The following is a 57,671-nucleotide window of genomic DNA, read 5'->3' on the forward strand; positions in this document are numbered from 1 at the left end:
CCACGTCCTCCCCAGCCGATTTCTGCTCACGGGCGCTTCGCGCCCGTTCGCATGGTCCGCGGAACCTGCGGTTCCGCGCTACACTCACTCCCTCCGGTCGTTCGCTCAGCCAAAGAAAGACGCTTCGCGTCTTCCAGGCTGCTCGAAAACGCGTCGCGTTTTCGGCATCACGAAACGGCGGAGCCGTTTCGAACGGCGTCGTTCGTTTCACTCACGACGACCTCGCACGTCGTTGAGACGCAGTTCGTCAGCGACTCGCTTCGCCTCGGCGCGCGCCACCGCACGTCGTCCGATTGGTCGAAGATGAGAGGGGAAATTGCCGTGAGAGTATCGATACCCGTCGACGTCACCGACTCACTGTCCGACGAGTTCCTCGTAGCGCGCGCCGGTCTGTTTCAGGGTCTCGGTCGAGTAGAGTCGCTCGTGGTCGACCGGGAGGTAGTCGGTCGCCAACTCGTCGATTTTCGCGTCGACGGCCGCGGGATCGCGGCCGTGGATCATCGTGAACAGGTTGTACGACCAGCCCTGTTCGGGCCGGCGCGGTCGGTGATAACAGAGCGTGACGTACGGCAGGCCGCCCGCCCGCTCGCCCCAAGAATCGAGATCCGCGTCCGGGACGTCCCAGACGACCATGCAGTTCGAGTCGAAGCCGGTGACGACGTGGTTGACCACGCAGCCGATGCGCTTGATACAGCCGGTGTCGACGAGCCGATCGATCGACTCGAGCACGTCCTCGACGTCCGCCTCGAGTCGAGCCGCGATGTCCCGATAGGGCGTCCTCGAGAGCGGGAAGCCGTTCTGGATCGCGAGCAGGAGGTCGGCGTCGAACGCGGAGAGGTCGCCGGTCGCCTCCTCGCTCATGCGGGTCGCGGAGGAGTCCGTACCCTCGTCTATCGACTCTCGCGCGAACCGGTCGGCGTTGACGACGGGGAATTCGAGATCGATGTAGTAGTCCGTCAGCATCGGCAGGTTGAGAACCGCACAGCCGGTTCGGGCCTCGATTTCCGCGAGGATTTCGTCCCGCGTCGCCCGCGATCCCGCGGTGACGACGAACCACATGTTCCACTCGTGGTCGCGGGCGTAGTTGTGGTTGACCTGCCGGTACTCGTTGATTATCGCGGCGACCTCGTCGAATCGGTCGTCGGGTGCCTGGACGGCTGCCAGCGTCGACGAGCCGATCACCGGCGGGTTGAGGACGGCCCCGAACCGTCGGACGATGCCGGCGTCGTGGAGTCGGCGAACCCGCTCAAGCGCGTCGTCCTCGTCGATACCGAGTTGCGAGCCGATCTGTCGAAACGGACGTTCCGCGACGGGAACGCCGCTCTGGTAGCCGTCGATGATGGCCGCGTCGACGTCGTCGATCGACTCGCGCCACTCCCCCGAGAGGCTGCTCATTGGATGGGCTAGGGAGAACGGGACCGTATTGCTTTCGGGTCCGCTCGAGCGCCGGCGGCTGTCGCGTTAGGGCCAGAACGGGCGGACGACCCGATCGCCGCGAAGTCGCTCCGTCGACAGCCGAGGCGGAACCGGTTGCGACCGATCCGATTTCTGGGACTGTTCGCGTTGTTGGCCGAAAAACCCGTCATTCGTCGGCGAGACGAGACCGGAAACGGGAGGTTTTTGCGCGGCCCGTCCCAACGAGTGCGTATGGCGCAGGCAACCCAGGAGTTCGGCGAGTGGCCGCTCAAACGGCTGATGACGGAGATCGTCGGCTCCGGTCCAAAGTCCGCCGACGACATGACTCGCGAGCAGGCTCGAGAGGCCCTCCAGCGCATTCTGGCCGGCGAACCCGACGAGACGACCCTCGGCGCGTTCTGGCTGGCCAACCGCTGGAAGCGCAACAACCCCGAAGAGCTGGCCGGCTACACCGACGTCATGCTCGAGGAGTCGGTCGAGACGGCCGAGCCCGACGCGAACCCCGTCGACTGCGGCGCGAACTACGACGGCAAGCACACCTCCGCCGTCCTCGGCGTCGGCGCCGGCCTCGTCGCCGCCGCCGCGGGAACGCCCGTCGTCGTCCACTCCGGTGATCGGGTCCCGACCCAGAAGGCGACGGCCTACAAACACGTCCTCGACGAACTCGGCGTCCGGACGGAACTCGAGCCCACGGAGAGCGCCGAGATGGTCGACGAGGCCGGCTTCGGCTTCTACTACCAGCCCGCGTTCAATCCCGGCATTCAGGACCTCTACGAGCGACGCGACATGATGGGCGTCCGGACGTTCGTCAACACCATCGAGACCGTCGCCAATCCCGCCAACGCCGACGTTCACCTCGGCTCGTTCTACCACCTCGCGTTCGCGAAGAAGCTGAGCGACCTGATCGAGGAGAGCGACCACCTCTCCTTCTCCCGCGCCATCTTCTTCCAGGGGATGGAGGGCTACGACGACATCCGACCCGGCTACACGAAGGTAGCCGAGTGGGACGAGGGCGAGGAGGAACTCGAGGACTACGAAATCGAAACTGCGAACTACGGTATGGAGATGGAAGCCGAGGACCTCGCGGTCGACGACGTGACCGCGGATTCGGCGTCGATCACCGAGGAGGTACTGGCCGGCGAGCGCGACGATCACTTCGCCGACGCCATCGCGCTCAACGGCGCGTTCCGGATGTACGCCCGACAGGACGTCGAGAGTTTGGAGGAGGGACTCGAGGAGGCTCGTGACGTGATTGCAGACGGGAGTGCCGAGGCGGTGCTCGAGGACCTTCGCTCGTTCTGATCTATCCGGGTTTCCGTGCACCAATATCGATTGTCTGATTTCGAGACATCGGCAACAGTTTACTCCAGAGTGTACGCGAGAGTCGATTTTCAACTCTGATTGGCAGCGCTTGGTTACCACTGTTTATGAATTGGACGAGTCCGCCAAACAAACCGACCATCTGGATCATAAATAATGAACGAATTTATGTAGCTACCGTCCGATACCGCGAGTATGCGATTGGAAGACAAGACCGTCGTCATTACGGGTGCGGCATCGGGGATCGGCGAGGAGACAGCGAAGCGGTGCGCCGAGGAAGGCGCACGGGTCGTCGTGACAGATGTCGACACGCCGGGTGGCGAGGAGACCGTCGCCGACATCGAAGCAGCCGGCAGGGTCGCCGAGTTCCGGGAACTCGACGTCACTGACAGCGACCGATTCGACGACCTCGTCGGCGCCGTCGCCGACGAGTACGGGATCGACGTGATGATCAATAACGCCGGCACCGGCCACCCAGGCGGCAGTCTCGAGGATCTCGACGACTCTGTTCGGGATTTCGTGATCGACGTCAATATCAAGGGCGTCTGGAACGGCTGTTCCGCTGCGCTTCCCCACATGAAAGTACAGGGCCACGGCTCGATCGTCAACGTCGGCTCGCTGGCGAGCATCCTCGGCCTGCCGAAGCAGGCCGCCTACTCGACGACCAAGGCCGCCGTCCTGAACATGACCCGAACCATCGCCGCCGAGGCCGGGCCCTACGGCGTCCGCGCTAACGCGGTCTGTCCCGGCTTCACGGAGACCCAGATGCTCGATCAGTACTTGGCAAAACAGGACGATCCAGAGGCGGCTCAGCAAGCGATGGCCGAGGACTACCCGCTGAAGCGACTCGGTAAACCGGAGGAGATCGCCGACTCGATTCTGTTCCTCGCCAGCGACGAGGCCTCCTTCGTCAGCGGCCACGGCCTGGTCGTCGACGGCGGCTTCTCGGCCTGACGACGGACTCGGTTGTGAGCGCGGCCGAACGTGCGAATCGAAACCGGTTTTTCGCCGCCGTTCGTCTAGCAGTAGTAACACGTCCGTCGATCGGACGGCTTTCACAATGCTCGCTCCAGCACTCGTCGACGTCGGCACGACCCTCGAAGAGGGAACCGGCCTCGGCCGCTACCTGCTCGTCTTCCTGCTCGCGATGATTCCGGCGATCGAGCCATTCGTCGTCATCCCGGTCGCCATCGGACTCGGACTCGATCCGGTCGCGACGGGACTCGCCGCCTTCGCCGGCAGCGCCACCGCCGTCGGCGCGATCGTCGTCGGCCACGGGCGACTTGTCGCCTGGTGGGCTCGCCGGACCGGCACCGACCTCACCGACTCGAGCAAACACTACGGACGCGCGCGACGGCTCTGGAAGCGCTACGGGCTCGCCGGTCTCGCCCTCGCCGGACCGATACTCGCAGGCATTCACCTCACGGCGCTGCTCGCGGTGGTCACCAGTGACGACACGCGAGCGATCCTCGGGTGGCTCACGGTTGGACTCGGTATCTGGACGGCTGCGCTCGTCGTCGTCTCGACGGTCGGCGTCTCGCTGTTGGGGCTTGCCTGAGTCGTCACTCCTCGCGAACCAGTGCGACGCTCGCGAGTTGGTCGCCGCCGACGACGGTCGCCTCCTGCGTGAGCGCGTAGAGGATGCCGTCGCGGTCCGCCGCCGCCTCGTGGAGCGGTTCGTACGTCGTCGGATCGAACACCGTGCCGATCGGCGTTCCGGCGGTGATCTTCTGGCCGACCTCGAGCGACGGCTTCGGTCGGAAGAGGCCGGCCGCAGTGGCGGTAACCTGTCCCAGATGGTTGCGAGCGATGGTGTGGTCTCGCTCGGGGACCTCACCGGGGAGCATCCCGAGATACCGACAGACGTCGAGCAAGCCGTCGACGCCCTCGTCGACGACGTCCTCGACGATCTGCTTGTTGTGCGCGAGTTCGGGAGTGATCGATGGGATTCCTTCGGTCGCGGCAGCGACGCGGAGCTTTCCGGCGAACCCGCGGCGATGCCACTCGTCGGGAGCATTGTCGTCCGCCTCCTCGGACAGGAGGAGATCGATCCCGAAGGCCTCGGCGAGCCGACGAGATTGCGTATCGCCCTCCCGGTAGACGGTGTGTGGGAGCATGTCCGGACTGCCCGTGTGGAGGTCGATGACGGCGTCGGATCGGCCGATCTCCTCCCAGAGTCGGGCGGCCATTCGCTGGTGGAGACTGCCGTCGGCGTCGCCCGGCCAGATCCGGTTCATGTTGGCGTTGACGCTGTCGAGTTGTTCCGGCGTCGTGTAGGAGACGCGATCGAACGTTAACGGATTCGCGACGGGGACGGCGACGACGGTACCCGACAGCGATTCCAGCGGCAGGCGCTCGTGAAACCGCCGAAGCGTCTCCGTTCCGTTGATCTCGCGCCCGTGCTGGGCTGCCTGGACGTAGAGCGTCGGACCCTCCTCGGTGCCGCGATACGTGTGGACCGTCGTCGTGAGCGCCACGCCGGACGGTAACCGTGCGAGGGTTATCTCGTTCATTTCGTGGGTTCCGCTGACCTCCTGGCTCCCGTGACTCATACTCCGTTGTTTCACGTCCGGCGGTATGTAGCTGCGGCCGCCTGCTGCCATCGGACGGCGCGCGGCCAGCACCCAGCACTCGACGTCCCGGTCGCTCCGGCGGTGAGACCAACTTGGGATTGCCGCGTTCACAGTGAACTCTCGTCCGGAGCCGTAGATTCGCGCGTCACGTTCACCGGACGGGCGGCGGAAATAATTGGTGTCACTGAACGCCACTGCCCACCCGATCGTACGACGGCCGTCCGAGCGGTGTGTGAACCGCTTCAACTGGTTGTGTAGATCCCGCCGCGACGATATCGTTCTCTCGGGCCGACAAACCCGTTCGGCTGTAATCGGCGGTCGTCGTCGGCCGTATTCCGCGCTGCGGACGGATCGTCGGGCAGGTTCGTCGCGTCGAACCGATCGACATCCGCTCTGAGTAATCGTGCGAACTCGAGTCGCATCGCCCTGGCCTCACCCGGAGAAATCGCTTCAGCACGCGGGAATCGGTCGACGAGCGGGGAGTACGCCGTCGGATCGATATCGAACGCTTCGAGATACGTCCGGACTCGAGGGGTTAGCCCATCGGCGATCGCCTCGTCGGACAGCGACTTGAGATACTCGAACGGCGGGACGACGATCGCTCCCGAATAGATGCCCGGCTCGGCACCGACTACCACGGGCTTCGTCGCCGTCTCTTCGAGGATCCGTGCGACGTCGAACGCGAGTTGAGCGAGCTGGCTCGGGAGGGCGGTGTCCGACGCCCGCCACTCGACGGTTCCGAGATCGTCCCGAATTCGGACGGGACTGTGGATCACGTTTTCGATCGAAAACTGATCGTACACGGTGGCTTCGGGAACCCCGCTGTCCGCGGCGAGGTTCAGGAACGACTCGAAGTTCTCCCGCGCCTGTTTCGCCCGCGCTTCCGGCGTCAGCACGTAGGGCTGGAGTTCGCGGAAGCGGTGAAATCGTTCGTCCATCCCGCGGCGGTACGCCGTGGCTCGCGCTGCGGTCGCGGTTCGGTGGCCGCCGTAGTACGGCGACGACGCGACGAGCGCGAGCGCCGGATCGAGCGCCGTGAGGAGATTGGCCTGTGCGATCGGATCCGTCTGGTCGAAGTGAACGTGCATTCCGGCGACGTTTTTCGCGAACTGCAGATCGTCGCCGTAGATTCGCTCGAGCGTCGCGCCCCGTTTCGATAGCACGGCCGGCGACTCCTCGAGCAACGGCGTTCCGAGCGGCACGAGGTGTTTCCCGTGTGCGGTCGCGACGTCGAAAACCGTGTTCAGCACGTCGATGAACGTAATCTCGAGGGCGACTCGTGATTCCAGTGGCGGCAGGACGATTTCGATAAGTGAGTCCACGAACTCCGGAACCACGCACTCGTGTGCCTGTATGAGCGCGTCCGCCGACGTGAGAGCCCCCTTCTCGTCGATCACCCAGTATTCGACCTCGAGTCCTAGTTTCATAGCTATCACTTGCACGAACGTTCTGAGCCCCGACACCCGGTGACTGGCGAAATAGCTCGCGCGACGTACTACGCTGTCAAGCTATATACGGTGTTTCTAGCATTGAGAGTACCTACACGTGAGTTATCCTGTGTTCGCAGGCGGCGACACTACTACTCGCGATACTGGTAGTACGGGAAGTTTCAGGTTCGCTGAAGGCATTGCGTTGCACACTACGAATGCGAACGTGTCGTACCTGACCTGCTGGATGCGCTCGCGATCCGGGTCGCCCGTTTCGACGACTCGTGGAGCTATCGACAGCCGTTCCGGTGACCGCGTCGCCCCTGCGTACCCCTGAAGGGACCACGCGTATCACTACAGGGCGTTTCAACGGTTCTTTCGCCGCCACGACTCGAGACCACTACCGTTTTCTGTCGGCCCACCGTCGGCGAAGCTATGGGAGACGTTACTGCGACCCTCCACACTAACAAGGGAGACATCGATGTCGAACTGTACGACGAACGCGCACCGCGAACCGTCGACAACTTCGTCGGTCTCGCGACCGGCGGGAAAAGCTGGGAGGACCCCGAGACGGGCGAAGAGGTCGACGGCGAGCCGCTGTACGACGACGTTGCGTTCCACCGCGTCATCGAGGACTTCATGATTCAGGGCGGCGACCCGACCGAAACCGGTCGCGGCGGCCCCGGTTATCAGTTCGACGACGAGTTCCACGACGAGCTCCGACACGACGACGCGGGCATCCTGAGCATGGCGAACTCCGGGCCGGACACCAACGGCTCGCAGTTCTTCATCACCCTCGACGCCCAACCTCACCTCGACGACCGCCACTCCGTCTTCGGGAAAGTCACCGACGGGATGGACGTCGTCGAGGAGATCGGGAGCGTCAACACCGGCCGAAACGACGAGCCCAAAGAGGACGTCGTCCTCGAGTCGGTCTCCGTCGACTACGAGTAATTCTCGCGCCGGTCACGTCGAAATCCGATATCGTTATTTTCCCACGAGACCGACGAGCGGTATCACTCCGTCCCGACGGCCCGTCCATCGACGAACGCTACTCGCAGCAACGGCCTCGAGTGTCGGCCTCACCCTCGCCGGCTGCGTGAACAGCGCTGACAACGACGGGGACCACGACGCGGACGCGACCGACAGCGGATCGACTTCGAACTCGAAGCCTGCCGACGCGCTGACGGCGACGCTCTACACTAGCATGGGTGACGTGGTGGTCGAACTCTACGCCGACCGCGTCCCGCGAACCGTCGAGAACTTCGTCGGTCTCGCGACCGGCGAGCAGTCTTGGATCAATTCCGAAACGGGAACGGAAGTCGACGGCGAACCGCTGTACGACGACATCGTGTTTCACCGCGTCATCGAGGACTTCATGATCCAGACCGGCGATCCGCTCGGCACCGGCCGCGGCGGTCCGGGCTACCGGTTCGACGACGAGTTCCACGACGAACTTCGCCACGATGCCGCCGGCATCCTGAGCATGGCCAACTCCGGGCCGAACACCAACGGTTCGCAGTTCTTCATCACGCTCGAGGCGCAGCCACATCTCGACGGGAGACACGCCGTCTTCGGCAGGGTGACTGCGGGGATGGACGTCGTCGAAGCGATCGGCGGCGTCGACACCGACGCGAACGACCGCCCGCGGGACGCGGTCGTGCTCGAGTCGGTCTCCGTCGGCGACGGATAACGGGAACCGAGCGCACGGATTCGTCGTTCGGAACGCTATTTCGACATTCGACGTGCGTACACTCATCGTTCAGTACAGGGGAGATCGATACCAATCGCCACCGCCCGTGCTCGCCGAACAAATCGGGGTCAAGCAATCAAAAAAAAGGCGTACAGTCGCTCTGTGGACAGTCCAGCAGGGGCGTGTTCAGGGGCTTGATTCGGTTACGCTCATGTAGACAACTCCCGAGAGACAACCGACAGGGATCGTTATCCACCAGGTGAGAACGACGGCGAGCCCGACGAGACCTGCCGAGAACTCTGCCGCCGCTATCGGTGACCAACTACTCAGTGAAAGGACAGCTCCCGCGGTGAGTACACCACCGATGAGAACGAGGGACACGAGATACGTTCCGATTGCTCCTACCCCACCGGCGACGAGTCCGATGGTCGAGGTAGACGATGGCGACAACCGCCAGACGACAACGCCGAGGAAGAATGCCGAGGGCACGACTACCGGGAGCGCGAAGGCGGGAAACAGGAAGCTTGCTACCCAATCACCACTTCCCCCTCGAACGGCTTCCCCAGCCAGCACGATGCCGACCAGAACGGTGGCGACAACCGCTGCCGATGCAGCTGCGTATCCGGCTCCAATGTCGGGCCGATCTGCGTGGGGGAGGCGACCGGGGCCATATCGCTTGCAAGCACTTCGAAGACCCAGCCGATACGAGGGTTGCATACTGTACAGTTTAGAATAATAATACTTAATCGTTGGGGGGTTGGTCTCCGATCAGTTCGCGGGCAGACATACCGAATCGGACGGTTCGATTTCACGCACCGACTCGATCGACGACAGCCCTACCACCGGCTATCGAAACCGAGAGTCCGAGACGTCTCGAGTTCGAGAGTCGACCGCACCTTCCGAACGCTATCATCTCATACTGACTGCTGTAAGCCATTTCCGGTGGGGCCGTGACCCCGGGGGTCTACGGTCCCAGGCAAATCGGTACAGCAAACCGTATCAGCGGTCGATAGCTACAGTTCGAACTCGAGGCGGTCTCCCTCCTCGACGTCGCGCTCGGCAGTCCACTCGTAGACGACTTCCAGTACGTACTGGCCGCGGCCGGCGTAGGTCTGTTCGCTGCCGTCCTCGTCCGGACCGGGCTCCGGTGCGTGGTGGATATCCGTGATGATTCCCTCGTCGTCGGCGAAGACGATGTCGATCCCGAACGACATCTCTCGCATAAAGAACTCTCGGTCCTCGACCGATTCGTAGACGAACAGCATGCCACGGTCGTCGGGTAACTCCTCGGTGTCGCTCAGGCCCAGCCCTTGGAACTCCGGCGTATCAGCGATGGCTGCCGTTACCGTACCCAGTTCCTCGCCGTCGGAATCCGTTACCGCTACCTCGGTCGTCTCGTACTCCGCGTGAACCTCGGACGAGGCGTCGTCACTGTCGTCGGTGTCGTCGCTCGAGTTCTCCGTTGTCTCTTCGATTTCGTCGCCATCGGTCCCCTCGTCACCGGTATCGTCGGCACAGCCCGCGAGTCCGAGCGAGCCGAGGGTCACAGCGGTACCTGCCAGCACGGTTCGTCGGGTCGAGGTCGACGGCTGTTGCGGAGTCATTTCGATACGGAACCGACCACGAAAGCGGTGATAAGTGTTTGTCGACCGATTCGTGAATATAACTCGGCTGACAAGGTCTGTATCGGCCACCGGGCGGGTTCTTCCCCCGCGTGGCCGACGTTGTGCTGTTCACCACAATCCTCTATGACGTGCTTGGCAGCATCGAACGGAGACCGAGAGCTGTCAGTGGGGAATGCAGTGCGTACGTTTAGGAGTCATGCACGCGTTAGCGTCGCTGTGAACTGGACAGCCGACGACGTCCCCGACCAGCACGGCCGAACGATCGTCGTCACGGGAGCTAACAGCGGGATCGGTCTCGAGGCAACCCGCGAACTCGCCCGAAACGGCGCGACGGTAGTCATGGGCTGTCGGGACACCGAGCGCGGCGAGGCCGCCGCAGCGGACGTCCGCGCGGACGTGCCCGACGCCGACCTCCGCGTCGAAGCCTGCGATCTGGCGAGCCTCGAGTCGATCCGCGCCTTCGCAGAACGCCTCGAGGGCGAGGCGATCGAAGTCCTGATCAACAACGCCGGGACGATGGCGATTCCGCGGTCGGAGACCGAGGACGGCTTCGAGACCCAGTTCGGCGTCAACCACCTCGGACACTTCGCGCTCACGGGGCTGGTGCTCGAGGAACTGCATACGGCCCCCGAAACGACGCCCGCGCGGGTCGTGACGGTCTCGAGTGCCCTCCACGAACGCGGTGAGATCGACTTCGACGACCTCCACGGCGAGCGGTCGTACGACAAGTGGGACGCCTACGGCCAGTCGAAACTCGCCAATCTGCTGTTCGCGTACGAACTCGAGCGCCGGTTTCTCACCGCCGGGCTGTCCGCCAAGAGCCTCGCCGTCCATCCCGGCTACGCGAACACGCAGCTGCAGTTCCGCGGCATCGAGGGTCGCGGCTCCCGGATCCGGTTGTTGGGTCGACGACTCACGAACGCCGTGCTCGCCCAGTCGGCCGAGAAGGGCGCGCTGCCGACGTTGTACGCGGCGACCGCGCCGGACGCGGCGGGCGGCGCGTACTACGGTCCCGGCGGACTGCTGGACATGCGGGGCACTCCCGAACGACAGGCTTCTTCGGAGCGGTCGTACGACCGCGAGACCGCTCGCCGGCTGTGGGACGTCTCGAGCGAGTTGACCGGCGTGACGTACGATCTTCCCGAGCCGAAGTCCCCGTCGTCGTAACGGTCGTACGCCGTACCGAGATAGTGTCCAGACGCGCTCATTTGGACAGTGCCAGCACTACCCTTAGATGGGCCTGATTCCAAACTCGATCGTGATTACAAATCATGAACAACGACAGCGATCGGAGGCTGGTACCTCGTTCTATCGAGGGGACTGAAACGCTAGTTAGCACCGAGTCCGGCGAGATTTTTGTCGACGTCCCCGCCGCGAACGCACGCTATGTCCGCGTCGAAGAAGGTGAAACAGTCCAGGAAGGGGACGTTCGCTCACGGTCAGCGGAAGAGGTCGCGTCCGAGTCGCTGCGGAAGTGGACGATCGAGACGATCGGGCCCGAGACGGTCATCGGAACGGATCAAAAAACGGGTGAGCGTCGCGAATGGGAGCGTGAGGCCCTCGAACAAAAACTCGCTATCGGGGGTCTCAGCACGGATCTCACCGGTTTTGAACGAGTGAACGTAAGCGGAGAGACGAACACGTCGGACCGGAATTCCGTCACCGTGACCGTGTACGGAAACGATAGCCGAAAGTTCACCCAGACGTACCACCCCATCAGCGATTCCGGCGATGAAGATCGCCGTCTCGAACTGACGGAAGCCGATAACCGTGTCAAAACGTTCGAGGCCAGCCTTCGAGAACGGTTCGATCACGCAATCGAGTTCGCACTGCGAAACGAGGGATATGCGATCTGACCGGTGGTCTTCCGCGTCGGGATTCTCGTAGGCGCTGACATGCCCGGCTCGCGGTAACCGTAACGCGAAAGACGACGCAAACTAATTGCTTGCTAATGAGCGACGACGGCGAAATTCAGCGCGCCAGTGACGTCGGATCGTCGGACGCACCATCTATCGAGGAAAAGCCTTACAAGATCATCTTCGAGGCGAACAAGTGCTTCGGCGCGGGCAAGTGCGCCGAGGTCAGCGACAACTGGGAGATGTCCATCAAGTCCGGCATCGCCCAGCCGAACACGTACTTCTTCGCCGAGGAGGACCTCGAGCACAACGTCCGCGCGGCGGAGGTCTGCCCGGCCAAGAAAGACGACGGCTGCATTCACGTCGTCGATCGCCGCACCGACGAAGAGATCGCGCCGGACCCCCACGGCGACGGAACGCTGAGCGTCGACTGGTAGGGCTCGCGTTCGGGACCCGACGAGATCGTATCGCTCGAGGGAACACCGAAACGCACATCCCGAACCGGGGACAACGGACGACTGCCTTCTGTGCGAGGGTAGCCAAGCAGGCCAACGGCGGTGGGCTTAAGACCCGCTCCTGTAGAGGTCCGAGGGTTCAAATCCCTTCCCTCGCATGTCACCGCGAACACTCGTGAGCGGTGACTACGAGCGGAGGGATTTGAATCAGGGAGTGAAGCGGAGCGAAACGACCGTGGTTCAAATCCCTTCCCTCGCATCGCTGTCGCGAGTCATTCACGAGCGACAGCGATCGGACGGGAGGATTTAAACGAGAGAAGACACAGCGCGAACGGAGTGAGCGACCGTCTTCGCGTTGTTCGAATCCGTTCCCTCGCTCACGTTGTACCCGCCATCTCGAGTCACCCGTCGAGCACCGCGTTTCTGTCACCTACGACTCCGACCTCGAGTCCACGCCAATCCCCCTCGCAGCCGTCGCCTTGAACGACGCCGTGATCGACCGGCCGGCCTCGAGTCCCAGTCGCTCCGCGCTGGCGCGAGTGACGAGCGCCTGCAGCGTCGTCTCGTCGCCGAGTCGAACCGTCACGCGGTCGATCGCGTCGCCCGATTCGACGTCCGAGACGGTTCCCGAAAATCGGTTTCGAAGGCTGGTATCGTCGCCTCGAGGCGTTTCGTCGGGGTCGGTCAGCACGACGGCGTCCGAGCGGACGCTGACCTGCACCTCGCTCGCGTCCTCGGGGACGAGCGCCAGTATCGAGCCGACGGTGGTCTCGACCGTCGCGAGTTCACCCGTTCGGTCCCGGACGGTGCCCGAGATAACGGACTCCGTGACCCGGGCGACGCCGTCGAGTTCGGCGGCGTGTCGATCGAACCGCCGGCGGAGGTCGCGAGCGTTCTGCGTCAGCACTGTCCCGCCGCCGCCGCGGCCGCCGCGTTGCCGCTCGGTGACCGGACCGACGGCGTCTTCGATCTCGACGATTCGGTTCTGCAGACGCGCGTACGACCGGCCCAGTTCGTCGGCCGCGCTGTGCATCGAGCCGTGCTCGTCGATCGCCTCGAGCATCTCGATATCGCGGCGATCGATCGTCACGCCGTCGACCGCCAGTGTCGTGGTATAGCCCTTTTCGATCGTCATCAGTAGATCAGCTCCCCGTCGATGAACTGTTGTGTTCGGTCATCGGTCGGCTCCTCGAACACCGTTTCGGTTGGCCCGACCTCGATGACCTCGTTTTCGAGAAGCACCGCGACCCGATCCGCGATCCGTTCGGCCTGGTGCATGTCGTGGGTGGCGATGGCGACGCCGATACCGCGATCCCGCGCGTCGAGGATCGCTTCCTCGAGGACGGCCGTGTTTCGCGGGTCGAGATCCGACGTCGGCTCGTCGAGGAGGAGCACGTCGGGTTCGTACGCGAGGGCCCGGGCGAACGCGACGCGCTGGGCTTCGCCGCCCGAGAGCGACGAGGCGTCCTGATCGGCCTTGTCGGCCAATCCGACGGCGGCGAGCGCGTCGACCACCTCGATGGTGCCGTTTTCGGCTCCGACGAGACTCGCGAGTTCGTGTCGAATGCGGTCCGTCCACGACTGCCTAACCCGGAGCCCGTACTCGGCGTTGCGAACGACGCTCGCGTCGAACAGGCTAGCCTCCTGGAAGACCATCCCGATCCGGCGACGGTACTCGAGTCGCTCGCGGTCGCCGACCGTCCAGACGTCGGTTCCGTCGTACTCGATCGAGCCATCGTCGGGTGCGTCGAACAGCGCGAGCAGCCGCAGCAGCGTCGACTTCCCGACGCCGGAGGGGCCGATAATGGCGACGACCTCGCCGGGCGAGACAGATAGCGAGACCTCCTCGAAGACGGTCTCGTTGTCGTAGGCGTGGTAGACGTCCGTCGCGCGTAGCGTCATCGGTACCGCCCTCCGCCGTCGTTTCCGAGCCGAACGACGATCGCGTTGACGGCCAGGACGAGGACGAGCAGGATCGCGCCGAGGAGCATCGCGGTCTCGAACCGGCCCTGTCGAGCCTCGAGTTGGATCGCCGTCGTGAGCGTTCGGGTGACGGAGGTCCCGTCCGAACGGGCGATGTTACCGCCGACGATGAGGACGGAGCCGACTTCGCTGATCGCGCGGCCGAAGCCGGCGAGGACGGCCGTCGCGATCCCGTAGCGCGCTTCCTTGATGGTGACGAACGCGACGTCCGTCCGCGTCCCGCCCATCGCGTACGCCGCGTCCCGGACGTTCTGCTCCACGCTGCTGACGGCGGCGAGGCTCACGCCGGCGATGACGGGCGTGGCAAGCACGAACTGCGACATGATCATCGCCTCGGGGGTAAAGACGAGATCGAACGAGCCGAGCGGTCCCTGATTCGAGACGGCAAAGAGGACGACGAGACCGACGACGACGCTGGGAAAGCCCATCCCGGTGTTGATGAGCGACGTGAGCAGCGTCTTCCCGCGAAACTCTTTGAAGCCGATGAGGAGGGCGACCGGGAGGCTACACAGCGTGCTCAGCGCGACCGCGATCAGGCTCACGTACAGCGAGACGGAGATGATGCTGCGGATGTAGTTCCACTCGAAGGGGAAGTCGGCGAGCACCGCGAGCGTACCGAGTTCGAGCGATATCACGCGAAAAGTTACTCGTCGGCGTCCGATCCGCTCCACTCCGCGGGGACGTACTGTCGGAAGTTCGGTTCCTCCGAGATCGCTTCCGGGAAGAAGAGCTGTTCGTCTTCGACCGTGTACTCCTCGATGATCTCCTGGCCCTCGAGGCTCGTGATATAGCCGATGTACGCCATCGCGAGGTCGTACTCGACGTTGTCGTGAACGGCGGGGTTGACGGCGACGATTCCGTACGGGTTCATGAGCGACTCCGGCCCGCCCTCGACGGGTCCCTGGACGTGGATCTCGAGGTCGATCTCGCTTCGCATATCGAGATACGTTCCGCGGTCGGCCAGCGTGTAGGCCTCCTGCATGCTCGACTGGTTCAGGATCGCCCCCATTCCGTCGCCGCCGTCGACGTACCAATCGCCGAACTCCTCGACGTTCAGACCGGCCATCTCCCAGAGTTCGAACTCTTTCGTGTGCGTTCCCGACTCGTCACCGCGGGAGACGAACTCCGACTCCGTCTCGGCGATCGTCGTCAACGCCTCTTCGACGTCCTCCTCGCCGGAGATGCCGGCGGGATCGTTCGGCGGGCCGACGATGACGAAGTCGTTGAACATGATGTCGCGGCGATTGACGCCGTACCCCTCCGTCATGAACTCGTCCTCGAGCGACCGGGCGTGGACCATCACCACGTCTGAGTCACCGCTTCGGGCGGTCTCGAGTGCTGCCCCCGTTCCTTGCGCGACGGCATCGACCGTGACGCCGTATCGGTCTTCGAACGGGGCGTTGAGTTCGTCGAGGAGACCGGTGTCGTACGTACTCGTCGTCGTGGTAAGCGTCAGCGTTTCCCTGCTGATCTCCGGGCCGCTATCGTCGTCGTCGCCTCCGAGGGCCGAACAACCCGCTACACCGACCGCAGCACCACTTCCGATTGCGGCGATGAACTGCCGGCGTTGTATCGTCATGGATACTACGACAGACGCCGGGGTGAAATAGGTTTGGATAGCAGGGAAACGGCACCGAGACACTGTTTCCCCGCGGAGCGTGTTGCTATCGAATTCGATCGCGACTCCCGACCGAAATCCTCCGCTCTCAGCCACCAGTGTCGTGATCGGAACCGATTTCGACCGTCCTCCGTTGCGGTACCGAATAGCTCAGTCTCAACTCCAGGACGCGACCTATAGCTTTTTCATTATATTAACCGTCGGAACCCACAAAATTGGTCAAGTTGCGGAAAAATGAAACCAACATCGATTAATACATCTGTGGGTTGATAAGTACCATTATCGGGTTCAAGCGCATCGATTCGGTTACAGCGGGAACACTCGTCAACGGTACGCGCTCGAGTCCGCTGTGGATACCCATGGCAATCGCAACGAACGAACGCTACGAGTTAGTTATCGGTACCGAATCTGAGAATAGATCCGCCGAAGAGTATTTTTCGACGACGGATCCAGCGACTGGCGACCCGATCGCAGAGGTTGCAACAGCAACGGCTGACGACGTCGATCGTGCGGTAACGGCGGCACGGACGGCCCTTCCGGCATGGCGGTCGAAGTCGCCCGTCGAACGCGGACAGATCGTCCACCGAATCGCGGAACGCATTCGAGAGCATGCGGACGAACTCGCGACGATCGAAAGTCGTGATCAGGGGAAACCGCTCAGTCAGGCTCGCGATGACGTCGAGGGAACGGCCCGGTACTTCGAGTACTACGCGGGAACCGCCGACAAACTCGAGGGCGAGAGCATTCCGCTCGGCGAGGACACACTCGATCTGACGACGCGGGAGCCCTACGGGGTGAGCGGCCAGATCATCCCGTGGAATTTTCCGCTGAGTATCACGGCTCGCGGCGTGGCACCGGCGCTGGTGGCCGGAAATACGGCCGTCGTCAAGCCGGCACCGACGACACCGCTCTCCGCGCTCCACCTGGCGGAGATCTGTGCGGAGGCCGGCGTGCCCGATGGCGTCCTCAACGTCGTGACGGGCGGCGCGGAACCGGGCGTCGCACTCTCGTCGCACGAGGGTATCGACCAGCTCACGTTCACCGGGAGCGTCCCCACGGGCGAGGCGGTGATGCGGTCCGCAGCCGAGACGATCACGCCGGTGACACTCGAGTTGGGCGGGAAGAATCCCGCCATCGTGATGCCCGACGCGGATCTCGACGAGGCCGTATTCTGGATTTCGGCGGGAATCTTTACCAACGCCGGTCAGATCTGTTCGGCGGCCGATCGAGCGCTCGTCCACGAATCGATCTACGACGAGTTCGTCGAGCGAATCGTCGCCCGGGCGGAATCGTACACGCTCGGTCCCGGGACGGACGATCCCGATATGGGTCCGCTCAACCACGCCGAACACTTCGACTCCGTCCTCGAGTACATCGACGTCGGGACGACCGAAGGGGCGACCCTCGAGACGGGGGGCGAACCCCTCGATCGAGACGGCCACTTCCTCCCGCCAACGGTCTTCTCCGACGTGGACAACGACATGCGAATCGCCCAGGAGGAGATCTTCGGCCCGGTCCTCACAGTCATCCCGTTTGCCGATCGCGACGAGGCGATCGCCATCGCAAACGACGTCGAGTTCGGGCTTACTGGTGGAGTCTTTTCGCGCGATATTAAACAGGCGTTAACCATGGCTCGACGGATCGATGCCGGAGGCGTCTACGTGAACGAGTGGTTCGGCGGATCGACCGAAACGCCGTTCGGCGGGACGAAAAAGAGCGGGATCGGCCGCGAGAAAGGACTCGAGGGGCTCGACTCGTATCTCCAGACGAAGAACATCTCCGTGAACCTCGACGAGAGAAACGATTAGTCAGTCTCCATCGACGGGTATCGACATTGCAGGCTTTTTCCGGCGGGAAGTGCTCGAGACGCGTCGATCGGCGTCCGAAAATCACTCCTCGAGCGACGATGGTTCCTCCTCGGGCAGTCGTGCGAGCGCTTCGATAGTGGCGGCGGCCGGCTCTGCGGAGTCCGCGGGGCGAACGACGCCGCTCGCCGCGTCGTACTCGAGCGCACCGTCGGCGACCAGTTTCGGCAGTCGGCACTGGACGAGATCGAGATAAACCGTCTCCTTGGTCGTTTCCTCGAGCGAGGCGATCTGTGCCGCGATTGTCTCGACGCTGAGAGGGCGATCGGCGAGCAGCACTGCCTGAAGGGTAAACCAGGCTCGCGTATCGGACGCGAGGCTCGCGACGGTTCGTGCGTGCGGCGAGAGGGAGTCGGTTTCGACGCGTTCGTCCTCGACGTCCTGGCCCTCGAGTGCCCCCAGTTCGACGGTGTGTCGCTGGTTCGCCACTGCGGCGGCCAGACCGACGACGCCGCCGCTCAACATGCCGATGACGAGCAGGAGCGACGAATCCGTGACGGGGTTTCCGACGAGCCCCTCCGCGAGGAGGAAGCCCGAGACGAGGAGACCGGCGGTGAAGGATCCGACGAGACACCACGTCGCGATCGACCACTGATCCTCGTAGGAACGCCGCTGCGTCGCAACCCAGTAGCCCGCGTAGACGAGTGCGAGCGCCGGCGCGATTACGAGCAGGCTCTCGATCGATTGGACGACGATCGGTTCGGGGTAGCGGTAGATCTGTCCCAGCCCGGCGATTCCGAGTGCGATTCCAAGGACCGCGACGAACCACGCCGCGCTCTCCCGCCATCTCGCCGACCGCGGCTGTCTCCTGTCCAGTGAGCCCATCTCTGTCTGTACCGTAGCACGCCACGGAGTAAGAACGTTCTTGCGTTCGTCGAAGGGGAATCGATCGATCCTGCCAACCGGAGCGTGCAGGTACAACTGTTTCACGTCACCGCCTGGTACCACGGCCGAGAGCCATGCCCAACCCGGATCGCGAGCAGTCACGGATTGCCAACAATCGGCTCGCGGTCGCCGTCGTCGTCGGTTCGCTGCTCGTCCTTGCTGCGGTCGGCTTGTTCTATCGAACCGGGCTGGGAACGGCGCTCGTTCCGTCGCACGGGCCTGCAGCCGACGCAGTACCCCTGTTCGGCCTGATCGCCGTGGTCTTGCTCGTGCTCGTCGTCTGGAGCTGGGGCCGGCTGTTCTCGTGGTTCGAGTAGAAACGACGGAGTCGACGGATGGACCGCGTTAGAACGGGTACTCTCGAGACTCCCGCTGCACCGAGATCCACTTTGTCGTCGTTAGCTCCTCGAGGATCGACTCGCCGTTGTATCGCCCCAGTCCGGACTGTTTCATCCCGCCGAAGGGGACGTGGGGCTCGTCGTTGACCGGCTGGTCGTTGATGTGGATCATCCCCGTCTCGATACCGTCGGCGATCGATCGAGCCTGCGCGAGGTCCTCGCTGTGAACCGACCCCGACAGTCCGTGGATGGTGTCGTTGGCCAGTTCGATCGCCTCCTCGTCGCTCGAGTAGGGAATCACGGGCGCGACCGGACCGAAGTGTTCGTTACACGCCGCGGCCATGTCGTTGTCCGCGTCGGAGAGGACCGTCGGCTCGACGACCAGTCCGTCGTGGTCGCCGCCGGTCTCGAGGGTCGCCCCTTCGTCGACGGTCGTCTCGACGTACTCGAGGATCTGATCGCGCTGGCCCGCGTCGATGATCGGTCCGACGACCGTCTCGTCGTCGGTCGGATCGCCGGTCGGAAGGTTCGCCGCGCGGTCGGTAAGCATCCCCACGTAATCGTCGTAGACGTCCTCGTGGACGAGGTGGCGGTTGATCGAGATGCAGATCTGGCCCTGGTGGAGGAACGAACCGAAGGCTCCGCCGTCGACCGCGCGCTCGAGGTCGGCCTCGTCGGTGACGACGTGGACGTTGTTGCCGCCGAGTTCGAGCGCGGGAAGCGCGCAGTTGCCGGCCGCGTTCGCGGCGACTCGCTGGCCGATCTCCGTCGACCCCGTGAAGGCGAGTACCCGCGGGATCTCGTGATCTGAGATCGCGTCCCCAATCTCGGAGCCGCTGCCGGTGACGACGTTGAGGACGCCCTCCGGCACGCCGGCTTCCTCGAAGATCCGGGCGAGGAGCAACCCGCCCGTGATCGGGGTGTTAGAAGCCGGCTTGAGCACGACCGAGTTCCCGGTTGCGATCGCCGGCGCAACCGCTCGCATCGAGAGATGCAGCGGGAAGTTCCACGGCGAGATGACGCCGACGACGCCGGCGGGTTTGCGCTCGACGATGTTCTCCTTCCCGGGAATGGTCGACTCCATCTGCTTCCCGTCCATCCGGAACGGGTAGCTCGCCGCCTGCTGCATCATCGCCATCGCCGTCTGCAGTTCGGCTCCGGATTTGACTCGCGTACTGCCGGACTCGACGGCCAGCAGTTCCGCGATTTCCTCGCGATGCTCGCGGACGAACTCGAGTGCGGCGGTGATCACGCCCGCTCGCGCCTGCGGCGGTTGCTGGGCCCACTCCGTCTGGGCTTCGCTCGCGGCCTCGTAGGCCCGATCGACGTCGTCCTCCGTTCCGGCCGGAACGGTCGCGATCTCCTCGCGCGTGTAAGGGTTCTCGACCGCGATCTCCTCGCGGTCGCTCGGCTCCGCCCACTCGCCCGCGAGATACAGCGAATTCCAGCCCGATTCGGGTGTCAACGGGAGATCTGTCATACGGCGGTGCTACCCGACGAACGCACATAAAAAAGACACCTGCAAACGTAACCCGCCGGCGCTATAACGCGGCCTCAAGACGCCTCTTCAGCGACATCGAACCGAACGGAGACAGACGTCACGCGACCCTGCACCGACGCTTCGATTTCGCCGCCGATTTGCTCGATTACCGCTCTGACGAGGTAGAGCCCGACGTTCGAACCCGGCTCTCCGCTCGTCTCGCCGCCGGTCTCGCTCAGAAACGCCCGCTGGTCCGCGGGCAATGCGACAGGGTCGCCGCGGATAGTGACCGTGGCGGTACCGTCACCGGGGGTCACCGTCACGACGAACGTCGGTGACGATCCAGTGCCGGCCCGAGCGAGCGACGCCAGAAGCTGTTCGATCGCCGAGGAGAGCAGCGGCGTCGCCGCCACCGTCAGCGGTCGGTCGTCGGACCCGCTCCTCGCCAGTTCGACGGTCGCATCCGGACGAGTCTCTCGAAATCGCTCGACTTCGGCCTCGAGAACCGCATCGAGACTGATCGGATCGCGCGCCACACGCCCGGTCGCGTCGAGCGTCGCCACGGCGTCGGCCGCCGTGTCGGTGAGGTCGACGACGTTGTCCATCGCCGTGCGCATCGCTTCGAACGCGTCCGCCCCGCCGGTATCGAGGTGGGCCTCAACCGCGTCGGCCCAGCCGAGCACGACGCTCATCTCGTTTCTCACGTCGTTTCCGACGATGCGATTGAGCAGCGCGAGGCCGTGGTTCGTCTCGACGAGCGCCTGCTGCTGTCGCTTTCGTTCGATCGCGTACCGGAGTGCCCGATAGAGGAGTTCTCCGCTGACGGTGCCCTTCTCGAGGTAGTCCTGAGCGCCGCGTTGAATCGCCGCCGTTCCGACGTCCTCTCCCTCTTGCCCGGTCAGGACCACGATCGGTACGGTCGGCGCGTGCGCCACGACCGTACTGACCGTCTCGAGCCCGCGGCTGTCCGGCAAGTGCAGATCGAGCAAGACGGCGTCGACCGATTCTTCGCGGAGGAGTTCGAGCGCGTCCGCGATGCGATCGACGCGACGGATCCGGTATCTGGTAACGCGGGCGGACCGCTCCAGTCGGTCGAGTCGGTGCTCGCGCAGCAGGCGCTCGATGAGCGTCGCTTCGTCGTCGTCGTCCTCGACCAGTACGACCTCGAGCGCCGACTCGTCGGTCACGGTCGCTCACCGGGACGTCCCCGGCGCTCCGCGGAGCCGAGACGCCGGGATCGACTGTCCGTCATTCGTGTCCTCTTTCGTGTCTCCATCACTATTTCTTTCGCTCCGGGCCGTCTGCTGGCAGGGTAAACGATACCGTCGTCCCGCGGCCCGGTTCGGAGTCGATATCGATCGTCCCGCCGTGGTGGTCGACGATCTTCCTGCAGATCGCCAGTCCCATCCCCGTCCCGCCCCCCGATTTCGGTTCCGATTCCGTCCCTACCGCCGTCGCGGACTGTCCCGCCTGCGTGTAGAGTTCGAAGACGTGTTCGAGCGCGCCCGGTTCGATGCCGACGCCATCGTCGCTCACAGCGACCGTCCAGTCCTCCCCCGTCCGGGTCGCCGTCACCCGTATCTCCGGCGACTCGACGCCCGAGTGCGCGAGGGCGTTGGAAAGCAGGTTCTGGAACAGCCGGCGAAGTTGGTGTTCGACGCCCGGAACCGTCGGGAGAGGGGCGCAAACGACGGTCGCCTCGCGAGCGTCGACATCGAACCTGAGCGTCTCGAGGACGTCCGCTAGCAACCTGTCGCAGTCGACCGGCGTGAAATCGGCGTCCGACGAATCGATTCGCGAGTACCGCAGCAGATCCGTGATCATCGCCTGCATCCGCGTCGTATTCTCGTGGGCGACCTTGAGGAGCGCGTCGCCGTCCTCGTCGACCGACTCGCCGTGGTCACGGTCGAACAACGAGAGATAGCGCTCGGTCGTCCGTAACGGCCCCTGCAGGTCGTGCGATACGACGCCGGTGAACGTCTCGAGGGCGGCGTTCGACCGCCGGAGCCGCTCGATCGTCGCGTCGACTTCGGCCTCGAGTTCGCGCGTTTCGGTGACGTCGCGGACGACGATCGATCGACCGACGAGCTCCCGTCGAACGTCGTAGATCGGCCCCGAGGAGAGGTGAAGGAACCGGCGGTTCCCGTCGCTCTCGACGACGAGTTCGTGCTCGACCGTCTCGTCGCTTTCGGGCGGCTCGAACGCCGCCGAACGCGCCGAAGCCACCGCGTCGAGACGCGTTCCGATCGTGTCGCTCGAGAGTCCGAGTAGCCTTTCGGCGGCGTCGTTCAGGTCGACGACGCGTCCGTGGCGGTCGGTGACGATCACCCCTTCCCGGAGGTTGTCGACGACGATGTTGCGAGCGACGGGCGTCAGGTCGAGCAGTCGGTAGTAGTAGATCGCGGTGAAGAACGCGAGGCCGGTGACAGTAAAACTGAACGGCGTGAGATCGAAGTTCGGAACGGGCGTGAATCCGGCGTGGTGAATCGCGTTCGTCGCCATCGGCAGGAACGCCCCGAACAGGAGCAATCCGACCTGGCGTCGGTAAACGCGCGGCGACCAGAACAGCAGCTGAACGAGCAACACCACGCCGGCGATCATGAGCGCGTACCCGTAGGCGGCGTGGGTGTAGAACGCCGGCCCGAACGACTGTCGGAAGATCAGGAGGGACGCGTCCGCGACGGCCTCGACGCCGAGCGGCTCGCGAACGAGCCGGTGATACTCGTTGGAAAAAACGAGCACCACGTAGACGGCCGGGACGGTCGAAAGCGAGAGGACCGACCGTCGCGTCAGCCAGTGGCCCCGCCCGGTAAACTGGAGCGTGAAACAGAGCCACGCGACGGGGACGATCGCGACGCCGACGTGGACGACGTTCGCCCAGAACACCTTCGTCGCCACGTTCGCCCCCGCGAGCTGGAGCGCGTACGCGAACGCCCAGAGCGTCGAGCCGGCCATGAGCACGGCGAAGGGGACGGCGCCCGTGGCCTCCCGATTGTACCAGGCGTACGTACCGACCGTTCCCATGACGAGCGACGCCGCCAGCAGAATCGGCGTAAAAATGGTGAACTGCCACTCCCAGCCAATCGTCGGAAACACGGTCTGTCGGGAGTATTGCGAGGGTACTGTCTTAGGAGTTCTGACGAGAGTCCGCGTGACTGGTGACGTGGCGTTCTCCGTCCCACGTGCTTCCCGCCGATCGTGTTCCTCGTTGGACGTTCGACCCGTCGCTCACGGCCTCCATCACTCATCGTCTCCGTCGATCGTGTCCGCAGAGAGCTCTTCGAGCCGGTCGCAAAGCTGGCCGTACTGATCGCTGCGTTCGACGGCCACAGCGGAGTGTTCGGCTTCGAGGACGGCTCGTTTCGCACGGAGTGCGTCTGCCAGGCGCTCGTCGGGTGGTTGCCCGTAGCGCTCGAGTTGCGTGTCGATCGTCTCGAGAAACGTCGGTTTCGACACCGGCTTCCGGACGATCGCGTCGCAGGGAAGATCGACGAGGTCGAACCCGGGTCGATCAGCGGTGAGCAAGACCGTTCGACAGGTATCGTTTGCGATCCGAGCGAGTTCGTCGACGCGTGCTGGCCCCGCAGCGACGAACTGGCGATCGTAGACGACGATGTCGATCGAGTGGTCGAGTACCTCTCGGAGCGCCGTCTCGTCGTGAACCCCGTAGACGATCGCCTCGGGGTCGAGCCACTGCCGATAGAGTTCCGTGAGCCGCGGGTCTCGATCAGCGATCACGATCTCGGGCGTAGAGGCGTTGAGATGTCGATCGCCCCAGTCCGCGAGCGTCTCGAACACCTGCCCTAACTCCGCGCCGGCCTCGGTGACGTCGTATTCAACCCGAAGTGGCGACTCGCTTACGACGGCGCGGCTAATGAGACCCTGTTCGCGAAGCGATTCGACGTTCTGAGAGAGAACCTTTCCGGAGATGCCATCGAGGCTGTCGTGGAGTTCGTTAAATCCGAGCGGGCTGTCGTCGTGGAGCGCCATGACGATCCGTGGATGCCACTTTCTCGAGAGCAGCGACAGCACGGCAAGCGCGGTCTCGTCGTGATCGTCGCTCGCGGCCGTCATCGTCCAGTGCACGTGGGGGTGCGTAATATACCCCTCGATACCGGATCTCCGCTCGAGTGGATCGTTCGCAAGCCGGCCGAGTATCGAACGAAGCGGGACGGAGTCCGGGATGTGATTGGGGATGTACTGGGGGGACAGCGGTCGCTTACCCCGAGGTAACCACTCCGGTGACTATCACGTAAGCGTGAGTTTATTTAATGTAGGAACTTCAAGTTCTCATGTATCAGGGCAAGCGACAATCTCTGCGATGGACTCAGTTCTTCGCTGTGGTCTTTTCGATACTCCTGGTCGGCTCGATTATCGTTCCGTTTACCGACGTAAGCAGGGCAGCGAGCGATCACGGGGACTGTGTCGGGCCCGGGGAGAGCATACAGGCAGCCATTGATGGTGCAAGCGTCGGCGATACTATCTGTATCGAAGCAGGGACCTACGAGGAGGAGGTGACGATTGGCCAGAATGCAGCCGGTGAGACACTCGACGGGCTGACACTAGTTGCGGCGGCCGGACAGTCGCCGGTACTCAGCGGCTCGGGAACGGGGACTGGCGTCCACATTGACGGCGCAGCTACCGTCACCGTCGAGGGACTCGAGATCCGTGAGTACGGTACCGCGGTTCGGGTTGAGGACAGTCCGAACGCGACGATCAAATCCAACACGATCACCGAGAACGACCAAGCGATCCGGGATTTTGATACCCCGTCACACGATATGGTGATTGTCGATAACGTCATCGAACAGAACCCGATTCGAGGCATCTCGGTCCAGGGAAGCGACCGCGTCCAGATGACGGGAAACCACATCGAGGCGAACGGAAAACTCGGCTTCCGGTACTGGTTTCGGGATCTACATTCGGGGCGGAGACGGTGGTGAGGCGGTGACGATCGAGGGGAACACGATCGCGAACCACGACGGCGGGATCTCCATCTGGACACCTGATGCAGTCGTCAGGGACAATACGATTAGCGACCACACGGTGTTCGGGGTCAACCTCAGAACTGGATCGGGGTCCCAGAACGCCCACGACGCAGTCATCGAGAACAACATCTTCGACAACGAGGGAACGAGCGTCGCAGCGAGATCGGTGCAAAATACGGAGCTCCGAAACAACACGTTCGCAGGGTCGGGGACCGACATCGACCTCGAGTTCGGTAGCACTGCAGTGCTCACCGACAACGAGCTGACGACGGGACTGCTGCTCGACGGGGGGTCTCTTACTCACTTCGATCATGACGTCGCCGACAACACGATCAACGGCGATCCGTTCGTCTACGTGAACGGAGAGAATTCTCCAACGATTCCGACCGATGCCGGACAGATCGTCGTCGTCAACTCGACAGACGTCGACGTGAGCGGGTTCGAGTTCGACGGTCTCACCGCCGGGATCCAGGTCGCATACAGCCCCGGTGCCGTCGTTGCAGACAACATCGTGACGAACACCACTGGCTCGGGCATTCGACTCTGGTCGTCGGGTGGGGCGGTCGTCGAGAACAACGTCGTGAGCCAGGCCGTACTCGGATCGGATACGTCGGATCCGGCGATTGGCGTGGGTGGATCGTCCGGGGCGACCGTTGCGAACAACGAGATCAAAGAAACTGATGGACGAGCGGTCAGGGTAACGAGTTCTCCGAACGTGGAGATCCGCGAAAACACGCTCACCGACAACTACGGCGGGCTCTTCCTGTCTACGTCTGACGACGCGACAGTCGCGGATAATACGATCTCGGGCACTCACCACGGCGGCGGTAACGTCGGGAGTTTCCGCGCTGCAATCCTCGTAACCAGCGGCGAACGAATTCAGTTCACGGGGAACCACATCCACGACAACGCCGGGAACGGGATCCACGACAACCGCAACTCGGCCCCGCGGTACGCCATGATGACTGACAACGTCATTACGAACAACGACAAGAGCGGGATCTACTGGGGGAACGCTCGCGACGCGACGTTCACCAACAACACCGTCTCGAACAACGGCGGAAGTGGAATCCGTGGCCCCTACGGAGCCACGGTCACCGAGAACACGGTCGAACAAAACGCTGGGGCCGGGATCGGGGTCTCCCACGAGTCGAGCGTCGAGGCGAACGTCGTTCACAGTAACGGCGGGAACGGCGTGATGGTCAACGAAAACTCGGTCGTTCGTGACAACACGATCAGCGACAGTGGCGGTTCGGGGATCTCACTCCGATACTATGCCGACCAGACCATCGAGAACAACGACGTTAGCGGCCACGATGTCGATCTGGTCATCTTCGAGACCGAAGCCGTCACTGTTCGAGACAACACCTTCGAGACGGGCGTCCAGCTGATTTCGAGTTCGAACCCCTACTCGACACTCGCTGAAGATCTGACGACCCACTCGTTCAGCGGAAATACCGTCGCCGGCAAGGAACTATACTACGCGACGGACGCGAACAATCCGTCCGTTCCGGCCGATCCCGGACAAGTAATCATCGTCAACTCGACCAGCGTAACGGTGAGCGGCCTCGAGTTCGATGGGGTGACGGCTCCGATTCAGATCGCGTTCAGTGACGCAACGGTCACGGATAACGCCGTCTCCAACAGCACCGGTTCAACCGTCCAGCGAGTCGGGGCGATCACGCTCTGGGCGTCCGACAACAGCCTCGTCGCCGATAACGTAGTGACTGCGAGCGCGAACGACGGCCTACGAGTCGTCGAGAGCGAGGGTGTCGACCTCGCGCGAAACACGGTTATCGATAGCGGACGAAACGGAATCCAACTCGAAGGAGCGACGAACACGACGATCAGCGACGATACGATCAGCAACGTCGGTTCCCGCGGGCTCTTGGTCGAACGAAGCGCCGGACTCACACTCAACGGCGTCACCGTCGAGAACAGCGGCTGGGACGGCCTCTCTATCGACCGATCCGATGGGACGACGATCACTGGGTCGACTATCACCGGTACGGATAGACGGGGGATCTACCTCCGGTCGACCGACGGAGCAGTCCTCGAGGGCAACACGGTGACGACCAGCGGCGACAGTGGGATCGAATCGGACTTCGGCTGGGTCAGCTCAGACAACGCCACAGTAACAGGCAACACAGTCACCGACAACGGCGACGCGGGGATCGATTTCGGTGCAAGCGGCCTCGAGGGTACCGAGATTAGTTCGAACACCGTCAGTGGAAACTCGATCGGAATCGCGGTTACCAACGATGCGGTCGTAACTGACAACGAGGTCACGAACAACCTCGAAGCCGGCATTGAGATCGCATTCGAGCCTGTTGGCATCCGCATCACCGACAACGAAATTATGAGCAACGGCATCGGTGTCGACTACGACCGCGGAACATGGAGCAACTACGAGGCTGTAAACGCGACACAAAACTGGTGGGGCGTAGCAAACGGTCCGAGTGGGGGCGTCGTCGACCCCGTAACGGGGACAGTTGCGAACGGCAATGGCGACAGCGTTACCGAGAACGTCCGGTTCGATCCATGGACCGGCGACGCGCCGACTGAGACTGCATTCTTCGACGTTTCGATCGTCTCGACTAACGCCCCCGTGAGCGAAACCGAATCGCTCACGATCGAGGTGGCTGTCGAAAACACGGGCAACGCCCAAGGAACCCAGGCGGTTACCCTCGAACGGTTCGACGGAACCGTCGTCGACACCGCGAGCGTGACCCTCGAAGCCGACCAGCAAGAGACAGTCACGCTTGAATGGGAAACAGTCGCTGGTGACGCCGGCACGGGCGTCATCACGATCCGAACCGACGATTCAACAGACAGCGAGACGGTTGTCATCGAGGACTCCGCGGAGCCAGAACCTGAGACTAGCCAGCTAGTCATCGATGAACCAGGCGTCTACACGCTCACTGAAGACCTTACGGCGGGCGAAACGGCGGTCACGATCACTTCGAGCAACGTGATCTTCGACGGAATGGGACACACGATCACCGGCGACGGCAGTGACGATACGTCCAAAGAGGGTGTACTCGTCTACAATTCTGCAGAACGGATCGAAAACGTCACCGTGCAAAACCTCACCCTCGATGGATACGGGACCGGCGTCCGATTCTGGAACGTTGACGAGGGCGAGGGCCACGGGATAACTGTGGAGAACAGCCACACCGGGATACTGCTCACACGCACTCACGACGGCACGTTCTCGGACTTGACGCTGCGAAACAACGACGGACGGGCGCTGTCGCTATCGTCCAGCAACGGAAACGTCATTAGTGGCGTTGAAGCAACCGACAATGAAGCCGAGACGACATTTAATGGCCGTGGATCGATCTACCTGTTCTCGGCGAATAACAACGAGTTTTCTGATCTTGCGGTCACCGGCGGACGCTCAGGAGTCCGGATCTCGTTCAGTTCCAACAACGAGTTCGTCGGCCTCACGACCGAAAACCACGCCAACTATGGCCTCGAAATAGGGAGCAGCAACAACACGTTCACCGATGTTGTCGCGAACGACAACGGCTGGCACGGGATTCAGATCCAGACGGCGAGCTTCAACACCTTCGAGAACGTTTCGGTGACCGGTACTGACGGGAGCGCGGTCCGGCTCACCGGGATCGGTGGCTCAGGAGGGTCACCTCAGAACAACGTCTTCGAAACCCTCTCTGTGACCGATAATGACGGTTCGGCAGTCTCGCTTAGCATCGCAAATTACAACACGTTCCGGAATCTGACGACAGCCTCGAACACCGGAACGGCGGTCACTTTCGTGAGCAGGTCTGAAGGTAATCTCGTCGAATTCGGCGAGCTCGATCACGGAAGCAACACTGCCGTCAACTTCGGTTCCGACAGTATTGGAAACACGGTCCGAGAGGTGTCTCTTCGCGGAACCGGAACGCCATTCTTTGCGCAGGACGGCCATCCGAACAACGTCTTCGACCGCGTTGATCTCGGCGGGACGGTCGTGTCATTGTCGGCCCAGAGTATTGGGACAGACCGTGCATCGCCGAGTACGCTTCCCGCGGACGCGACCCCGCTTGACGCGTACCTCGGAATAACTCCGTATGCCTTCGGTACACCCCACGTTGAGTACCTCCACTTCCATTATGATTCATCAGACGTGGAGTCGCTCGACGAGAGCACGCTTGCTGTCTGGCGGCTTGCGGACGGCGAGTGGGTCGCACCGACGGACGCCACGTACGTGACCGGCGTCGATACCGACCAACAGTACGTGTATGCGACCGGCATCAACGAGAGCCACCTGTCCGCGACGTTCGGCGTATTCGCTCCAGAGCCAGCACCCAAACTGGCTGTCACGAACACCGAACTCAGCGCAAACACCATCTTCAAAAACGACTCCGTAACGATCACTGCCGACATCGAAAACGTCGGTGCGGGCACGGGCAATGCCACCGTCGAGCTCACTATCGACGGACAAGTCGTCGATACCGAAACGTTCGACCTCGATGTGGGCGAAACCGATTCCGTCGAGTTCACACACACCTTCGCCCAAGCCGGTCAGTTCAACATCGAAGTCGGCGGCGAACCAGCCGGAACGGTCACCGTTATCGAAAGCGCTGAGGTTGTTATCTACGGCGCGAGCGTCGACCGGCCCGATCAGGTCGAACCCGGTGATACGATCACCGTGACCGGGCGGCTGTACAACACCGCCCCGTTGGCGACCAGCGAAGAAGTCGCACTCGAAGTCGACGGCACGGCCGTCGACGAGGCGACCGTTCAGATCAACGGAACGTCGATCAAGCGCGTCGAGTTGAGCTGGACGCCCGAGGAAGGAGATCTAAACGGCAGCGACAGCGCGGACTTCGCGCTGACGCTCGACGGCTTCGTCGTCGAGACGGTGACCGTCGAACACCTCGTTTCGGATATTCAGGTTATCGCCGCGTCGGCCTCGAAATCCGAACTCGTCGCCGGCGAGAGCGCCTCGGTCGTTGGCAGTATCTACCAGGCGGGCAACTACGCAGGCACGGAGACGATCACTCTCAGTGCGACGAAAAACGGATCGACCGAAACCATCGGCAGCCAGGACGTGACACTCGCACCCGGACACTATCATCTCGGCGCGATCAACATCACCGCGCAGTTCGACGATCCCGGTACCTACGAGATCACGCTCGGCGACCGATCGGCCGGAACCATCGAGGTTGAGCCGGCGTACTCGGATATCCAGGTTATCGCCGCCTCCGCGTCGGCCGACGAACTCGTGGCCGGAGAGGAACTCTCCGTAATCGGGAGCATCTACCAGGCCGGAACTACCGAGGGACCACAGACGATCACCCTCACCGCGACGAATACCGACACGAACGGGTCGACCGAAATCGTCGGCAACCAGACTGTAACACTCAAACCGGGCTTCTACCATCTCGGTGCACTCAACGTCTCCTTTGCGCCCGAGGAGGCCGGCACCTACACGCTCGAGCTCGGCGGGCGATCGGCCGGAACCGTCGAGGTTGCCGCCGCCGAATCGGATATTCGCGTGATCGCCGCATCCGTCTCGGATGACGACGTGATCGAGGACGAGGAACTGTACGTCATCGGCAGCCTCTACCAGGCTGGAACCATCGAGGGACCACAGTCGATCACCCTCACTGCGACGAACACCGATACCGGCGCAGTAACGCCACTCGACAGCCACGAGGCAACGCTCAACCCGGGATTCTACCACCTCGGTGCGGTCAATATCTCATTCGCACTCGACGAAGCTGGAACGTACGAAATCAAACTCGGCGACCGATCGGCCGGAACCGTCGAGGTCGAAGCCGCCATCTCGGACGTGCAGGTTATCGCCGCCTCCGCGTCGACTGACGAACTCGTCGCGGGCGAGGAACTCTCCGTGGTTGGGAGCATCTACCAGGCCGGAACGATCAACGGCCCACAGACCATCACCCTCACAGCGACGAACGAGAGCGGAACACACGTCGTCAATACCCAAGAGGTGACGCTCAAGCCCGGATTCTACCATCTCGGCGCGCTCAACCTGAGTTTCACGCCGCAGACGCCGGGAACCTACGACCTCGAACTGGGCGGACAACACGCCGGAACGGTGGAGGTCCTGCCGGCCGAATCGGACATTCGCGTGATCGCCGCATCCGTCTCGGATGACGACGTAATCGAAGACGAGGAACTGTACGTCGTCGGCAGCCTCTACCAGGCCGGAACCATCGAGGGACCACAGACCATCACCCTCACCGCGACTGACACCGAGACAGACGAGTCGAGCGTCGTCGCGAGCCGAGAGGTAACGCTGACGCCTGGATTCTACCACCTCGGTGGACTCAACGTCTCGTTTGCGCTCGACGACTCGGGAACCTACGACATCGAACTCGGGGGGCAACCGGCCGGAACGGTGACCGTCGAACCTGCGGAATCCGATATTCGAGTGATCAGCGCGTCGCTGTCGGCGATCGAAGTCGTCGAGAACGAGGAGTTGCAGGTCGTCGGGAGTATCTACCAGGCCGGAACCATCGCGGGGCCGGAGACGATCAACGTCACTGCAACCAAGAACGGGAGTTCCGAGGTCGTCGCTAACGAGTCGGTGACGCTTACTCCAGGATTCTACTCTCTCGGCGGACTCAACGCTTCGTTCGCGTTGGACGAGCCCGGAACCTACGACATCACACTCGGGGACCGATCGGCCGGAACCGTCTACGTCGACGAAAACCCCTCGGACATTCAGGTTATTGCCGCCTCCCTTTCAGAGATTGAAGTCCTCGAGGGCGAGGAACTGTACGTCGTCGCGAGCATCTACCAGGCCGGCGAAAGCGGCACCGAAGAGATCGAACTCACCGCGACGAAAAACGGCACCACCCAGGTCGTCGGCAGTCAGGAAGTAACTCTCAACAGCGGCGTCTACCACCTCGGTGCGCTCAACATCTCGTTCACACTCGATGAGCCGGGTACCTACGACCTCGAGCTCGGCGGCCAAGACGCCGGCACGGTCGACGTGATCGAAGCGTACTCCGACATTCGGGTCGTCGCTGCAGCCGCCGCAGCCGACGAACTCGTTGCCGGCGACAGCGTGAACGTGATCGGAAGCGTGTACCAGGCAGGGACGATCAACGGTCCACAGGAGATCGAACTCACCGCGACGAAAGACGGTGATACCGAGGGTATCGACAGTCGGATCGTTTCGCTCACTCCGGGCTTCTACCACCTCGGTGCGCTCAACATCTCCTTCGCGCTCGAGGAACCCGGCACCTACGACCTCGAACTCGGCGATCGGGACGCTGGCACTGTCGAGGTCTTGCCGGCCGAATCGGATATTCAGGTCATCGCGGCAGCGGCCTCTGCGGACGAAGCGGTCGAGGGCGACGAGTTGTCTGTCATCGGCAGCCTCTACCAAACTGGAACCATCGCTGGCCCCGAAGAGATCGAACTCACCGCGACGAACACCGATACCGACGCGGTAACGACACTTGGTAGCCACGAAGCAACGCTCGACCCCGGATTCTACCACCTCGGGGCAGTCAACATCTCGTTCGTACTCGGTGAGCCGGGTACTTACGACCTCGAACTCGGCGGTCAGGACGCTGGCACGGTCACCGTCGTTGCCGCCGAATCCAGCATCGACGTCATCGCCGCATCCGTCTCGGATGACGACGTCGTCGAAGGCGAGGAACTGTACGTCGTCGGCAGCCTCTACCAGGCTGGAACCATCGCTGGCCCCGAAGAGATCGAACTCACCGCGACGAGCACCGATACCGGCGCGGTGACGTCGCTCGGCAGCCACGAGGCAACGCTCAACCCCGGATTCTACCACCTCGGGGCGGTCAACATCTCCTTCGCACTCGACGACCCCGGAACCTACGATCTCACCCTCGGGAACCGAAACGCTGGAACGGTCGAGGTGCGCGCCGCCGTATCCGACATCGACGTAATCGCTGCGACAGCCTCGACCGATCGAATCGCACAGACCGAAGACCTGTACGTTATCGGCAGCCTCTATCAGGCCGGAACCGATGAGGGGCCGGAAACGATCACCCTGAGTGCGACCGACACCGACTCCGGACAAACGACCGTCGTGGGAACCCACGAAGCGACGCTTCAACCCGGCTTCTACCACCTCGGGGCGGTCAACATCTCGTTCGCACTCACGGAATCCGGCACCTACGATCTTGCGCTCGGCGATCGCGACGCCGGAACCGTTGAGGTCGTCCCGCCGACTGTCGATCCCACGATCACTGCTGTCAACGGCCATTCGACCGCCACGAAACCCGAAACTGGTGAGACGCTCGTCTACACTAACGCCGATACGACCGTCGATATCAGGGTCACTGCTGATCTCGATATCGATGACGCGGAGCTCCTCATCGAGTCACGTGCGACCCGATTTGCGATCAGCACCCCGGCGACCAACAGTGGCGGAAACACGTGGAGTGCGACAGTTCCGGTCGACAGCATCCCAGATGACGGCGAGTACGATGTGTCGGTCGTCGTTACTGACGTGCTCGACACGCCCGGCTTCGACGCGGCAGACGAGGTGCTCGTGATCGACCGCGACAGCCCAGCAACATCGGTTTCGATCGAGGATGTCGACAGCAACGACGCAACGATCGTGGTCGAGAGTGACGAACCACTGCTAGAACTGTCGTCGGTCACTGCCACACTCATCGCCCAGGATGGGTCGACAGCCACCGAGCCGATCACGATGACTCGAGCCACCGACACCCGGTTCACCGGCACGCTCGAGTTTGACGACTCTGGCGAGTACAGCGTCACCGCTGTCGGTGTCGACCGCGCGGGCAACGAGGGTACCGACACCGCCTCTGTCACCATCAACACCGGCTTCACGCTGAACGACGGCGAAATCATCATCGACGAATCGGGAACCTCGATCGCGTTCACCGTCGCGGACGACGCCGACGAGGCGATCAAAGCCCAGGAGCTGTTCCTGGCCCTGTCGGAAAACAGCGTGAATCCGAACGTTGACGGCGGCGACCTCGGCGTCGGCTTCATCACGGCCGAGCTGGATAGCTTCCTCGACTACCAGCTCGAACGGGGCACGATCGAAGGCGCGACGATCTCGTTGGCAGTCGACGAGAGTGCCCTTCCGAGTGGCGTCAGTGCCGCGGACGCACAGATCCACTACTACGATCAGTCGACAAACCAATGGGACCCCGTCGAGACCGACTATACGGTCGTCGACGACGAGCCGTTCCTCGTTTCGACGGTGACCCACTTCTCGACGTACGGTGCGTTGATCGCCGACGAGGAGCCGCCACAGCTCGTCGATGTTTCGACGATCGAGTCCGACGGCAGCGTCACCGTCCGATTCGAGTACGAGGATGCGATATCCGGCGTGAACGTGAGTGCAGTCTCGCTGTCCCTCGACGAAACGGACGTCACGCAGGGGAGCCAGATTACGTCGTCGACCGCCGAGTACACCGTCGACGGTGAGGCCGGCAGTTCGTACACCGTCGAACTCTTCGTCGTCGACAACGCCGGCAACGTCGCGACCTTCGAGACGAGCGTCACGGTTCCCGGTTCTGGCTCGTCTGGGTCTGGCTCGTCCGGTTCGGATTCACCGTGGGACACCACGGACCCGGCCGACGACTCCGGCAGCGACGACCCAGGGGACGATCAGGACGGCTCGAGCGACTCCGACACCGACGACGCAGGCGGCGATCAGGACGGCTCGAGCGACGCCGACACCGATCGAGACGAAACGGAGTCCGACGAGGGCACCGGCGACGGCGACCAATCGGAGTCGACGACCGAACCCGACACCGAAGACGATGGCGAGCGCGACGACAGCGTCCCCGGCTTCGGCGTGGTGCTCACGCTGATCGTGGTGCTGACGATCGCCCTGGCCGCCGGCCGCCGTCGCTGCCGGTAGACACCCGGCGACGACAGCCGACGGCGTTCGGCTCGGCGATCACCCTCGAGGGGGCCTCGTTATCTACCAGTTCGAAAGGACAGATCCAGACTCGGCGCGGAGTGTGTGAGCGACCCCATCGAGATCACGTCGACGCCGGTCGCGGCGTAGTCGGCGACGGCCTCGAGCGTGATCCCACCACTCGCCTCCGCGAGGACCTCGTCGTGGCCCTCCTCGCGCAGCCGATCGACAGCCGCTCGCGTCTCTTCTGGCGTCATATTGTCGAGAAGAACGATATCCGCACCGGCGTCGGCCGCCCGCGGCGCGTCCGCGACGGACTCGACCTCGACGTCGAGTTGCGTCGCGAACGAGGCCCGCTCCCGAAAGTGGTCGATCGCGCCCTCGAGTCCCATCTCGGCGACGTGATTGTCCTTCACCATCACCATGTGGGAGAGGTCGAGTCGGTGGGTATCCCCGCCGCCCGCGACGACGGCGCGTTTCTCGAGGCCGCGAAGCCCGGGCGTCGTCTTGCGGGTTGCAGCAATCCGCACGTCGTCGGATTCGGTACGGGCGCGATCGACGACCCGGCGCGTCCGGGTCGCGATTCCCGACGCGTGCCCCGCGAGGTTGACGGCGACGCGTTCCCCCCGCAGAACCTCGCGCGCGGGGCCCTCGACGCTGAGGAGTTCGTCTCCTGGCTCGACGTGGGTACCGTCTTCGAGCGACTCGAGCGCGTCGACGCCGAGATAGTCGAAGACGGCCGTCGCAGCCTCGAGACCAGCGAAAACGCCGAATTCCTTCGCGACGAGTCTCCCGGTTGTCTCTCCCGGAACCTGGTTCGTCACGTCGTGGTGGCCGACATCCTCGCGGAGCCAGCGTTCGACCTGTGCGTTCGTGATCATGGGTCAGTCGTCCGCCGACTGTTCGGGTTCGCCGGGCGTCTCGTCCGCGTCGTTCGCGACGTAGTGACAGCCCGTTGATTCCGTATTCTCGCTCGCTGCGCGGGCGATCAACAGCGCGACGACGCTCGCGTTCCGCAGTTCGTAGAGGTCCCGGGCCGTCCGGGTCCGGATGTACGCGTCGACTTCGCCCTTGAGTCGCCGGAGGACGGCGCTCGCGCGGGCGATCTCGTCGGGATCGCGCTCGAGACCCAGATACTCGTCCATCGTCCGCTTCAGGCGGATCGACTTCTCCGCGGCGAAGCGCTCCGGAAGGTCGGGATCGCTGTTTCGGAGTTCGGGCGCTTCGACGACCTGCGGTTCGGCGCCGGCGTCCGCGGCGTCTGCACCCGCACGCAGTCCCCAGACGAGTCCCTCGAGCAGACTCGTACTCGCTAACCGGTTCGCACCGTGGACGCCAGTTCGAGCACACTCGCCGACGGCGTACAGTCGGTCGAGGCTCGTCCGTCCGTTCTCGTCGACGTCGATGCCGCCGCACAGAAAGTGCTCGCAGGGCGCGACCGGAATCTCGTCGCCTTCGATTCCGCGGTCGCGACACTTTGCGGCGATGGCAGGGTACTCATCGGCGAACTCACCCTCGAGCGGGCTCACGTCGAGCACGACCTCGCCCGTCGCCTCGCGTTCGGTCTCGACGGCGCGGGCGACGACGTCCCGCGGCGCGAGTTCGGCATCGGAATGGGAGTCCGCCATGAACCGCTCGCCGTCGGCATTCCGAAGGACTGCACCCTCGCCACGCAAGGCTTCGGAGAGCAGAAACGGGTCGTCACCGTCGTAGGCCGTGGGGTGGAACTGCACGTACTCGAGGTCCGCGACATCCGCACCCGCGAGGGCGGCCATGGCGATTCCGTCGCCGGTCGCGTCGTCGGGATTGGTCGAGCGCGTGTAGAGCGCGCCGATCCCGCCGGTCGCGAGGATGGTCGTACCGGCGAATATCGGGTTGCCCGACGCCTCTTCGTCGCTCAGAACGCCGTGAACGCGTCCCTCGTGCGTAATCAACTCGAGCGCAGCGGTATCCTGTCGCACCTCGATCCGACCGTGGTCGTCGATGTGGTTCAGGAACGGCCGCAGGATGTGCGTCCCCGTCGCGGCGTCGACGTGGAGAATACGGTAGTCGGAGTGGGCGGCCTCCCGGGTGTAGTCGAACTCGCCCTCGCTCGTCTCGTCGAACTCGATCTCGAGGGTCTCGAGCAGCACGTCTTCGACGGCGTCGTCGGCGTTCTCGACCAGGACGTCGACCGCGTCGGGGTCGGCCGTGCCGTCGCTGGCTGCGATGATGTCCTGCTTGAGGCTCTCCGAGTCGCCTCGAGTCGTCGAGATGCCGCCCTGAGCCCAGTCGGTGCTGGCGCCGTCGGGTTTCGAGGCTTTCGTCAGGAGAAGTACGTCGGCTCCCTCGCGCGCAGCAGCGAGCGCGGCCGCACAGCCCGCGATGCCGCTGCCGACGACGAGAACGTCCGCAATTTCGTGGTCGTGATCGTGAATTACGGTCATCGTGGATCAGATTTCGAGCATTCGATCGAGTGCGACGCCCGCGAGTTCCTTCTCCTCGGGCGCGACCTCGATGACGTTGCGTTCGCGGCCTTCGACGAGTTCCTCTAACACCCACGTCAGGTAGTTCGGGTCGATCTGGCGCATGGCGTTGCAGTCCATGCAGGCGTCGCCACAGAGCGGCAGGACGTTCACCTCGGGGTGCCACCGTTGCAAGTGGTTCGTGAGGTGGATCTCGGTGCCGATCGCCCACGTGTCGCCGGGGTCGGCCGTTTCGACGGTCTCACAGATCGTCGCCGTCGAACCGGATTTGTCGGCCGCCTCGACGACCTCGCGCCGGCACTCGGGATGAACGATGACCTTCGCGTCGTCGTGTTCGGCCCGAATCTGCTCGATGTGGTCCACGCGGAATCGCTCGTGGACCTGGCAGTAGCCGTCCCAGAGGATGATGTCGCTCTCGGCGACCTCGTCGGCGTCTTTCCCCTCGGGATCCCACGGATCCCACTCCGCAATTCGGTCTTCCATCCCCATCCGGTGGGCCGTGTTCTCTCCGAGGTGCTTGTCGGGCAGGAAGAGGACCTTGTCCCCGCGTTCGAAGGCGTACTCGAACGCCTTGTGCGCGTTCGAGGACGTGCAGACGAGGCCACCCTGGCTCGCACAGAACGCCTTCAGGTCCGCGTAGGAGTTCATGTAGGTGATCGGGATGATATTCGCGTCGGGCGCGGCGGCGGTGATCTCGGCCCACGCGCTGTCGACCTGCAGGGCTTCGGCCATTCCGGCCATCGGACAGGAGGCCTCCATGCTCGGCAGGATGACGGTCTGGTCGTCGTCGGTGATGATGTCCGCGCTCTCGGCCATGAACGTGACGCCGCCGAAGATCACGTACTCGGCGTCGGCCTCGGCGGCCTCCTTCGAGAGCTGGTAGGAATCCCCGACGAAATCGGCGTGCTCGACGATTTCGCGTCTCTGGTAGTTGTGCCCGAGGATCACGACGTCGTCGCCGAGTTCGGAGAGCGCCGCCTCGATGCGTTCGGTTCGTTCGTCCGCCTCTAAGCCCCGATACTGGGGCGGCAACTGCTCGAGATTGTCGTATTTGAACAGACTCAGATCAGTCTCCAGCTCTGCCGTTTCCATTTTGACCATATTACGTCACCTGTGGTTGTCTGCACATCACAGGCCGCTATTGAATAACTTTTTCCTTCGGTACGGATATATGGTAGAATACCACTGACCAATAATTGCGTTGAAAATAGAAGTTTAGTTTTTCTCCGTTGGCAACAGGTATTGGGAGCCGACTCTCCGTCGGGCCGCCACTGACGACTTTCCGTTTGAGAGTGGAAGAGAGTGTATGCCACTCGAGGACGCCTTCGCGAACTTCACACGGAGAGACTGGGAGCGAGACGAACCCGACGGGACGATCCGACTCGCCGTGATCGGCGTCGGTGGCTTCGCCCGAAATCGTGCCCTCCCCGGCATCGCCGACGGAAGCTACTGCAAGACGACGATGCTCGTCACCGGCTCGCCCGACCGAACGCGGACCGTCGCGGAGTCGTTCGACGTCTCGCACGTCGTCGACTACGACGCGTTTCTGGCCGGCGACCACGCGGAGACGTACGACGCGGTCTACGTCGCGACGCCGAACGCGACTCACGGTGAGTACGCGATCGCGGCCGCGGAGCAGGGGAAACACGTCATCTGCGAGAAACCGCTCGACACCTCCCTCGAGCGCACTCGAGAGATCGTCGACGCCTGTGCCGACGCCGGCGTGACGCTGATGACCGCGTATCGCCTGCAGACCGAACCGACGGTCCGTCGCACGCGGGAACTCGTCCGGGACGGCGTCATCGGCGATGTCGTGCAGGTCCACGGGGGCTTCTCACATCCGCTGCTGGAACACGCTGGTCCCGACTCCTGGCGATTGAATCCCGACCTCGCGGGCGGCGGCGCGCTAGTCGATCTCGGCGTCTACCCGCTGAACACCACGCGGTTCGTCCTCGACTGCGATCCCGACGGGATCTACGCGACGACGCACTCGAGCGGCGAGCCGTTCGACGCCGTCGACGAACACGTCGCCTTCCAACTCGAGTTCGACACCGGCGCGACGGCTTCCTGTACGGCGAGTTTCGACGCCCACGCGAGCAGTCGGCTCGAACTGGTCGGCACCGAGGGGAAGATCCACATCGAGTCGCCGTTCGGCGGCGTCGTCCCCCAGGAGATGGTCGTCGAGAGCGGCGACGTGCGCATGGAGTACACCGGCCCGCCGGTCGACGAGGTTCGCGAGGAGTTCGACTACTTCGGCTACTGCGTGCTGACCGATACCGCGCCCGAACCCGACGGTGCGGACGGATTGGCCGATCTGCGGGCGATCGAGGCCGCCTACGAATCGGCGGAGACGGGCTGTCGAGTGGCTCTCGAGTGAGGCTACGACTCTCGAAAAAGCGGCAATTCGTCGTCGATCACTCCGACTGCTCCGGCTGCCCCCACGGCTGTCCCTCGGCGTCGACGAATTCGAACAGTTCGTCGAACTCGTCGGGGAACTGCTGTTCGACGTTCGCGATTCCGTCGCCGGGAACCGTCTCGTTCAGGAGCGCGACGACGGCCTTGATGCGGAACAGCGCCGCCGGCCGGTCGACGTCCGAGGGTCGGCCGTAGTTCGTCTCGAGGATCGTCGAAGTAGCCGCGTTCGTACGCCGTAACGATGGTCTCCGCTTGCAGCGGCGTCAGTCCGTACCCCGCGCCTCGGTCGCGTTCGTCGGCGTGGTAGAGTCGGTCGACGGCGAACGAGACGTCCTTCTCCCGGCGGTGGGTCCGAAACGCCTGCAACAGCTCGATGTTCGGCACCTCGAGCGTCGAGATCCAACCGCCGCGACCGCTCTTGGCGTGGAGGACGCGCAATCCGAGTTCGGCCGCGTACGGCAACACCAGCCGCTCCGCCGAGGTCAATCGCATTCGATAGACGCGAAAGTCACCGCCGTCGATGACGACCCCCGGTTCGGAGACCGTCGGATCAGCGTCGACGAGGCCCTCGAACCGATCGAAGTCCCCGCCGCAAGCCTTGAAAAAGAGGTAGTACTCCCCCGGGTCGGCGATCGTCTGGTACTCGAGTTCGGTGATCATCTCGGGGAGCGCCTCGATCGTCGGAGTGAGCACCAACTCGGGGTGGACGAGCGTGATCTCGGCGATGACCCTCGGGTCGCCCATAGCGGCGGCTTCGGTACCGCGAACCATGAAACTTGGACCGAGCATACGTCGGTGTCTCGGATCGAAACGGTTCGCCGCTACTCGCCGCCGTCAAAAACGGTCTCGCCGTCGACCACAGTCTTTGCCACGTCGATCTCGTCGATCCGCTCGGAGCGGTCCCACGGGGACGCCTCGAGCACCACCAGATCCGCGCGCTTGCCGACCTCGAGCGTCCCGAGTCGGTCCTCGTCGAACCCGGCGTAGGCCGCGCCGCGCGTGTAGGCTCGCAGCGCCTCGGTGACCGACAGCCGCTGGGCCTCGGTGCCCGCGTTCACCGCGTACTGGACCCCGAGTAGGGGATCGAGGGGCATGCAGTCGGAGCCGAAAGCCAGGGGGACGTCCGCCTCGAGCACCCGCCGAAGCCGATTCGTTCGGTTCCGACGCTCCCGGCCGAGTCGCTGATCGTAGAGCCCGCCCTCGTCGGCCCAGCGGTGGAAGTTCGGCTGCATCGAGGCAACGATTCCGGCCTCGGCTATCCGCTCGAGGTGGTCGTCCGTCACCAGTTCCGCGTGTTCGATTCGGTGGCGCGCCGTGGCCGCGTTGGGGGTCTCCTCGAGGAGCGACAGCGTCTCCTCGATCGCTTCGTCGCCGATGGCGTGAACGCAGATCTGGAACCCCTCGTTGCTCGCCCGGTCGGTGACCGACGCGAGTTCGTCGGGATCGACGACCCACTGCCCGCGCGCGTCGTCGCCGTTTCCGTCCGTCTCAGCGTCCGCGTACGGCTCTCGGAGCCGCGCCGTTCGACTCCCGAAGCTCCCGTCGGAGAAGGACTTGATCGCGCCCGTCCGCACCCGGTCGCCGCCGGCGTTCGTCGCCAGTCCGACGTCGACGAGCGACTCGAGGTGGTCGCTCCAGTAGTCGATCCGAACCCGTATCGGGAGGTCGTCGTCGGCTGCCAGTTCCCGATATATCTGTGGGGCCCTCGAGCCGCGAACTTTGTCGTGGACGCCGGTGACACCGAGTTCCACCGCGCGTGCCATCGCCGCGGCGAGCACCTCGCGCATCTCCTCTCTGCCCGCCGTCAACTGTGATCTGACGGCCTCGGCCGCGTCTTCGACGGCGACGCCCGTCGGCTCGCCGTCGGCGTATCGGAGGTCGTCGTCGGGCAGGTCGTCCGCGAACGCCTCGAGCGCGGCCGTGTTCAGCGACACCGTGTGGAGGTCGACGCGCAACGCGACAACGGGGCGCTCCTCGCTGACTCGATCGAGTTCCTCGCGCGTGAGCGGCTGCGTCCGCGAGCCGTCCCACGAACTCTCGTCGTAGCCGAAGCCGAGGACGTGCTCGCGGTCGGGGTCCGCCTCGGCCTGTTGGCTCAGGAGATCGACGCACGATTCGGCGCTGTCGGCGCTCGAGAGGTCCGCGTGGACAAGATGCTGGCCTAGTTGCTCCATATGCGTGTGGGCGTCGATGAAGCCGGGGAGGACGACCCGGCCCTCGCAGTCGAGGACGTCGGTCTCGACGCCCTCGAGGAACGCCAGTTCGTCGGCGTCGCCGAGACGGACGATCTCGCCGTCGCGGACGGCGACGGCCTCGTGGACGGTGTCGGAGTCGGTGAGGGTGTGAACCTCCGCGTTGGTGATGATGAGGTCGGCGGCCGCGGTCATAGCAGCACGCGTGCAGGCGAAGGCCAAAACAGTTGGGTCCGACGCTCCGCTGCCGGGGGCGAGTCGCGACGAGACGGCCGCCGCGTTGCGACGGTCGGCCGCCCCTTCTTCGGAGATGCTGAAACTGCATCTCGGCGCAAGGTTGACCTGTGAGCCCGTGGAATTGGCCGTATGATCGACCGCGATGGCCGGATCGTCTTCGGCTCGCTCCTGGTGTTCGTCGTCGCCCTCACGGGCTCGAACATCGCGGAACACCAGTTCGGGACGTCGCTGTACGATTATCCGGTGCTGTCGTTTCTCGTATTCGGCGGCGTCGCCGTGGTCGCCCCGCAGCTCTACCTCGCCGCGACCGAAGAGGAGCCGTGGTCTCGAGAACGGGTCCAGTTCGTGACGGTCGCGACGGCCGTCTTCGCGACCCTGTTCGCCGCCGACGCGAGCGGGATGTGGTATCTGGTGCTCGCGTCGGTCGGTGCGTGCTCGCTGTTCGCGCTCGTCTGTTACGAGGTGCTCCGGTGGCACCGGATGACGGTCGACGAGGTCCGACCGCCGCCGACTGAGCCGTAGCCGGCGGTCCGTCCCACGGTCGGATGGGCTGGGAGTGACAGAACTTCTAACTATCTTCGATCGAATACGTTGGTATGGTCTCCCGCGAAAACCGCGTCATCCTGGCCTCGTTTCTCCTCCTCCTCGTCGCAGTCGCCGTCATTGCTGCCGCAGAGCAGTGGTTGGGCCTTCGGTACGGCGACAATCCAGTGCTCGCCTTCCTCCTGTTTGCCGGGCTGGCCGTGGCCGTTCCGCAACTCTACCTCGCGAGGACCGACACCGACGTCGACCCGCGGAGCAGGGTTCGATTCGCCGTGATCGCCACGATGGTGTTCGCGGCGCTGTTCGCGGAGTCGACGGCCGATCTCCAGAGTCAGCTGATTCTGGCGATCGCCGGCGGTGCGTTCCTCGTGCTCGTCGCCGCCGAGTTCGTTCTAGGGTATCGCGGGTCGGCGACCGACGGCGCTCGAGGCAGTCCCGATCGATAACGGGAGTGGGCTGCGATCGGTCGATTGCGGTCCGACACCGCGTTCGGTCGGCCAGTGGCGGGACGAGCCGACGCCGCGTTCGACCGTCGACGATTTCGATCCGATGGTCCGCCCTCGAGTCGCGACGATCAGCAACCCTTAGGACCGACCGCTGTCTTGGCCAACGCATGACAGACCCCGAGGAGCTCGCGGCGAAGGTGCGCGAGGGCGAGCTTCGCATTCACGAACTCGAGGAGCACGCAGACCACGATACGGCAGCCGAGGCCCGACGGCTGTACGTCGAGCGGGAAACTGGCACCGATCTCGAGTCGATCGGCGACTACACGTTCCCCGCCGAGCGAGCGGAGCCGAACATCGAGAACATGATCGGCGCGGCCCAGATCCCGATGGGGGTCGTGGGGCCGGTCGATGTCAACGGCGAGGAGACCAGTTCGAACGGCAGCGGCGGTGCCGCCGACGGCGAACACTATCTCCCGCTGGCGACGACCGAGGGCGCGCTGCTCGCGTCGGTCAACCGCGGCCTCGGCGTGATCCGAACCGCCGGCGGGGCCGACGCACGGGTGACGAAAAACGGGATGACTCGAGCCCCGGTCTTCCGCGTGACGGGGGTCGCGGAGGCCGCCGAAACCGTCGAGTGGGTCACCGACAATTTCGACGCGCTGGCCGAGGCCGCCGAGTCGACCACGAGCCACGGCGAACTACTCGACATCGAGCCGTACGTCGTCGGCGACTCCGTCTACCTCCGGTTCGCCTACGACACGAAAGACGCGATGGGGATGAACATGGCTACCATCGCGACCGGCGAGGCCTGCGAGATCGTCGAGAGCGAGACCCCTGCCTCCTTGGTCGCCCTCTCGGGGAACCTCTGTTCCGACAAGAAACCCGCCGCGATCAACGCCGTCGAGGGGCGGGGCCGCTCGGTGACGGCCGACGTGCTGATTCCCGGCGAACTCGTCGAGGAGCGACTGCACACCACCGCCGACGCAATCGCCGAGGCCAACACCCGCAAGAACCTCACCGGCAGCGCCAAGGCCGGCAGTCTGGGCTTCAACGCACACGCGGCGAACGTCGTCGCCGCGGCCTTCCTCGCGACCGGCCAGGACGAGGCCCAGGTCGTCGAGGCCGCGAATACGATCACGACGATGGACGCCCGGCAGCGCGAGGACGGGACGTCCGACCTCTACGCCAGCGTCTCGCTGGCCTCCCTCGAGGTCGGCACCGTCGGCGGCGGCACGAAACTGCCGACGCAGTCGGAGGCGCTCGAGATCCTCGGTCTCCGCGGCGGCGGCGAGCCGGCGGGCTCGAACGCCGACGCGCTCGCGGAGATCATCGCCGTCGGCGCGTTAGCCGGCGAACTCTCCCTGCTCGCGGCGCTGGCCTCCCGACATCTGGCGAGCGCACACGAAGACCTCGGTCGGTGAGGCGTGGAGACTCCCTCGAGTGGGGACCCTGTCGAGACGATCGATTCGAACGGAACCAAAAGAGTCGCGCCTCAGCCGGCGAGTTCGTCGGTGTCGTCCCGAGCGCGAACCGTCACGAGCGCGATGTAGACGCCGCCGCCGACCAGGAGGAGATAGCCGCCGAGCATCTGCGGGCCGGTCGCGGCCACCGTAATCAGCCCTAATCCGACCGCCGCGATTCCGTGTGCGACGGCGAAGTCCCGTCTGCCGTACGCGCCGTGAAGGAGCGCGATAGCGGCGAACGTCGCGGCGAACGCACCCGTCGCCAGCATCGTCGCGTCGATCCCGACGATCGTCCCGTCGATGTACCTCCCGTACGCGAAAAAGCCCAGCGCGACGATCGTTCCGACGCCGATCGTCGTCGCCTGCACGTCCACCGTCTCGTCCATGTACGTCCGTTGAGATGCGCGGTGCAAAGCCTTGACGTTCGCTGTCGGTCGAGCAACCCCCTCGCGTCTCGGATGTCGATTCTGCTCACACCCGCCGAGTCAAGTGATCTCGGACGACGCGCTGGCAGTCCGCGAGCACGGACTCGAGACGAACCGTCGTCACCAAGACCGGATGCGTGACCGAAAGCGGCCGGTACAGATACTCCAGAAGCTGCCAGTGACTCGGACCGGCAATCCGCCGGTCGGTGGTCGTGTCGTGGAGGGTCGCCTGTCGGGCCCGGTGGAGTTGGTCACAGCGCCGCCGGTGCCGGGCCAGCGTTTCGTGGCGTTCCCGAAGCGCCTCGAAGCCAAGCGCCGACAGTTCGGTCTCGTTCGCGACGACGAGCCACTCCGTGACCGCGTCGAGTTCGGTCTCGGCCGACGCCAGCGAGTCGATCTCCGTTTCGAGCGCCCGTTCCATCGCGTCGGTCTCCGCCAACCGCTCGTCGATCGTCGAGCAGATCGCCCGCTTTACCGGGGGTGTCACCGGTACGTCCACGTTGGGCGCGAGTACGGTCGCGATCTCGCCGCCGAGTTCTTCGTGAATCGTCATCGACAGCGGCTCCGGCTCCTCGATGTCGGCGACGCTGTGCGGCCGAATCGTTTCCGCGAACGCCTCGCGAATTCGGTCGCACGGCTTCGTGGAACGCTGGTCCCGCTGTTGTGCCAGCTGAACCTGCGGTGTAACCGCCATCGCCGGCCCTGTCCGCGTCGCTTCGACCCCGGAAGCCGGCGTTGCAGGTGGAATCGATTCCACGTCTCGACGGAACTGTTCGATCGCGCTCCGCTTTTCGGTCACCCGTTCAAGTTCGTCCCGAACGCGTCCGCGCGCGACGTGGACGTGTGTTCGGACAGTCACGACGTACTCACCTCCGAAACGGTGAGGAGCCCGTTCGACCCGTCAGTTCGGCGCGCCGTGACTGCGAGCTGGCACGCACCCCGGTGCTCAGCGTCGAGACGCCGCCAGTCCACCGACAGCTCCCGCCCCGGCCACCGTCGAAGCAGTTCGACGACCACCGGGAGCGTCACGACGCGGGTTCCGGGCCGTCTGAGCGCGTAGCCACGTACCGTCATCACCCGCGACGCTGCGCCGAACTCGACGGTGGCGGGCTCGAGCGCGTACTCCTCGAGCAGCGTACACGATCGCAACCGAGAGAGGGTCGCCTCGAGCGGATCGTGGGTGATTGGTCGCGGCGGCAATCGATCCGCGGTCGCCCGCAGAATCTCGAGTTGTTCGCCGGAGTCGAGTCGCTCCTCGAGTTCCGTCGCGATGCTCTCGAGCAGGCGGAGACAGAGTTCGTCGGCGGACTCGATCGACTCCGCCGTCCGAAAGTAGGTGTCCATGATCGCGTCCTCGACGCCGTCGTGAGACGAATCGGCGACGGTTTCGAACAGGGCACCGGCGATCCGGTGACAGAAATCGACGCGTGAGTCTCCGTCGGTCGGCCGCGACTCGGATGCCCGCGGTGGTGGACCATCGGCGGCCGGGTGCCCGTCAGCCGTCGCACCGACCGTCGGCCGCTGGCACGCGATCACGTCGTAATCGGGAAGCTGTGGGTCGTACTGACGCAACGCGGCACGGTACTGCTCCGTCGCCCGGGCGGCCGCTCGCGCGACCGGTCGATCCTCGAAGTACAACCCCGTCGCCGGAACGGGGCGCTCGCCCGTTCGTCCACAACGCAGGTAGTAGCTGCCGGTCTCACTCGCGAGTGATTCGACGTGGTGGCGGATATCGACGAGCGTTGCCCCTATCATTTAGGTTGGCCTAAAACTCCCGGGAGTAAATAGTTTAGGTAGGCCTAAAGTTGGAGTCGGCTCCGTCCGATCGACGCGAACAGTCGAACGACAGCAGTCGATACCGATGCCACGATCGAACTACAGCAGTCGATACCGATGCCACGATCGAACTACAGCAGTCGATACCGATGCCACGATCGAACTACAGCAGTCGATACCGACCGCGACTCTCGCTGACCACACCGCGGCCCGTAAGCTTCTCGAGGGCGTTCCGAACGTACTCGGCCGACACGCCGCGCTCGCCGGCGTACTCGATCACCTCGTCCTCGGTTGGTCGGTCCAGCGCTTCGAGGGCGCGTTTAACGATCTCCTTCTTGCTCCCGCTGCGACTCGGTTGGCGCGGGTCGCGATCGCCGGCGGCTTCGACCTCGTCGACGTCCAGTCCGGACTCCTCGAGGTACTCCGCGTCGTCGACGACGCCCTCGGCGACGTCGTCCTCGAGGCTGTCGAACGAGTCCAGTTTGGCGAAGGCCTCGCCCTCGCCCTGTCGACTCGCGAGCATCGAGGCGCGGACGTCACGCGCGTGTCCGGCGTCTTCGGTCTCGACGAACTTCTTGCGCTTTTCGTAGCCCCGACGCGAGCCACAGCGGGGACACTGCGTGGTCTCCGAACGCCCCTCGATGATCCAGAGGTTCGAACACTCGCTACAGCCCACGACGGCGTACATGTCACAGTGTGTGGCAGCCGACCTGTTGAACGCGTCGGTTCGATCGATACCAGCGTGGCAAGCCGCCGCTCGACGGCCGCGAGCGGTCTCACCGGTGACTCGCCGGCGGTGTACGCTGTCCATCCGTCTCGTTTCGCGTCAGTCAGTCATCTCAATGATGAGTTATTCGTATTATCAGCCTGTAATTCGAGCTATGAGGCCACCCGTTTCCCGACGACGGCGCGTTCGGCGGCGTCTACGGCTATCCGCTCGAACGCGACGGACTCGCCTTCGCCGTCGGACTCGAGACGTAAGAGCCGAACGCGGAGTCGCTCGAGGACGCGTTTTCCCTGTTCACGATCGACGACGGCGACCTCGCCTGGCAGGTCGACATCGGATCGACACTCGCACCCGTCACCAGCGACGACCGCGTCTACGTGCCGTCCGGGGAGGGCGTCCCCGTCTACGGAACCGACGGCGAGCGACGCGGTGAGGTTGCGCTCGAGTCGTCACCGACGCCCCATCGCTCTCCGGCGATAGCCGGCGGCCGGCTGGTCGTTCCGACGGACGACCGACTGGCCGCAGTCGGTGACTGACGGCCGCGGTTGGCTGGACCGATCACCGCTTGAGAAGTCTTTTTCTTCCCGGACGTCGACGCGAACGCATATGGAACGCGTGTCACTCGCCGACTGCGAGCCGTCCGAAGCCGCCGACGGCGTCCACCTGGCCCTGATGGCCGGCGCCGACTCGATGAACGTCCAGCACTTCGAGATCGAACCCGGTGCGGCGGTCGAGGAGCACAGCCACCCCAACGAACAGACGGGATTCATCTACGAGGGCGAACTCGTCTTCCGCAGCGACGGTGAGGAGGTCGTCTGTGGTCCCGGCGACTCCTATGCGATTCCGGGCGGGCAACCTCACGCGGCCGAGAACCGCGGGGACGAGACGGTCCGCGGCGTCGACATCTTCAGCCCGCCGCGGGAGAATCCGAGCTGGCAGGAGTGAGGGCGGTTCGGTCGGTGCTCGAGCGGGGCGGGACGGTCGGCCGGTGTCCGGCTCAGAACTCGTCGTTTACGATGTCGGCGACTCGCTGGCGGTCGAACAGTTCATCCTCGTCGAACTCGTCGGGATAGAGCTGCTGGGCCCCGCGTTCGGTGTGGAACAGGTTGATGATGGGCCCCTGATAGAGACTGCCGCCTTGGAAGACCTGTTCGTCCTCGACGGCCTGGAGGTCGCTCGCAACCGAGTTGTCCTGCATGTACTCGAGGAACTGGTCCTGGAACTCCGAGTGGGACATGTTCTCGTTGCCCTGCAGGAGGATGACGTCGGGATCGACGTCAAGGAGCGTCTCGTAGTCGATCTCGCCGCGCTGATCGTGGAAGTCGCCGGCATCGCTGTTCTCGGCGAGCGCGTCGGTGACGCCGAGGTCGTGCCAGTGTTTGTACGAGGTTCCCTCGTTGAGCATGTACGGGTAGAACGAGTCGGGTTCTTCCGATACCGGCCAGAGAATCGCGACCGACGGCCGTTCGCTCTCCGCCGGGACTCGATCCTGAACGTCGCCGATAACCTCCTCGTGGAGGTCGGTGAACGCCTCGTATCGGTCTTGACGCTGAAACACCGTCGCGAGTTTCTCGAAGGCCTCGTAGAGCGTGTAGTACTCGTAGTCGTCGTGCCACGCATAGGTCTGCGTGAAGATCGTGTTCCCGAAGAACGGACCGACGTCGCTTTCGATCTCCTCGACCTCGGACTCCTCCCACCCGAAGCGGTTGATGATGAAGTTTGGATCGATGACGTGGACGTCCGAATCGAGTTCGTAGAACAGTTCCTTGTCGACGGCGCCCTCGGCCGAGAGTTGCGTGAGGTCCGTGTCGACATCGACTCCCGGCAGTTCGTCGTAGTACTGCATCGGATACCGTTCGGGGAGCCAGACTCCCTCCGGCGTGCCGGCGCCGAGTGCGACGCCCATGTCGCCCCAGCTTCCGTTGCCGGCAACCCAGTTTTCGGGCACTTCGTCGAAGGTGACTTCACCGACGGGTTCCATCTCGACGGAGTACGGTCCGTCCGCAGTACCGTTTCCATCGTCGTCGTCGTCTCCGGATTGGCTCACGCAACCGGCGAGCGCGAGTCCGGTTGCCGCGACGCCGCCGCACAGTACTCGTCGTCGGCTCATCGAGGATGACGTATTGATTGGCACACCCCGTGTTTTAGGCCACCCTAAAATAAACGTTATCGTTGCGACGCGCTTTCGGTATCCTCCCCGATCGAACGACTGAGTCGTTCGACACCACCACCGGAAAATACCACGCTGTTATATACCCGAACCAGCAAGGACAGACCGATGGCAACCGAAACGCAGTCGTCGAAGTCGCGGGGCGTCGGCCGGATCAGTGCGTACCTCGAGCGGCTGGGGCCGACGTGGCTCGCCGGAGCGATCGCCGCGGGACCGGCGACGATGGTCAGCCTGTTGGTCGCGGGCGCGAGTTTCGGCTACGCGCTGCTGTGGGTGGTGGTCCTCTCGGCGATCCTCGGCACCGTCGGCCAGTATCTCGCGATGCGGCTGGGGCTGCTCACCGAGGCCGGGATCGTTACGGTCGTCGAGGAGCACCTCGGCTCGTTCTGGGCGTGGGTGCTGGTCGTCGACGCCGTCCTCGCCGCGGGACTCGCTCAACTCGTGATCATGAAGACACTGGCGGACGTCAGCGCGACGGTCGTCGGGACGGCTGGCGTCGGTCTCTCCGCGCTCGTCGATCCGCGCCTCTGGGGGATCACCTGGGCAGTAATCCTCGCGCTCGGGTTGGCCGGCGGGGGGTACCGGCTCGCCGAAATCGGTGCCAAAGTGCTCGTCTCGTTAGTGGTACTGGCATTTGTCGCGTCGGCGTTCGTCGTTCCGATCGACCCGGCCGCAGCCGCGTCCGGACTCGCACCCGAGATGCCGGCCGGCGTCGGCGGCGCGGTCGTCGCCGCCGGCGTTCTCGGCGGCGCGGTCCACATCACGCTTCTGACGATGCAGAGCTACACGATGCGGGCGCGCGGCTGGACGGAAGGCGACCGCGACATCGCGACCTTCGACGTCGTCAGTTCGATGCTCGTCGCCTTCGGGATCTTCAGCCTCGCCGTCTTCCTCGTCGCGGCGAGCGTGCTCCCCGACGCCGGCGTCGATCCGGCGACGCTCGACGCGATCCAGGCCGCCGAGGTCCTCGGTCCCGTCGCCGGCGAGTACGCAACGTGGCTGTTCCTCGCCGGCCTCCTCGGGGCGGCCGTCTCGACGCTTGGCGGGAACACGATCGTTCCGCCCTACCTGCTGGCCGATAAACTCGGCTGGGAGCAGTCCGTCGAGGATACCCGCTACCGGGCCGCGATCGTCGGCGTCGCCCTCGTTTCCGCTGTGGGGGCTTTCCTCGAGGGCGCCTTTTTCGAACTGCTCGTCCTCGTGCTCGCCTTCGGGCTCGTCGGGACGCCCTTCGTTCTCGCCGTGATCCTCTATCTGTTGAACGATCCCGACGTCGTCCCCGAGACGAACTCGCACCTGCTGAACCTCGGTGGGTTCGCACTGTTCGCTATCGCGAGCGTTCTCACGGGCGAGTTCGTTCTCGAGGAACTCGAGACCGTCACCGAACCGACCTCGGCGTTCGTCGTCGCCTTCGCGGCCGCGATGACGCTGGCAATCGTCGGTCTCGTCGGGCGGTACGTACGGGAGCGATTCGGAGCCGAGTGACGCCCGTTCGAACCAATCTTCAAGCCGGTCGGGCTCAATTGACCGGCTATGCCAACACTCGAAGAGGAAGTCGTGATCGTCACGGGCGCGAGCCGCGGTCTCGGGAAGTCGATGGTCGAACGCTTCTCGGCGGAGGGGGCTCGAGTCGTCCTCACCGCACGCGACGAGGAGCGCATGGAGGAGATTGCCGCCGACTTGCCGACTGAATCGCTCGTCGTGCCCGCCGACGCCCGCGACAGCGATGCGGTCGAGCGGGTGGTCGACCGAACTATCGACGAGTTCGGCCGTATTGATACGCTGGTCAACAACGCCGGCGTGAGCCTGCTGGGGATGCAAGACGAGCGCAACGGCCTCGTCGACGTCACTGACGACGAGTGGGATACCGTCCTCGAGGTCAACCTCACGGGCGTGTTCTACTTCACTCGAGAAGTCCTTCCGCAGCTGTACGACCAGGACCAGGGCAACATCATCAACATCTCCTCGGGTCTGGGTCGCCACGCCATCGCCGGCGCCGGCGCCTACGTGAGTTCGAAGTGGGGTCTCGAGGGACTGACCCGGACGACGGCACTCGAGGCCGAGGAGTACGGCGTCAACGCCAATGCCCTCGATCCGGGTGGCCGAGTCGATACGGATATCTGGGCACACCTCCCCGAGGAAGAGCGCGAGCAGATTCTCGATCCCGACGTGATGGACGACGCAGCCGTGTTACTCGCGGCGCAGGGCCCCGACGGCGTCACTGGGGAGTCGATGGAGGCCGAGGACTGGGAGGAGCGTCTGGGGTAGCCGTTCAGTGCAACCAACCTTCGGCCTGCGTCGAATCGGTTGATCCGTAGACTGCGGCAAGGCGAACGGGCGGAGGCCGTGAGCCCGGAGCGAACGAATCGGCTGGGGGACGTGGAATTCCCTGTTGCCATGATAGCAGCGTAGTACTCTTTTCGTAGAGATTCGCCTCTGCTTCCGTTTTCTCAGCTGTACGCCTCGAGGGCGTCCCACTCGCGTCGCATCAGTTCTCGGACGCCGTCTTCCAGAATTCCCTCACCGAGCGAGGTCGCCCGGTAGTACGAGTAGAACCCGTCGCTATCGGAATCCTTCCGTTTCCGATTCTCGACGAGGCCGACGTCGACCAGTTCGTCGAGGTGGTAGTGCAACGTGTTCGATCGAATTTCGAGACTGTCACGCAGTTCGCTCGCGTGCTGTGGCCCCGTCTCGGCCAGCGTATTGAGCACGCAAAACCGCGTCTCGTTCTCGATCGAGCGCTGCATCTCGAGGTACTACTCCAGGCACAGGATGCTCTGCTCCGGAAGCAACTCGTCCGTACTCATTGCTCGATTGTGACTAACTCGATCCACGTAAGTCCTCGAGCCAGTCGACGCTGAAATCGCACCGCTTTATACTATCTACGACTCGAGAACCCGAGTTCCCGCGATTCGAATCAATCCAACGACTTCCGCATCTTCACGTGCGGTATCCCGGCTTCCTCGAACTCCTCGCCGTACCGTTCGTACCCCAGACGACCGTAGAACGGGGCGGCGTGCGTCTGGGAGTGCAGTTTCAACGACTCGAGCCCCGCCTCGCGAGCCCGTTCCTCGAGGGCGTTCATCACTGCGAGACCGACCCCCTCCCCGCGTCGCGACTCGAGGACGGCGACCCGCTCGACCTTTCCGAGACCCGGTTCGGGCGCTCGCAGCCGAGCGGCCCCGATCGGCTCGTCGCCGTCGTAGGCGACGAAGTGGGTCGACTCGTCCTCGTGCTCGTCGTACTCGAGTTCCTCGTCGACGTCCTGTTCCTCGACGAACACCGTCCGACGGACCGCGAAGGCGTCCTCGCGTTCGTCCGCCGTGTCGACTACGCGTACCTCGGTCATTGCGAGCGAGTTCGGCCCGCCGCGACGAGAGCGTTACGACACGCTCGGCGGCCGTTTCGTCGGTGCGTCGCGACTCGAGCGGGTTCGAGAAAAATGCAGAAATACGGGTTCGACGGCCGAGCGCTGCGTTGACTGTCCGAAAAACTCGCTTACGCGAGTTTTTCGATATTCGCGACGACTTCCTCGGCGTACTCGCTCGTTGCGAGCTTCTCGGCGTCCTCGAGCTGTCGTTCGAGGTCGTAGGTGACCTTGCCGGAGGAGATGGTCTCCTCGACGGCGTCGACGACGAGGTCGGCGGCGTCGTTCCAGCCCATGTACTCGAGCATCATGCGACCCGAGAGGATCATCGCGGTCGGGTTGACCTTGTCCTGGCCCTCGTACTTCGGCGCGGAGCCGTGGACGGGTTCGGCGAGCATGCGACCTTCGCCGAAGTTTCCGCCGGGGGCGATGCCGAGGCCACCGATCTGCGCGCCGGCGGCGTCGGACATGTAGTCCCCGTTCAGGTTCATCGTCGCGATGACGTCGTAGTCGCCCGTTCGCGTCAGGAGCTGCTGGAGCATGTTGTCCGCGATGCGGTCGTTGACGACGAGCGTGTCGTCGTCGACTTCGCCGTCCTGTTCCTCCCAGAGGGTGTCCTCGGTGATGACCTCGTCACCGTACTCCTCTTCGGCGACCTCGTAGCCCCAGTCGCGGAACTGGCCTTCGGTGAACTTCATGATGTTGCCCTTGTGGACCAGCGTGACCGAGTCGCGGTCGTTCTCGAGGGCGTAGTCGATGGCCTCGCGGACGAGTCGCTTCGTTCCGAACTCCGTGATCGGCTTGATGCCGATGCCGACGGGACCGTCGTGGATGGTGTTGTCGAAGCCCATGTCCTCCTCGACGAACTCCTTGACCTGCTGGACTTCGTCGGTGCCTTCCTCCCACTCGATGCCGGCGTAGACGTCCTCCGTGTTCTCACGGAAGGTGACCATGTCCATCTCGCCGGGGTTCTTGACGGGCGACGGCACGCCGTCCATGTGGTAGGTCGGTCGAACGTTCGCGTAGAGGTCGAGCAGCTTTCGCAGGCCGACGTTCAGCGAGCGGAAGCCGGCGCCGACGGGCGTCGTCAGCGGGCCCTTGATCGCGACGCGGTGTTCCTTGATGGCCTCGACCGTCTCGTCGGGAAGGTTCTCGTCGTACTTCTCGCGGGCGGATTCGCCGGCGTAGACGCGCATCCAGTTGATATCTCGGCCGGTCGCTTCTGCAGCAGCTTCGAGCACCTTCTGTGCGGCAGGACCGACGTCGCTGCCGACACCGTCACCGTAGATAATCGGGATAATCGGGTTGTCAGGCACCTCGAGTTCGTTCTCGGTACCGTCCTTCAGCGTGATCTTCTCCCCGTCTTCCGGGACCTCGATCTTGTCGTAGCTCATCTCGTCTGTACGGTTCTTCGACGGGGGTAAAAGGGCTACCATTTCTATCGACGGACGACGAAAGGTCGGGGGTAACCATCGAATCGCGACGGAGGTGCGACGCGTGCGCTCGTCGTCCAGTGAGTCGCGTTCCGGTGGGAGGTGACGACCGGACGCTATGAGCAGTTCGGTTCCGGGGGTTCGTCCCAGTAGCGGACCATCATCGCGATGCCGGCGCCGACGAGACAGGCGCCGGCGACGGCCAGCACCCCCCGTCCCGCGACCGTCAACACCCCTTCCTCGAGTGCGGCCCACAGGGCGGCCAACACGGTGATTCCGACGACGGTGAGCGCCGAGCCGACGTCGACCCGGTCCCGGCGGTCGTCGGTCGCCAGTCGCCAGACGGCGATGGCAGCCATCGTCGCACAGAATGCGGCGAGTACCGCGACTGGCGTCATTGTCGTCAGCGGTACACAGGCCGCTGTCGTAAGTGTGCTGGATTTCGTTCCGTCGCTCGATTACGAAACGCTCTCCTCCCCCGCGCTCGCTCGAGAACGCATGCAGGTACTCGTCCACGGCGGAGCCGGGAGCGATCCCGAGGAGCCCGAACCCAGACAGGACGTTCTCGAGCGGGCCGCCGACGTCGGTGCAGCGGAATCGGATCCCGTCGACGCGGTCGAAGCGGCGGTGGCGGTTCTCGAGTCCGATCCGCGGTTCAACGCCGGCGTCGGCAGCGCAGTCCAGAGCGACGGCGAGATCCGAACCGACGCGGGGCTGATGACCGACGATCGATCCGTCGGCGCCGCCTGTTCGATGCCGGGCGTCGAACGCGCGCTGCGCGTCGCCCGCGTCGTCATGGAGGAGACGCCTCACGGCTTCGTCGCCGGCGATCACGCCGTCTCGCTGGCCGACGCGTTCGGGGTCGAGACGGGCGTCGACCTCTGGTCGGAACGCACGCGCGAGAAGTGGAGCGACCTCGAGCCTCCCACAGGTGATACGAAGGCCCACCTCGGGTGGATCCGCGATCGGTACGGCGATTCCGATCCGGACGGCCGAGACGAAGACGCGCGAGCGAACGGCGATCCGGAGCGACCCGCGGACGATCTGGATCACGACACGGTCGGCGCCGTCGCGTTCGACGGCGACTCCCTCGCGGCGGCAACCTCCACCGGCGGCCGGTGGCTCGCGCTCGCCGGCCGCGTCGGGGACGTTCCGCAGGTCGGCTCGGGATTTTACTGTTCGCCTGCCGCAGCGGTCAGCGCGACCGGCGCCGGCGAAGACATCGCCCGCGTGACGCTCTCGAGACGGGTCGCTCGCCACGTCGAGCGCGGCTGTGACGCCGACGAGGCGACCTCGCTCGCGATCGAGGAGTTCGGCGAACTCACCGGCTCGAGAGCCGGCGTCATCGCGATCGATTCCGACGGGACCCTCGGCTCGGCGTACAACAGCGACGCGATGCAGACGGCTCGAGCCGACCGACGGTAGTCGAGCCGAATATTTCGACGATTGACGTGAGGTACTTTTAATATCGTCGTGATCCTCGTCGCACTCGATGCTCGAAGCCCCATACCACGCGGCCCGGCACTGCCCGGAATGCGCCTCGAGGCTCTCGAACGTGCAAGGCGTCGACGCCTGTCCGGACTGCGACTGGGTCGATACCGACCGTTCGACGACGTCACCGGCCTGAGCGCCGCTTCCGGCGCGGGTCGACCGGAGACGGAACCTCTTTTTGTCGACCGGTACAACCCCGGTGCATGGCCGAATCCGAGGTGGACCTCGAGTCCGAGAAGTACGAAAAGCACCGCGAAGCGGGGGAAATCCTCTCCCAGGTCCGCGCAGAGACAGCCGAACGCGTCGAGGTCGGCGCGAGCCACCTCGAGGTCGCCGAGTACGCCGAGGATCGAATCCGCGAACTCGGCGGGAAACCGGCGTTTCCGGTCAACATCTCGATCGACGAGGAGGCCGCCCACGCGACGCCGTCGATCGACGACGAGGAGACGTTCGGCGAGGAGATGATCAACCTCGACATCGGTGTCCACATCGATGGCTGGCTGGCCGACACCGCGATCACCGTCGACCTCTCGGGTAACCCCGAACTGGCCGAAGCCTCCGAGCAGGCCCTCGAGGCCGCGATCGACATCATCGAACCCGGCGTCGACACCGGCGACATCGGTGCCGAGATCGAGGACGTCATCACCGGCTACGGCTACAACCCGGTCGTCAACCTCACCGGTCACGGGCTGGGCCACTGGGAACAACACACCAGCCCCAACATCCCGAACCGTTCCGTCTCGCAGGGGACGACGCTCGAGGTCGGCGACGTCGTCGCGATCGAGCCGTTCGCGACCGACGGCGGCGGCAAGGTCACCGAAGGCGCTAGCGAGGAGATTTTCTCGCTCGAGCGCGAGGGATCGGTCAGAAACCGGCAGGCCCGCGACGCGCTCGAGCAGATCACCGAGGAGTTCCGCACGCTGCCCTTTGCGACCCGGTGGCTCGAGACCGACCGCGCCGAGATGGCGCTGCGTCGGCTCAAGCGCAACAACATCGTCCACGGCTACCCGGTGCTCAAGGAGGACGACGGCTTCCTCGTCAGCCAGAAAGAGCACACGGTCATCATCACCGAAGACGGCTGCGAAGTGACCACGGAATAGACGGGCGCGAAGATCGGTAATTCTCGAGCGTCAGGAA

General features: G+C 64.1%; 51 protein-coding genes and 1 tRNA gene. 24 read left to right on the top strand and 28 right to left on the bottom strand.

Annotation, left to right across the window (positions count from 1 at the left end; genetic code table 11):
- Window positions 1-354 precede the first annotated feature (354 nt).
- On the bottom strand, window positions 355-1,395 hold the full coding sequence (gene ahbB / locus ACSFC5_RS15825; RefSeq protein WP_440766200.1) for a siroheme decarboxylase subunit beta: 1,041 nt from the start codon (window positions 1,393-1,395) through the stop codon (window positions 355-357).
- 252 nt (window positions 1,396-1,647) lie between these two features.
- Between ahbB and ACSFC5_RS15830 the strand changes: the two genes are divergently transcribed.
- From ACSFC5_RS15830 to ACSFC5_RS15840, 3 genes are all read left to right on the top strand, one after another.
- Entirely contained in the window at window positions 1,648-2,718 is a 1,071-nt protein-coding gene (locus ACSFC5_RS15830; RefSeq protein WP_440766201.1) for an anthranilate phosphoribosyltransferase, read from the top strand.
- A gap of 213 nt (window positions 2,719-2,931) precedes the next feature.
- A complete protein-coding gene (locus ACSFC5_RS15835) occupies window positions 2,932-3,690 on the top strand; it encodes an SDR family NAD(P)-dependent oxidoreductase (protein ID WP_440766202.1) in 759 nt (252 codons plus the stop codon).
- Between the two features lie 106 nt (window positions 3,691-3,796).
- A complete protein-coding gene (locus ACSFC5_RS15840; RefSeq protein WP_440766203.1) occupies window positions 3,797-4,294 on the top strand; it encodes a small multi-drug export protein in 498 nt (165 codons plus the stop codon).
- 4 nt (window positions 4,295-4,298) lie between these two features.
- Here ACSFC5_RS15840 and ACSFC5_RS15845 read toward each other — a convergent pair whose 3' ends face one another.
- Both ACSFC5_RS15845 and ACSFC5_RS15850 read right to left on the bottom strand, forming a co-directional pair.
- Window positions 4,299-5,288 (bottom strand): succinylglutamate desuccinylase/aspartoacylase family protein, encoded by a 990-nt coding sequence (locus ACSFC5_RS15845; protein WP_440766204.1) that lies wholly within the window; start codon window positions 5,286-5,288, stop codon window positions 4,299-4,301.
- 263 nt (window positions 5,289-5,551) lie between these two features.
- Window positions 5,552-6,736 (bottom strand): glutamate-cysteine ligase family protein, encoded by a 1,185-nt coding sequence (locus tag ACSFC5_RS15850; protein ID WP_440766205.1) that lies wholly within the window; start codon window positions 6,734-6,736, stop codon window positions 5,552-5,554.
- A 435-nt stretch (window positions 6,737-7,171) separates the two neighbouring features.
- On the opposite strand from ACSFC5_RS15850, the gene ACSFC5_RS15855 reads away from it, so the two are divergent.
- Both ACSFC5_RS15855 and ACSFC5_RS15860 read left to right on the top strand, forming a co-directional pair.
- Entirely contained in the window at window positions 7,172-7,690 is a 519-nt protein-coding gene (locus ACSFC5_RS15855) for a peptidylprolyl isomerase (protein ID WP_440766206.1), read from the top strand.
- 229 nt (window positions 7,691-7,919) lie between these two features.
- Entirely contained in the window at window positions 7,920-8,429 is a 510-nt protein-coding gene (locus tag ACSFC5_RS15860) for a peptidylprolyl isomerase (RefSeq protein WP_440766314.1), read from the top strand.
- Between the two features lie 186 nt (window positions 8,430-8,615).
- On the opposite strand, the gene ACSFC5_RS15865 is transcribed toward ACSFC5_RS15860, so the two are convergent.
- Together ACSFC5_RS15865 and ACSFC5_RS15870 are read right to left on the bottom strand one after the other, a co-directional pair.
- Entirely contained in the window at window positions 8,616-9,146 is a 531-nt protein-coding gene (locus ACSFC5_RS15865; RefSeq protein WP_440766207.1) for a hypothetical protein, read from the bottom strand.
- Between the two features lie 296 nt (window positions 9,147-9,442).
- Window positions 9,443-10,033, bottom strand: coding sequence for a DUF192 domain-containing protein (locus ACSFC5_RS15870; protein ID WP_440766208.1), 591 nt, complete (start codon window positions 10,031-10,033; stop codon window positions 9,443-9,445).
- A gap of 237 nt (window positions 10,034-10,270) precedes the next feature.
- Between ACSFC5_RS15870 and ACSFC5_RS15875 the strand changes: the two genes are divergently transcribed.
- The 4 genes from ACSFC5_RS15875 (at window position 10,271) to ACSFC5_RS15890 (ending at window position 12,523) form a co-directional block, all read left to right on the top strand.
- A complete protein-coding gene (locus tag ACSFC5_RS15875; protein ID WP_440766209.1) occupies window positions 10,271-11,221 on the top strand; it encodes an oxidoreductase in 951 nt (316 codons plus the stop codon).
- Window positions 11,222-11,325: 104 nt separating this feature from the next.
- Complete coding sequence (locus tag ACSFC5_RS15880) at window positions 11,326-11,910, top strand: hypothetical protein (RefSeq protein WP_440766210.1); 585 nt, start codon at window positions 11,326-11,328, stop codon at window positions 11,908-11,910.
- A gap of 95 nt (window positions 11,911-12,005) precedes the next feature.
- Complete coding sequence (locus tag ACSFC5_RS15885) at window positions 12,006-12,347, top strand: ferredoxin (protein WP_440766211.1); 342 nt, start codon at window positions 12,006-12,008, stop codon at window positions 12,345-12,347.
- 92 nt (window positions 12,348-12,439) lie between these two features.
- A tRNA-Leu gene (locus tag ACSFC5_RS15890) sits at window positions 12,440-12,523 on the top strand.
- A 272-nt stretch (window positions 12,524-12,795) separates the two neighbouring features.
- Here the strand turns inward: ACSFC5_RS15890 and ACSFC5_RS15895 are convergent.
- The 4 genes from ACSFC5_RS15895 to ACSFC5_RS15910 are packed head-to-tail and all read right to left on the bottom strand — an operon-like array spanning window position 12,796 to window position 15,927.
- Entirely contained in the window at window positions 12,796-13,500 is a 705-nt protein-coding gene (locus ACSFC5_RS15895; RefSeq protein WP_440766212.1) for a TOBE domain-containing protein, read from the bottom strand.
- Window positions 13,500-14,267, bottom strand: a complete 768-nt coding sequence (locus ACSFC5_RS15900; protein WP_440766213.1) for an amino acid ABC transporter ATP-binding protein — start codon at window positions 14,265-14,267, stop codon at window positions 13,500-13,502. The genes ACSFC5_RS15895 and ACSFC5_RS15900 overlap by 1 nt, the downstream gene beginning before the upstream one ends.
- Window positions 14,264-14,980, bottom strand: coding sequence for an ABC transporter permease (locus tag ACSFC5_RS15905; protein WP_440766315.1), 717 nt, complete (start codon window positions 14,978-14,980; stop codon window positions 14,264-14,266). The genes ACSFC5_RS15900 and ACSFC5_RS15905 overlap by 4 nt, the downstream gene beginning before the upstream one ends.
- 11 nt (window positions 14,981-14,991) lie before the next feature.
- Entirely contained in the window at window positions 14,992-15,927 is a 936-nt protein-coding gene (locus ACSFC5_RS15910) for an ABC transporter substrate-binding protein (RefSeq protein WP_440766214.1), read from the bottom strand.
- A 398-nt stretch (window positions 15,928-16,325) separates the two neighbouring features.
- Between ACSFC5_RS15910 and ACSFC5_RS15915 the strand changes: the two genes are divergently transcribed.
- The gene (locus ACSFC5_RS15915) at window positions 16,326-17,774 is read left to right on the top strand and encodes an aldehyde dehydrogenase family protein (RefSeq protein ID WP_440766215.1); all 1,449 of its coding nucleotides are present in this window, start codon (window positions 16,326-16,328) and stop codon (window positions 17,772-17,774) included.
- 81 nt (window positions 17,775-17,855) lie between these two features.
- Here ACSFC5_RS15915 and ACSFC5_RS15920 read toward each other — a convergent pair whose 3' ends face one another.
- The gene (locus ACSFC5_RS15920) at window positions 17,856-18,656 is read right to left on the bottom strand and encodes a DUF7344 domain-containing protein (RefSeq protein ID WP_440766216.1); all 801 of its coding nucleotides are present in this window, start codon (window positions 18,654-18,656) and stop codon (window positions 17,856-17,858) included.
- Between the two features lie 134 nt (window positions 18,657-18,790).
- Between ACSFC5_RS15920 and ACSFC5_RS15925 the strand changes: the two genes are divergently transcribed.
- Entirely contained in the window at window positions 18,791-19,033 is a 243-nt protein-coding gene (locus ACSFC5_RS15925) for a hypothetical protein (protein WP_440766217.1), read from the top strand.
- Window positions 19,034-19,061: 28 nt separating this feature from the next.
- On the opposite strand, the gene ACSFC5_RS15930 is transcribed toward ACSFC5_RS15925, so the two are convergent.
- From ACSFC5_RS15930 to ACSFC5_RS15945, 4 genes are all read right to left on the bottom strand, one after another.
- Window positions 19,062-20,534 (bottom strand): aldehyde dehydrogenase family protein, encoded by a 1,473-nt coding sequence (locus ACSFC5_RS15930; protein WP_440766218.1) that lies wholly within the window; start codon window positions 20,532-20,534, stop codon window positions 19,062-19,064.
- A 74-nt stretch (window positions 20,535-20,608) separates the two neighbouring features.
- Complete coding sequence (locus tag ACSFC5_RS15935; RefSeq protein WP_440766219.1) at window positions 20,609-21,721, bottom strand: hybrid sensor histidine kinase/response regulator; 1,113 nt, start codon at window positions 21,719-21,721, stop codon at window positions 20,609-20,611.
- A gap of 91 nt (window positions 21,722-21,812) precedes the next feature.
- Window positions 21,813-23,630, bottom strand: coding sequence for a sensor histidine kinase (locus ACSFC5_RS15940; RefSeq protein WP_440766220.1), 1,818 nt, complete (start codon window positions 23,628-23,630; stop codon window positions 21,813-21,815).
- 144 nt (window positions 23,631-23,774) lie between these two features.
- Complete coding sequence (locus ACSFC5_RS15945) at window positions 23,775-24,608, bottom strand: winged helix-turn-helix transcriptional regulator (RefSeq protein WP_440766221.1); 834 nt, start codon at window positions 24,606-24,608, stop codon at window positions 23,775-23,777.
- Window positions 24,609-24,874: 266 nt separating this feature from the next.
- On the opposite strand from ACSFC5_RS15945, the gene ACSFC5_RS15950 reads away from it, so the two are divergent.
- Window positions 24,875-25,477 (top strand): right-handed parallel beta-helix repeat-containing protein, encoded by a 603-nt coding sequence (locus ACSFC5_RS15950; RefSeq protein ID WP_440766222.1) that lies wholly within the window; start codon window positions 24,875-24,877, stop codon window positions 25,475-25,477.
- A 4-nt stretch (window positions 25,478-25,481) separates the two neighbouring features.
- Window positions 25,482-35,384 (top strand): right-handed parallel beta-helix repeat-containing protein, encoded by a 9,903-nt coding sequence (locus tag ACSFC5_RS15955; RefSeq protein ID WP_440766223.1) that lies wholly within the window; start codon window positions 25,482-25,484, stop codon window positions 35,382-35,384.
- 59 nt (window positions 35,385-35,443) lie between these two features.
- On the opposite strand, the gene nadC is transcribed toward ACSFC5_RS15955, so the two are convergent.
- The 3 genes from nadC to nadA are packed head-to-tail and all read right to left on the bottom strand — an operon-like array spanning window position 35,444 to window position 38,950.
- The gene (gene nadC / locus ACSFC5_RS15960; protein ID WP_440766224.1) at window positions 35,444-36,265 is read right to left on the bottom strand and encodes a carboxylating nicotinate-nucleotide diphosphorylase; all 822 of its coding nucleotides are present in this window, start codon (window positions 36,263-36,265) and stop codon (window positions 35,444-35,446) included.
- A gap of 3 nt (window positions 36,266-36,268) precedes the next feature.
- A complete protein-coding gene (locus ACSFC5_RS15965) occupies window positions 36,269-37,810 on the bottom strand; it encodes an L-aspartate oxidase (protein WP_440766225.1) in 1,542 nt (513 codons plus the stop codon).
- A gap of 6 nt (window positions 37,811-37,816) precedes the next feature.
- Entirely contained in the window at window positions 37,817-38,950 is a 1,134-nt protein-coding gene (gene nadA, locus ACSFC5_RS15970) for a quinolinate synthase NadA (RefSeq protein WP_440766226.1), read from the bottom strand.
- Between the two features lie 205 nt (window positions 38,951-39,155).
- Between nadA and gfo6 the strand changes: the two genes are divergently transcribed.
- A complete protein-coding gene (gene gfo6, locus ACSFC5_RS15975; RefSeq protein ID WP_440766227.1) occupies window positions 39,156-40,226 on the top strand; it encodes a D-xylose 1-dehydrogenase Gfo6 in 1,071 nt (356 codons plus the stop codon).
- A 2-nt stretch (window positions 40,227-40,228) separates the two neighbouring features.
- On the opposite strand, the gene ACSFC5_RS15980 is transcribed toward gfo6, so the two are convergent.
- Both ACSFC5_RS15980 and ACSFC5_RS15985 read right to left on the bottom strand, forming a co-directional pair.
- Window positions 40,229-41,008 (bottom strand): helix-turn-helix domain-containing protein, encoded by a 780-nt coding sequence (locus ACSFC5_RS15980; RefSeq protein WP_440766228.1) that lies wholly within the window; start codon window positions 41,006-41,008, stop codon window positions 40,229-40,231.
- A gap of 77 nt (window positions 41,009-41,085) precedes the next feature.
- On the bottom strand, window positions 41,086-42,651 hold the full coding sequence (locus ACSFC5_RS15985) for an amidohydrolase (RefSeq protein ID WP_440766229.1): 1,566 nt from the start codon (window positions 42,649-42,651) through the stop codon (window positions 41,086-41,088).
- Between the two features lie 171 nt (window positions 42,652-42,822).
- On the opposite strand from ACSFC5_RS15985, the gene ACSFC5_RS15990 reads away from it, so the two are divergent.
- The 3 genes from ACSFC5_RS15990 to hmgA all read left to right on the top strand — a co-directional run bounded on the left by ACSFC5_RS15990 (window position 42,823) and on the right by hmgA (window position 45,103).
- Window positions 42,823-43,215, top strand: coding sequence for a hypothetical protein (locus tag ACSFC5_RS15990; RefSeq protein ID WP_440766230.1), 393 nt, complete (start codon window positions 42,823-42,825; stop codon window positions 43,213-43,215).
- A gap of 74 nt (window positions 43,216-43,289) precedes the next feature.
- Complete coding sequence (locus ACSFC5_RS15995) at window positions 43,290-43,682, top strand: hypothetical protein (protein WP_440766231.1); 393 nt, start codon at window positions 43,290-43,292, stop codon at window positions 43,680-43,682.
- Window positions 43,683-43,849: 167 nt separating this feature from the next.
- Complete coding sequence (gene hmgA / locus ACSFC5_RS16000) at window positions 43,850-45,103, top strand: hydroxymethylglutaryl-CoA reductase (NADPH) (RefSeq protein WP_440766232.1); 1,254 nt, start codon at window positions 43,850-43,852, stop codon at window positions 45,101-45,103.
- A 71-nt stretch (window positions 45,104-45,174) separates the two neighbouring features.
- Here hmgA and ACSFC5_RS16005 read toward each other — a convergent pair whose 3' ends face one another.
- From ACSFC5_RS16005 to ACSFC5_RS16020, 4 genes are all read right to left on the bottom strand, one after another.
- Complete coding sequence (locus ACSFC5_RS16005) at window positions 45,175-45,531, bottom strand: hypothetical protein (RefSeq protein ID WP_440766233.1); 357 nt, start codon at window positions 45,529-45,531, stop codon at window positions 45,175-45,177.
- An 85-nt stretch (window positions 45,532-45,616) separates the two neighbouring features.
- Window positions 45,617-46,429, bottom strand: coding sequence for a DUF7260 family protein (locus ACSFC5_RS16010; RefSeq protein ID WP_440766234.1), 813 nt, complete (start codon window positions 46,427-46,429; stop codon window positions 45,617-45,619).
- Entirely contained in the window at window positions 46,426-47,325 is a 900-nt protein-coding gene (locus ACSFC5_RS16015; protein ID WP_440766235.1) for a DUF7551 domain-containing protein, read from the bottom strand. The genes ACSFC5_RS16010 and ACSFC5_RS16015 overlap by 4 nt, the downstream gene beginning before the upstream one ends.
- A gap of 184 nt (window positions 47,326-47,509) precedes the next feature.
- Window positions 47,510-48,034 carry a DUF5817 domain-containing protein gene (locus ACSFC5_RS16020; RefSeq protein WP_440766316.1) on the bottom strand — a complete coding sequence of 175 codons (525 nt, stop codon included), beginning with the start codon at window positions 48,032-48,034 and terminating at the stop codon, window positions 47,510-47,512.
- 416 nt (window positions 48,035-48,450) lie between these two features.
- Here ACSFC5_RS16020 and ACSFC5_RS16025 point away from each other — a divergent pair, with 416 nt between their 5' ends.
- Window positions 48,451-48,609 carry a hypothetical protein gene (locus tag ACSFC5_RS16025; protein ID WP_440766236.1) on the top strand — a complete coding sequence of 53 codons (159 nt, stop codon included), beginning with the start codon at window positions 48,451-48,453 and terminating at the stop codon, window positions 48,607-48,609.
- Between the two features lie 70 nt (window positions 48,610-48,679).
- Window positions 48,680-49,018: a cupin domain-containing protein gene (locus ACSFC5_RS16030; protein ID WP_440766237.1), complete on the top strand. Its 339-nt coding sequence runs from the start codon at window positions 48,680-48,682 to the stop codon at window positions 49,016-49,018.
- A gap of 52 nt (window positions 49,019-49,070) precedes the next feature.
- On the opposite strand, the gene ACSFC5_RS16035 is transcribed toward ACSFC5_RS16030, so the two are convergent.
- On the bottom strand, window positions 49,071-50,183 hold the full coding sequence (locus ACSFC5_RS16035; protein WP_440766317.1) for an ABC transporter substrate-binding protein: 1,113 nt from the start codon (window positions 50,181-50,183) through the stop codon (window positions 49,071-49,073).
- A 168-nt stretch (window positions 50,184-50,351) separates the two neighbouring features.
- On the opposite strand from ACSFC5_RS16035, the gene ACSFC5_RS16040 reads away from it, so the two are divergent.
- Together ACSFC5_RS16040 and ACSFC5_RS16045 are read left to right on the top strand one after the other, a co-directional pair.
- Window positions 50,352-51,728: an NRAMP family divalent metal transporter gene (locus ACSFC5_RS16040; RefSeq protein ID WP_440766238.1), complete on the top strand. Its 1,377-nt coding sequence runs from the start codon at window positions 50,352-50,354 to the stop codon at window positions 51,726-51,728.
- Between the two features lie 48 nt (window positions 51,729-51,776).
- Window positions 51,777-52,511, top strand: coding sequence for an SDR family oxidoreductase (locus tag ACSFC5_RS16045; RefSeq protein WP_440766239.1), 735 nt, complete (start codon window positions 51,777-51,779; stop codon window positions 52,509-52,511).
- 182 nt (window positions 52,512-52,693) lie between these two features.
- Here ACSFC5_RS16045 and ACSFC5_RS16050 read toward each other — a convergent pair whose 3' ends face one another.
- From ACSFC5_RS16050 to ACSFC5_RS16065, 4 genes are all read right to left on the bottom strand, one after another.
- On the bottom strand, window positions 52,694-52,990 hold the full coding sequence (locus ACSFC5_RS16050; RefSeq protein ID WP_440766240.1) for a helix-turn-helix domain-containing protein: 297 nt from the start codon (window positions 52,988-52,990) through the stop codon (window positions 52,694-52,696).
- A 170-nt stretch (window positions 52,991-53,160) separates the two neighbouring features.
- Window positions 53,161-53,592: a GNAT family N-acetyltransferase gene (locus ACSFC5_RS16055; protein WP_440766241.1), complete on the bottom strand. Its 432-nt coding sequence runs from the start codon at window positions 53,590-53,592 to the stop codon at window positions 53,161-53,163.
- A 149-nt stretch (window positions 53,593-53,741) separates the two neighbouring features.
- Window positions 53,742-55,004 (bottom strand): isocitrate dehydrogenase (NADP(+)), encoded by a 1,263-nt coding sequence (gene icd / locus ACSFC5_RS16060; RefSeq protein WP_440766242.1) that lies wholly within the window; start codon window positions 55,002-55,004, stop codon window positions 53,742-53,744.
- 155 nt (window positions 55,005-55,159) lie between these two features.
- Window positions 55,160-55,441, bottom strand: coding sequence for a hypothetical protein (locus ACSFC5_RS16065; protein ID WP_440766243.1), 282 nt, complete (start codon window positions 55,439-55,441; stop codon window positions 55,160-55,162).
- A gap of 100 nt (window positions 55,442-55,541) precedes the next feature.
- On the opposite strand from ACSFC5_RS16065, the gene ACSFC5_RS16070 reads away from it, so the two are divergent.
- The 3 genes from ACSFC5_RS16070 to map all read left to right on the top strand — a co-directional run bounded on the left by ACSFC5_RS16070 (window position 55,542) and on the right by map (window position 57,634).
- Window positions 55,542-56,468, top strand: a complete 927-nt coding sequence (locus tag ACSFC5_RS16070; protein WP_440766318.1) for an isoaspartyl peptidase/L-asparaginase — start codon at window positions 55,542-55,544, stop codon at window positions 56,466-56,468.
- 67 nt (window positions 56,469-56,535) lie between these two features.
- A complete protein-coding gene (locus tag ACSFC5_RS16075; RefSeq protein ID WP_440766244.1) occupies window positions 56,536-56,670 on the top strand; it encodes a hypothetical protein in 135 nt (44 codons plus the stop codon).
- A 67-nt stretch (window positions 56,671-56,737) separates the two neighbouring features.
- Entirely contained in the window at window positions 56,738-57,634 is an 897-nt protein-coding gene (map, locus tag ACSFC5_RS16080) for a type II methionyl aminopeptidase (RefSeq protein ID WP_440766245.1), read from the top strand.
- The last annotated feature ends 37 nt before the right edge of the window (window positions 57,635-57,671 follow it).

The organism is Natronorubrum marinum (assembly GCF_052040125.1).
Classification (GTDB): domain Archaea; phylum Halobacteriota; class Halobacteria; order Halobacteriales; family Natrialbaceae; genus Natronorubrum.

Coding starts and splice junctions, on each gene's coding strand:
- ahbB (WP_440766200.1), bottom strand. CDS start 1,395: ATGAGCAGCCTCTCGGGGGAGTGGCGCGAGTCGATCGACGACGTCGAC.
- ACSFC5_RS15830 (WP_440766201.1), top strand. CDS start 1,648: ATGGCGCAGGCAACCCAGGAGTTCGGCGAGTGGCCGCTCAAACGGCTG.
- ACSFC5_RS15835 (WP_440766202.1), top strand. CDS start 2,932: ATGCGATTGGAAGACAAGACCGTCGTCATTACGGGTGCGGCATCGGGG.
- ACSFC5_RS15840 (WP_440766203.1), top strand. CDS start 3,797: ATGCTCGCTCCAGCACTCGTCGACGTCGGCACGACCCTCGAAGAGGGA.
- ACSFC5_RS15845 (WP_440766204.1), bottom strand. CDS start 5,288: ATGAGTCACGGGAGCCAGGAGGTCAGCGGAACCCACGAAATGAACGAG.
- ACSFC5_RS15850 (WP_440766205.1), bottom strand. CDS start 6,736: ATGAAACTAGGACTCGAGGTCGAATACTGGGTGATCGACGAGAAGGGG.
- ACSFC5_RS15855 (WP_440766206.1), top strand. CDS start 7,172: ATGGGAGACGTTACTGCGACCCTCCACACTAACAAGGGAGACATCGAT.
- ACSFC5_RS15865 (WP_440766207.1), bottom strand. CDS start 9,146: ATGCAACCCTCGTATCGGCTGGGTCTTCGAAGTGCTTGCAAGCGATAT.
- ACSFC5_RS15870 (WP_440766208.1), bottom strand. CDS start 10,033: ATGACTCCGCAACAGCCGTCGACCTCGACCCGACGAACCGTGCTGGCA.
- ACSFC5_RS15880 (WP_440766210.1), top strand. CDS start 11,326: ATGAACAACGACAGCGATCGGAGGCTGGTACCTCGTTCTATCGAGGGG.
- ACSFC5_RS15885 (WP_440766211.1), top strand. CDS start 12,006: ATGAGCGACGACGGCGAAATTCAGCGCGCCAGTGACGTCGGATCGTCG.
- ACSFC5_RS15895 (WP_440766212.1), bottom strand. CDS start 13,500: ATGACGATCGAAAAGGGCTATACCACGACACTGGCGGTCGACGGCGTG.
- ACSFC5_RS15900 (WP_440766213.1), bottom strand. CDS start 14,267: ATGACGCTACGCGCGACGGACGTCTACCACGCCTACGACAACGAGACC.
- ACSFC5_RS15910 (WP_440766214.1), bottom strand. CDS start 15,927: ATGACGATACAACGCCGGCAGTTCATCGCCGCAATCGGAAGTGGTGCT.
- ACSFC5_RS15915 (WP_440766215.1), top strand. CDS start 16,326: ATGGCAATCGCAACGAACGAACGCTACGAGTTAGTTATCGGTACCGAA.
- ACSFC5_RS15920 (WP_440766216.1), bottom strand. CDS start 18,656: ATGGGCTCACTGGACAGGAGACAGCCGCGGTCGGCGAGATGGCGGGAG.
- ACSFC5_RS15925 (WP_440766217.1), top strand. CDS start 18,791: ATGCCCAACCCGGATCGCGAGCAGTCACGGATTGCCAACAATCGGCTC.
- ACSFC5_RS15930 (WP_440766218.1), bottom strand. CDS start 20,534: ATGACAGATCTCCCGTTGACACCCGAATCGGGCTGGAATTCGCTGTAT.
- ACSFC5_RS15945 (WP_440766221.1), bottom strand. CDS start 24,608: ATGACGGCCGCGAGCGACGATCACGACGAGACCGCGCTTGCCGTGCTG.
- nadC (WP_440766224.1), bottom strand. CDS start 36,265: ATGATCACGAACGCACAGGTCGAACGCTGGCTCCGCGAGGATGTCGGC.
- ACSFC5_RS15965 (WP_440766225.1), bottom strand. CDS start 37,810: ATGACCGTAATTCACGATCACGACCACGAAATTGCGGACGTTCTCGTC.
- nadA (WP_440766226.1), bottom strand. CDS start 38,950: ATGGTCAAAATGGAAACGGCAGAGCTGGAGACTGATCTGAGTCTGTTC.
- gfo6 (WP_440766227.1), top strand. CDS start 39,156: ATGCCACTCGAGGACGCCTTCGCGAACTTCACACGGAGAGACTGGGAG.
- ACSFC5_RS15980 (WP_440766228.1), bottom strand. CDS start 41,008: ATGGGCGACCCGAGGGTCATCGCCGAGATCACGCTCGTCCACCCCGAG.
- ACSFC5_RS15985 (WP_440766229.1), bottom strand. CDS start 42,651: ATGACCGCGGCCGCCGACCTCATCATCACCAACGCGGAGGTTCACACC.
- ACSFC5_RS15990 (WP_440766230.1), top strand. CDS start 42,823: ATGATCGACCGCGATGGCCGGATCGTCTTCGGCTCGCTCCTGGTGTTC.
- ACSFC5_RS15995 (WP_440766231.1), top strand. CDS start 43,290: ATGGTCTCCCGCGAAAACCGCGTCATCCTGGCCTCGTTTCTCCTCCTC.
- hmgA (WP_440766232.1), top strand. CDS start 43,850: ATGACAGACCCCGAGGAGCTCGCGGCGAAGGTGCGCGAGGGCGAGCTT.
- ACSFC5_RS16005 (WP_440766233.1), bottom strand. CDS start 45,531: ATGGACGAGACGGTGGACGTGCAGGCGACGACGATCGGCGTCGGAACG.
- ACSFC5_RS16015 (WP_440766235.1), bottom strand. CDS start 47,325: ATGATAGGGGCAACGCTCGTCGATATCCGCCACCACGTCGAATCACTC.
- ACSFC5_RS16020 (WP_440766316.1), bottom strand. CDS start 48,034: ATGTACGCCGTCGTGGGCTGTAGCGAGTGTTCGAACCTCTGGATCATC.
- ACSFC5_RS16030 (WP_440766237.1), top strand. CDS start 48,680: ATGGAACGCGTGTCACTCGCCGACTGCGAGCCGTCCGAAGCCGCCGAC.
- ACSFC5_RS16035 (WP_440766317.1), bottom strand. CDS start 50,183: ATGAGCCGACGACGAGTACTGTGCGGCGGCGTCGCGGCAACCGGACTC.
- ACSFC5_RS16040 (WP_440766238.1), top strand. CDS start 50,352: ATGGCAACCGAAACGCAGTCGTCGAAGTCGCGGGGCGTCGGCCGGATC.
- ACSFC5_RS16045 (WP_440766239.1), top strand. CDS start 51,777: ATGCCAACACTCGAAGAGGAAGTCGTGATCGTCACGGGCGCGAGCCGC.
- ACSFC5_RS16050 (WP_440766240.1), bottom strand. CDS start 52,990: ATGCAGCGCTCGATCGAGAACGAGACGCGGTTTTGCGTGCTCAATACG.
- ACSFC5_RS16055 (WP_440766241.1), bottom strand. CDS start 53,592: ATGACCGAGGTACGCGTAGTCGACACGGCGGACGAACGCGAGGACGCC.
- icd (WP_440766242.1), bottom strand. CDS start 55,004: ATGAGCTACGACAAGATCGAGGTCCCGGAAGACGGGGAGAAGATCACG.
- ACSFC5_RS16065 (WP_440766243.1), bottom strand. CDS start 55,441: ATGACGCCAGTCGCGGTACTCGCCGCATTCTGTGCGACGATGGCTGCC.
- ACSFC5_RS16070 (WP_440766318.1), top strand. CDS start 55,542: ATGCAGGTACTCGTCCACGGCGGAGCCGGGAGCGATCCCGAGGAGCCC.
- ACSFC5_RS16075 (WP_440766244.1), top strand. CDS start 56,536: ATGCTCGAAGCCCCATACCACGCGGCCCGGCACTGCCCGGAATGCGCC.
- map (WP_440766245.1), top strand. CDS start 56,738: ATGGCCGAATCCGAGGTGGACCTCGAGTCCGAGAAGTACGAAAAGCAC.